This is a genomic window from Methylocaldum gracile (assembly GCF_053646815.1).
Window position 1 is genome coordinate 2,166,654 of sequence record NZ_CM132196.1, and the last position, 54,851, is coordinate 2,221,504.

At 59.1% G+C, this 54,851-nt stretch carries 61 protein-coding genes and 1 pseudogene (2 of these 62 cut by a window edge); 35 read left to right on the plus strand and 27 right to left on the minus strand.

From position 1 onward, the window contains the following. The 15 genes and pseudogenes from ACWJJK_RS09540 to ACWJJK_RS09610 form a co-directional block, all read left to right on the plus strand. Positions 1-359 carry the final stretch of a cobyrinate a,c-diamide synthase gene (locus ACWJJK_RS09540; protein ID WP_156881881.1) on the plus strand. 928 nt of this gene lie to the left of the window's left edge, so the window shows 359 of its 1,287 coding nt (coding positions 929-1,287); the start codon falls outside the window, past its left edge; its stop codon occupies positions 357-359. Then, complete coding sequence (locus ACWJJK_RS09545) at positions 356-1,162, plus strand: cobalamin-binding protein (protein WP_156881882.1); 807 nt, start codon at positions 356-358, stop codon at positions 1,160-1,162. The genes ACWJJK_RS09540 and ACWJJK_RS09545 overlap by 4 nt, the downstream gene beginning before the upstream one ends. Continuing rightward, a complete protein-coding gene (cbiB, locus tag ACWJJK_RS09550; protein ID WP_156881883.1) occupies positions 1,159-2,076 on the plus strand; it encodes an adenosylcobinamide-phosphate synthase CbiB in 918 nt (305 codons plus the stop codon). The genes ACWJJK_RS09545 and cbiB overlap by 4 nt, the downstream gene beginning before the upstream one ends. Beyond that, positions 2,069-3,052, plus strand: a complete 984-nt coding sequence (cobD, locus tag ACWJJK_RS09555; RefSeq protein ID WP_454128928.1) for a threonine-phosphate decarboxylase CobD — start codon at positions 2,069-2,071, stop codon at positions 3,050-3,052. Before cbiB ends, cobD begins: the two co-directional genes overlap by 8 nt. A gap of 5 nt (positions 3,053-3,057) precedes the next feature. Next, entirely contained in the window at positions 3,058-3,729 is a 672-nt protein-coding gene (locus ACWJJK_RS09560) for an adenosylcobinamide amidohydrolase (protein WP_156881885.1), read from the plus strand. Then, positions 3,726-5,201 carry a cobyric acid synthase gene (locus ACWJJK_RS09565; RefSeq protein ID WP_156881886.1) on the plus strand — a complete coding sequence of 492 codons (1,476 nt, stop codon included), beginning with the start codon at positions 3,726-3,728 and terminating at the stop codon, positions 5,199-5,201. The genes ACWJJK_RS09560 and ACWJJK_RS09565 overlap by 4 nt, the downstream gene beginning before the upstream one ends. Further along, on the plus strand, positions 5,198-5,719 hold the full coding sequence (cobU, locus tag ACWJJK_RS09570) for a bifunctional adenosylcobinamide kinase/adenosylcobinamide-phosphate guanylyltransferase (RefSeq protein ID WP_454128929.1): 522 nt from the start codon (positions 5,198-5,200) through the stop codon (positions 5,717-5,719). Before ACWJJK_RS09565 ends, cobU begins: the two co-directional genes overlap by 4 nt. Further along, positions 5,716-6,774: a nicotinate-nucleotide--dimethylbenzimidazole phosphoribosyltransferase gene (cobT, locus tag ACWJJK_RS09575; protein WP_086132761.1), complete on the plus strand. Its 1,059-nt coding sequence runs from the start codon at positions 5,716-5,718 to the stop codon at positions 6,772-6,774. The genes cobU and cobT overlap by 4 nt, the downstream gene beginning before the upstream one ends. Positions 6,775-6,938: 164 nt before the next feature. Then, positions 6,939-7,133, plus strand: a pseudogene (locus ACWJJK_RS09580) (GIY-YIG nuclease family protein); the annotation flags it as partial. A gap of 169 nt (positions 7,134-7,302) precedes the next feature. Beyond that, a complete protein-coding gene (locus ACWJJK_RS09585) occupies positions 7,303-7,878 on the plus strand; it encodes an alpha-ribazole phosphatase family protein (RefSeq protein WP_156881887.1) in 576 nt (191 codons plus the stop codon). Next, positions 7,875-8,621 carry an adenosylcobinamide-GDP ribazoletransferase gene (locus ACWJJK_RS09590; protein ID WP_156881892.1) on the plus strand — a complete coding sequence of 249 codons (747 nt, stop codon included), beginning with the start codon at positions 7,875-7,877 and terminating at the stop codon, positions 8,619-8,621. The genes ACWJJK_RS09585 and ACWJJK_RS09590 overlap by 4 nt, the downstream gene beginning before the upstream one ends. 99 nt (positions 8,622-8,720) lie before the next feature. Beyond that, positions 8,721-9,950, plus strand: coding sequence for a PQQ-dependent sugar dehydrogenase (locus tag ACWJJK_RS09595; RefSeq protein WP_156881888.1), 1,230 nt, complete (start codon positions 8,721-8,723; stop codon positions 9,948-9,950). A 262-nt stretch (positions 9,951-10,212) separates the two neighbouring features. Beyond that, entirely contained in the window at positions 10,213-10,488 is a 276-nt protein-coding gene (locus ACWJJK_RS09600; protein ID WP_240506759.1) for a cupin domain-containing protein, read from the plus strand. A 118-nt stretch (positions 10,489-10,606) separates the two neighbouring features. Then, entirely contained in the window at positions 10,607-10,807 is a 201-nt protein-coding gene (locus ACWJJK_RS09605; protein ID WP_086132992.1) for a glycosyl hydrolase family 65 protein, read from the plus strand. Positions 10,808-10,888: 81 nt separating this feature from the next. Beyond that, positions 10,889-11,629: a hypothetical protein gene (locus tag ACWJJK_RS09610; protein ID WP_156881889.1), complete on the plus strand. Its 741-nt coding sequence runs from the start codon at positions 10,889-10,891 to the stop codon at positions 11,627-11,629. Between the two features lie 11 nt (positions 11,630-11,640). Here ACWJJK_RS09610 and ACWJJK_RS09615 read toward each other — a convergent pair whose 3' ends face one another. Further along, on the minus strand, positions 11,641-12,663 hold the full coding sequence (locus tag ACWJJK_RS09615) for an HlyD family secretion protein (RefSeq protein ID WP_086132990.1): 1,023 nt from the start codon (positions 12,661-12,663) through the stop codon (positions 11,641-11,643). Positions 12,664-12,743: 80 nt separating this feature from the next. On the opposite strand from ACWJJK_RS09615, the gene ACWJJK_RS09620 reads away from it, so the two are divergent. Both ACWJJK_RS09620 and ACWJJK_RS09625 read left to right on the plus strand, forming a co-directional pair. Continuing rightward, a complete protein-coding gene (locus ACWJJK_RS09620) occupies positions 12,744-13,352 on the plus strand; it encodes a TetR/AcrR family transcriptional regulator (protein ID WP_077731361.1) in 609 nt (202 codons plus the stop codon). Then, positions 13,342-14,775 carry an efflux transporter outer membrane subunit gene (locus ACWJJK_RS09625; protein ID WP_156881890.1) on the plus strand — a complete coding sequence of 478 codons (1,434 nt, stop codon included), beginning with the start codon at positions 13,342-13,344 and terminating at the stop codon, positions 14,773-14,775. The genes ACWJJK_RS09620 and ACWJJK_RS09625 overlap by 11 nt, the downstream gene beginning before the upstream one ends. 519 nt (positions 14,776-15,294) lie before the next feature. Here ACWJJK_RS09625 and ACWJJK_RS09630 read toward each other — a convergent pair. From ACWJJK_RS09630 to ACWJJK_RS09660, 7 genes are all read right to left on the minus strand, one after another. Further along, positions 15,295-16,200, minus strand: coding sequence for a SphA family protein (locus ACWJJK_RS09630; RefSeq protein ID WP_168183701.1), 906 nt, complete (start codon positions 16,198-16,200; stop codon positions 15,295-15,297). 252 nt (positions 16,201-16,452) lie between these two features. After that, positions 16,453-17,370, minus strand: a complete 918-nt coding sequence (locus ACWJJK_RS09635; RefSeq protein ID WP_086132987.1) for an alpha/beta fold hydrolase — start codon at positions 17,368-17,370, stop codon at positions 16,453-16,455. A gap of 142 nt (positions 17,371-17,512) precedes the next feature. After that, positions 17,513-17,779, minus strand: coding sequence for a hypothetical protein (locus ACWJJK_RS09640; protein ID WP_156881773.1), 267 nt, complete (start codon positions 17,777-17,779; stop codon positions 17,513-17,515). A gap of 123 nt (positions 17,780-17,902) precedes the next feature. Further along, positions 17,903-18,406: a hypothetical protein gene (locus ACWJJK_RS09645; RefSeq protein ID WP_086132985.1), complete on the minus strand. Its 504-nt coding sequence runs from the start codon at positions 18,404-18,406 to the stop codon at positions 17,903-17,905. A gap of 141 nt (positions 18,407-18,547) precedes the next feature. Further along, entirely contained in the window at positions 18,548-19,552 is a 1,005-nt protein-coding gene (locus ACWJJK_RS09650) for a lipoprotein N-acyltransferase Lnb domain-containing protein (RefSeq protein WP_156881772.1), read from the minus strand. Next, positions 19,549-21,501, minus strand: coding sequence for an esterase/lipase family protein (locus ACWJJK_RS09655; protein ID WP_454128930.1), 1,953 nt, complete (start codon positions 21,499-21,501; stop codon positions 19,549-19,551). Before ACWJJK_RS09655 ends, ACWJJK_RS09650 begins: the two co-directional genes overlap by 4 nt. A 4-nt stretch (positions 21,502-21,505) precedes the next feature. Next, a complete protein-coding gene (locus ACWJJK_RS09660; RefSeq protein WP_156881770.1) occupies positions 21,506-22,687 on the minus strand; it encodes a DUF4410 domain-containing protein in 1,182 nt (393 codons plus the stop codon). Positions 22,688-23,756: 1,069 nt separating this feature from the next. Here ACWJJK_RS09660 and ACWJJK_RS09665 point away from each other — a divergent pair. Beyond that, positions 23,757-23,924 (plus strand): TRL domain-containing protein, encoded by a 168-nt coding sequence (locus ACWJJK_RS09665; protein ID WP_454129040.1) that lies wholly within the window; start codon positions 23,757-23,759, stop codon positions 23,922-23,924. A 490-nt stretch (positions 23,925-24,414) separates the two neighbouring features. Here the strand turns inward: ACWJJK_RS09665 and ACWJJK_RS09670 are convergent, their stop codons facing one another. From ACWJJK_RS09670 to ACWJJK_RS09690, 5 genes are all read right to left on the minus strand, one after another. Beyond that, entirely contained in the window at positions 24,415-24,774 is a 360-nt protein-coding gene (locus tag ACWJJK_RS09670) for a hypothetical protein (RefSeq protein ID WP_133718976.1), read from the minus strand. 318 nt (positions 24,775-25,092) lie between these two features. Continuing rightward, positions 25,093-25,410 carry a hypothetical protein gene (locus tag ACWJJK_RS09675; protein ID WP_133718977.1) on the minus strand — a complete coding sequence of 106 codons (318 nt, stop codon included), beginning with the start codon at positions 25,408-25,410 and terminating at the stop codon, positions 25,093-25,095. A gap of 98 nt (positions 25,411-25,508) precedes the next feature. Next, positions 25,509-26,927 carry a PhoH family protein gene (locus ACWJJK_RS09680; protein WP_077731351.1) on the minus strand — a complete coding sequence of 473 codons (1,419 nt, stop codon included), beginning with the start codon at positions 26,925-26,927 and terminating at the stop codon, positions 25,509-25,511. Between the two features lie 46 nt (positions 26,928-26,973). Beyond that, on the minus strand, positions 26,974-27,450 hold the full coding sequence (locus ACWJJK_RS09685; protein WP_077731350.1) for a peroxiredoxin: 477 nt from the start codon (positions 27,448-27,450) through the stop codon (positions 26,974-26,976). A 13-nt stretch (positions 27,451-27,463) separates the two neighbouring features. Then, positions 27,464-28,012, minus strand: coding sequence for a glycine cleavage system protein R (locus tag ACWJJK_RS09690; RefSeq protein WP_240502577.1), 549 nt, complete (start codon positions 28,010-28,012; stop codon positions 27,464-27,466). Positions 28,013-28,170: 158 nt separating this feature from the next. Between ACWJJK_RS09690 and dapA the strand changes: the two genes are divergently transcribed. The 4 genes from dapA (at position 28,171) to ACWJJK_RS09710 (ending at position 34,192) form a co-directional block, all read left to right on the plus strand. Next, entirely contained in the window at positions 28,171-29,046 is an 876-nt protein-coding gene (dapA, locus tag ACWJJK_RS09695; protein WP_077731349.1) for a 4-hydroxy-tetrahydrodipicolinate synthase, read from the plus strand. Between the two features lie 13 nt (positions 29,047-29,059). Beyond that, positions 29,060-29,734 (plus strand): outer membrane protein assembly factor BamC, encoded by a 675-nt coding sequence (bamC, locus tag ACWJJK_RS09700; RefSeq protein ID WP_077731348.1) that lies wholly within the window; start codon positions 29,060-29,062, stop codon positions 29,732-29,734. A gap of 63 nt (positions 29,735-29,797) precedes the next feature. Beyond that, positions 29,798-33,676, plus strand: a complete 3,879-nt coding sequence (gene purL / locus ACWJJK_RS09705) for a phosphoribosylformylglycinamidine synthase (protein WP_454128931.1) — start codon at positions 29,798-29,800, stop codon at positions 33,674-33,676. A gap of 75 nt (positions 33,677-33,751) precedes the next feature. Then, positions 33,752-34,192 (plus strand): Hsp20/alpha crystallin family protein, encoded by a 441-nt coding sequence (locus tag ACWJJK_RS09710; protein ID WP_077731346.1) that lies wholly within the window; start codon positions 33,752-33,754, stop codon positions 34,190-34,192. 226 nt (positions 34,193-34,418) lie between these two features. Here the strand turns inward: ACWJJK_RS09710 and ACWJJK_RS09715 are convergent, their stop codons facing one another. The 5 genes from ACWJJK_RS09715 to ACWJJK_RS09735 form a co-directional block, all read right to left on the minus strand. Continuing rightward, positions 34,419-34,844, minus strand: coding sequence for a hypothetical protein (locus ACWJJK_RS09715; RefSeq protein ID WP_077731345.1), 426 nt, complete (start codon positions 34,842-34,844; stop codon positions 34,419-34,421). After that, positions 34,841-34,996, minus strand: a complete 156-nt coding sequence (locus ACWJJK_RS09720; protein ID WP_156881766.1) for a hypothetical protein — start codon at positions 34,994-34,996, stop codon at positions 34,841-34,843. Before ACWJJK_RS09720 ends, ACWJJK_RS09715 begins: the two co-directional genes overlap by 4 nt. 83 nt (positions 34,997-35,079) lie before the next feature. Further along, positions 35,080-35,331: a hypothetical protein gene (locus tag ACWJJK_RS09725; protein WP_077731344.1), complete on the minus strand. Its 252-nt coding sequence runs from the start codon at positions 35,329-35,331 to the stop codon at positions 35,080-35,082. A gap of 84 nt (positions 35,332-35,415) precedes the next feature. After that, positions 35,416-35,676 carry a hypothetical protein gene (locus ACWJJK_RS09730; protein ID WP_077731343.1) on the minus strand — a complete coding sequence of 87 codons (261 nt, stop codon included), beginning with the start codon at positions 35,674-35,676 and terminating at the stop codon, positions 35,416-35,418. Between the two features lie 304 nt (positions 35,677-35,980). Next, positions 35,981-37,330, minus strand: a complete 1,350-nt coding sequence (locus ACWJJK_RS09735) for a GH1 family beta-glucosidase (RefSeq protein WP_454128932.1) — start codon at positions 37,328-37,330, stop codon at positions 35,981-35,983. Between the two features lie 255 nt (positions 37,331-37,585). On the opposite strand from ACWJJK_RS09735, the gene ACWJJK_RS09740 reads away from it, so the two are divergent. The 9 genes from ACWJJK_RS09740 (at position 37,586) to ACWJJK_RS09780 (ending at position 43,648) form a co-directional block, all read left to right on the plus strand. Then, positions 37,586-37,984 carry a F0F1 ATP synthase subunit epsilon gene (locus ACWJJK_RS09740; RefSeq protein WP_077731342.1) on the plus strand — a complete coding sequence of 133 codons (399 nt, stop codon included), beginning with the start codon at positions 37,586-37,588 and terminating at the stop codon, positions 37,982-37,984. 1 nt (position 37,985) lies between these two features. Beyond that, positions 37,986-38,258: an AtpZ/AtpI family protein gene (locus tag ACWJJK_RS09745; RefSeq protein WP_077731341.1), complete on the plus strand. Its 273-nt coding sequence runs from the start codon at positions 37,986-37,988 to the stop codon at positions 38,256-38,258. 2 nt (positions 38,259-38,260) lie between these two features. Then, positions 38,261-38,941 (plus strand): F0F1 ATP synthase subunit A, encoded by a 681-nt coding sequence (locus ACWJJK_RS09750; RefSeq protein WP_077731340.1) that lies wholly within the window; start codon positions 38,261-38,263, stop codon positions 38,939-38,941. Between the two features lie 3 nt (positions 38,942-38,944). Continuing rightward, positions 38,945-39,211: a F0F1 ATP synthase subunit C gene (locus tag ACWJJK_RS09755; RefSeq protein WP_077731339.1), complete on the plus strand. Its 267-nt coding sequence runs from the start codon at positions 38,945-38,947 to the stop codon at positions 39,209-39,211. A gap of 9 nt (positions 39,212-39,220) precedes the next feature. Further along, complete coding sequence (locus tag ACWJJK_RS09760) at positions 39,221-39,967, plus strand: F0F1 ATP synthase subunit delta (protein WP_077731338.1); 747 nt, start codon at positions 39,221-39,223, stop codon at positions 39,965-39,967. Then, a complete protein-coding gene (locus ACWJJK_RS09765) occupies positions 39,942-41,429 on the plus strand; it encodes a F0F1 ATP synthase subunit alpha (RefSeq protein WP_156881764.1) in 1,488 nt (495 codons plus the stop codon). Before ACWJJK_RS09760 ends, ACWJJK_RS09765 begins: the two co-directional genes overlap by 26 nt. A 4-nt stretch (positions 41,430-41,433) precedes the next feature. Continuing rightward, entirely contained in the window at positions 41,434-42,273 is an 840-nt protein-coding gene (locus ACWJJK_RS09770) for a F0F1 ATP synthase subunit gamma (RefSeq protein WP_077731336.1), read from the plus strand. A gap of 36 nt (positions 42,274-42,309) precedes the next feature. Beyond that, on the plus strand, positions 42,310-43,143 hold the full coding sequence (locus ACWJJK_RS09775; protein WP_156881763.1) for an SDR family oxidoreductase: 834 nt from the start codon (positions 42,310-42,312) through the stop codon (positions 43,141-43,143). 70 nt (positions 43,144-43,213) lie between these two features. Continuing rightward, entirely contained in the window at positions 43,214-43,648 is a 435-nt protein-coding gene (locus ACWJJK_RS09780) for a bis(5'-nucleosyl)-tetraphosphatase (RefSeq protein ID WP_086134606.1), read from the plus strand. Positions 43,649-43,666: 18 nt separating this feature from the next. On the opposite strand, the gene cysG is transcribed toward ACWJJK_RS09780, so the two are convergent. Further along, complete coding sequence (gene cysG / locus ACWJJK_RS09785; protein ID WP_156881762.1) at positions 43,667-45,061, minus strand: siroheme synthase CysG; 1,395 nt, start codon at positions 45,059-45,061, stop codon at positions 43,667-43,669. Between the two features lie 59 nt (positions 45,062-45,120). Between cysG and ACWJJK_RS09790 the strand changes: the two genes are divergently transcribed. Further along, positions 45,121-45,351, plus strand: a complete 231-nt coding sequence (locus ACWJJK_RS09790) for a sulfurtransferase TusA family protein (protein ID WP_077731333.1) — start codon at positions 45,121-45,123, stop codon at positions 45,349-45,351. Here ACWJJK_RS09790 and ACWJJK_RS09795 read toward each other — a convergent pair. Then, positions 45,330-46,049: a histidinol-phosphatase gene (locus tag ACWJJK_RS09795; protein WP_077731332.1), complete on the minus strand. Its 720-nt coding sequence runs from the start codon at positions 46,047-46,049 to the stop codon at positions 45,330-45,332. The two genes, ACWJJK_RS09790 and ACWJJK_RS09795, sit on opposite strands and share 22 nt — an antisense overlap. Positions 46,050-46,221: 172 nt before the next feature. Between ACWJJK_RS09795 and ACWJJK_RS09800 the strand changes: the two genes are divergently transcribed. Genes ACWJJK_RS09800 through ACWJJK_RS09810 form a run of 3 tightly spaced genes read left to right on the plus strand, consistent with a single transcriptional unit; the run spans position 46,222 to position 48,418 of the window. Further along, the gene (locus ACWJJK_RS09800) at positions 46,222-46,746 is read left to right on the plus strand and encodes an RNA pyrophosphohydrolase (RefSeq protein WP_156881761.1); all 525 of its coding nucleotides are present in this window, start codon (positions 46,222-46,224) and stop codon (positions 46,744-46,746) included. Positions 46,747-46,763: 17 nt separating this feature from the next. Next, positions 46,764-47,228: a type 2 periplasmic-binding domain-containing protein gene (locus ACWJJK_RS09805; RefSeq protein ID WP_077731330.1), complete on the plus strand. Its 465-nt coding sequence runs from the start codon at positions 46,764-46,766 to the stop codon at positions 47,226-47,228. Then, positions 47,225-48,418 carry a porin family protein gene (locus ACWJJK_RS09810; RefSeq protein WP_205780818.1) on the plus strand — a complete coding sequence of 398 codons (1,194 nt, stop codon included), beginning with the start codon at positions 47,225-47,227 and terminating at the stop codon, positions 48,416-48,418. Before ACWJJK_RS09805 ends, ACWJJK_RS09810 begins: the two co-directional genes overlap by 4 nt. 26 nt (positions 48,419-48,444) lie before the next feature. Here ACWJJK_RS09810 and cpdA read toward each other — a convergent pair whose 3' ends face one another. The 7 genes from cpdA to dapE form a co-directional block, all read right to left on the minus strand. Beyond that, positions 48,445-49,287: a 3',5'-cyclic-AMP phosphodiesterase gene (gene cpdA / locus ACWJJK_RS09815; RefSeq protein ID WP_133718987.1), complete on the minus strand. Its 843-nt coding sequence runs from the start codon at positions 49,285-49,287 to the stop codon at positions 48,445-48,447. A 144-nt stretch (positions 49,288-49,431) separates the two neighbouring features. After that, positions 49,432-49,947 (minus strand): adenine phosphoribosyltransferase, encoded by a 516-nt coding sequence (locus ACWJJK_RS09820; protein WP_077731328.1) that lies wholly within the window; start codon positions 49,945-49,947, stop codon positions 49,432-49,434. Position 49,948: 1 nt separating this feature from the next. Beyond that, positions 49,949-51,868 carry a 1-deoxy-D-xylulose-5-phosphate synthase gene (dxs, locus tag ACWJJK_RS09825; RefSeq protein ID WP_156881760.1) on the minus strand — a complete coding sequence of 640 codons (1,920 nt, stop codon included), beginning with the start codon at positions 51,866-51,868 and terminating at the stop codon, positions 49,949-49,951. A 160-nt stretch (positions 51,869-52,028) separates the two neighbouring features. After that, entirely contained in the window at positions 52,029-52,931 is a 903-nt protein-coding gene (gene ispA / locus ACWJJK_RS09830) for a (2E,6E)-farnesyl diphosphate synthase (protein ID WP_077731326.1), read from the minus strand. Continuing rightward, positions 52,921-53,151: an exodeoxyribonuclease VII small subunit gene (locus ACWJJK_RS09835; protein ID WP_077731325.1), complete on the minus strand. Its 231-nt coding sequence runs from the start codon at positions 53,149-53,151 to the stop codon at positions 52,921-52,923. The genes ispA and ACWJJK_RS09835 overlap by 11 nt, the downstream gene beginning before the upstream one ends. 181 nt (positions 53,152-53,332) lie before the next feature. Further along, complete coding sequence (gene sseA / locus ACWJJK_RS09840; RefSeq protein ID WP_077731324.1) at positions 53,333-54,187, minus strand: 3-mercaptopyruvate sulfurtransferase; 855 nt, start codon at positions 54,185-54,187, stop codon at positions 53,333-53,335. Positions 54,188-54,204: 17 nt separating this feature from the next. Beyond that, positions 54,205-54,851, minus strand: partial view of a succinyl-diaminopimelate desuccinylase gene (gene dapE, locus ACWJJK_RS09845; protein WP_077731323.1) — the 3' portion only. It continues 484 nt past the right edge of the window; 647 of the gene's 1,131 nt are visible here — the last part of the coding sequence; its start codon lies beyond the right edge, outside the window; the stop codon is at positions 54,205-54,207.

Genomic DNA, 54,851 nt, shown 5'->3' on the forward strand with positions numbered 1-54,851 from the left:
CGGCGGGCAAGCCCATCCTCGCCGAATGCGGGGGCCTTTTGTATCTCCTGGAAACGCTTGCCGATTCCCAAGGACATCAGGCGAAGATGGCAGGACTGTTGCCCGGCCGCTCCGTCATGCAGACGCGGCTGGCCAATCTGGGGCTGCACGGGCTGGAGTTGCCGGAAGGCGAGCTGCGCGGTCATACCTTTCATCATGCCCGGGCGGAGGTGGATCTCGCGCCCTTTGCCAACACCTTTGCCGCGAAAGGCCACGGCCGGCCCGAAGCCGTTTACCGGGACAGGCGCTTGATGGCTTCCTTTTTGCATCTTTACTTTCCATCGAATCCCGCCGCCGTGGCGGCTCTTTTTGCGCCATGAACCCGAAACTGCTGCCGGAACGCATCGTCTGCCTGACCGAGGAAACCACGGAGACGCTCTATTTACTGGGCGAGGAACACCGCATCGTCGGCATTTCCGGATTTACCGTGCGGCCGCCGCGAGCGCGCAAGGAAAAGCCCAAGGTCTCCGCCTTCACCAGCGCCAAAATCGACAAGATCTTGGATTTGCAACCCGATTTGGTGCTGGGTTTTTCCAATCTGCAGGCGGATATCGCCCGCGACCTGATCAAGGCGGGCGTAACGGTGCACGTGTTCAACCACCGTTCGGTGGACGGGATTCTCGCCATGATCCGCACGCTGGGCGCACTGGTGGGGGGTGAGGACAAGGCGCGGGCCTTGATCGATAGCCTTAGCGCGCATATGGAAACCGTACGCCGTGGCGCCGAGTCGCTGCCGGTCCGCCCCAGAGTCTATTTCGAGGAATGGGACCAGCCTCTGATCTCCGGCATTCTTTGGGTGTCCGAACTCATCGCGCTGGCCGGCGGAGAGAACGTCTTCGCCGAATTCGCCGCCCAGCCTCTCGCCGGCAGCCGCATCATCCAAGACCCGCACGAGGTGGTCCGGCGCGCGCCGGACATCATCGTCGGCTCCTGGTGCGGGAAGAAGTTCCGGCCGGAGCAAGTCGCTGCACGCGCCGGCTGGGAGACAATTCCCGCAATGCGCGACGGGGAACTCCACGAAATCAAATCCAGCGATATCCTTCAGCCCGGTCCCGCGGCATTGACCGACGGGCTGGACCAACTGGCCGGCATCGTCCGGCGCTGGGCGGAGAATCGGGCATGACCGCGATCCTGGCCGTGGCCGCCGTGCTGCTGGATGGGCTCTTGGGCGAACCCCGCCGTTTTCACCCCCTGGTGGGCTTCGGACGGTTGGCGGAAGCGCTGGAAGTCCGGTGGAATTCCGCGCTCGGACGGCAGGGAACCCGTGCACGATTTTTGGGCGTCATCGCGGTTTTGCTGCTGACGGCTCCGTTCACAGCGTTTGCAGCCTGGCTGGAATCCATTCCCACGTTCGGCGCCGTGTTCGGCGTTTTGGCGCTGTACGCGGCATTGGGCCTCAGGAGTCTGGGCGAACACGCGGGGGCTGTGCGGGATGCGCTCGCGGCCGGCGATTTGTTCGAGGCGCGGCGGAGGGTGGGGTATATGGTGAGCCGCGACACCGGCGACATGAAATCCGGCGATGTCGCGCGGGCCGCCGTCGAATCTGTGCTGGAGAATGGCAACGACGCGGTGTTCGGCGCGCTGTTCTGGTTCGCGCTGGGCGGCGCGCCCGGCGCGGTGCTGTACCGGCTGGCGAATACCCTGGATGCCATGTGGGGCTACAAGAGCGAACGCTTTTTTTACTTCGGCTGGGCGGCGGCGCGGCTGGACGATGCGCTGAATTATGTTCCGGCGAGGCTGGCGGCGCTGACCTATGCACTCTTGGGCGATGCTCGGCAGGCTTTGTATTGCTGGCGCACGCAGGCCGGTGGATGGGACAGCCCCAACGCCGGGCCGGTGATGGCGTCGGGCGCGGGGGCTTTGCGGCTCGCGCTCGGCGGGCCTGCCCGTTATCGTGGCGAGTGGCATGCACGGCCAGCCTTGGGATACGGATATCCGCCCGGCGCGGCGGACATTCCCCATGCCGTGGCCCTGGTCCGGCGCGGAGCATGGCTGTGGCTGGCCTTGTTTTTTACGGGAGGATTGCTCGGTGCTTGAACACGGCGGTCGTTTGCGTGCCGCGGCTAGGCGGTATGGTATTCCCCTGTCCGACTGGCTGGATCTATCCACCGGCGTCAATCCCGCCGGGTGGCCCGTGCCCGCGGTTCCGGCCGAGGTTTGGGTGCGCCTTCCCGAAGACGATGACGGACTGGAGAGGGCCGCTTCGGCCTATTATGGCTGCGACAGCATTTTTCCCGTGGCGGGCTCCCAGGCGGCGATTCAGGCGCTGCCGGCGCTGCTCCATGCTAAGCGGGTGGGCGTCATCCACCCCGGTTATGCCGAACACGCCCATGCCTGGCGCCGCGCCGGCCACAAGGTGGTCGGGGTTGCGCCGGAAACCATCGCCCGCGGTCCCGGTTCCACGCCCTGGGACGTGCTGGTGGCGATCAATCCCAATAATCCGACCGGCCATCGTTTCGCGCCGGAAATACTTCTGGCCTGGCAGGAGAGGCTTGCAGCGCGCGGCGGCTGGCTGGTGGTGGACGAAGCCTACATGGACCCTACGCCCGAATTCAGTCTCGCCGCCTGCTGTCCGCGCCCGGGGCTCATCGTGCTGCGTTCCCTGGGCAAATTCTTCGGGCTGGCCGGCATCCGGGTGGGCTTCGTGCTGGCGGAACCGGAGCTGCTCGAACGCTTGGCGGCCCTGCTCGGTCCGTGGACGGTGGCCGGCCCCTCGCGCTGGGTGGCTCGGGAGGCGCTGGCGGATAGCCGCTGGCAGGAAGCCGCCCGGCAGCGGCTGCCCGAAAACGCCCGCCAGCTGGCGGATCTGTTGGCCGCCGGCGGCCTCAAGTCCGCCGGCGGCTGCGCCTTGTTTCAATGGTGTCCCGGTGTCAAGGCGGCTCGACGTCAGGAGGCGTTGGCGCGGCAAGGCATTCTGACCCGGCGGTTCGCCAATCCTCCGGGCTTGCGTTTGGGGCTGCCGGGGAGCGCCTCGGCCTCGGAGCGCCTGGCGATGGCCTTGCTCGCGAGATAATCCGAATGAGCGAAGAAGCACGCTGCCGGGAGTGTCCTGCTTACCCGGCCGTGCACCCGACGCTGGGGCAACACCGTGACGGCGGCCGACCGCTGCCCTGCCTGATTTGGCGCTTCGGTTCGCACCGACGGGCGATTTCCTCGGCGGTGTCCGGCGGCGGCTTATCGGTTGTGGGGTGGATACTGAACGCGCAAGTGCCATCCGATTACCGCCGGACCGATCCCGCCGCCCACGTGGCCGAGATCGCCGCCGCCTGCGGCCTTGCCGGCTCCGGTGCCGGATTGCTCACCGCCTGCGATGTGCGCGGCTATCGGCGAGCGAGCGATGGCGAGGTCGCCGCCGACGCCACCGTGGGCATCGCTCAGCCGATATGGGCGGCGGCCGATGCGCCGTCGGGCGATTACCGGCCGGGTACCATCAACCTGGTTGTGCAATTGCCGGTTCGCTTGAGCGAGGCCGCCCTGGTCAATGCCGTCGCCACGGCGGCCGAAGCCAAGGCGCAGGCGCTGTGGCAGGCGCGCGTGCCGGGGACAGGAACGGCCACCGACGCGGTGTGCGTGCTCTGTCCGTCGGACGGCCCGGCGGAATCGTTCGCCGGCCCGCGTTCGGTGTGGGGCGGGAGGCTGGCGCGGGCAGTGTACGCGGCGGTGCTGGCCGGCCTGGAGGTGGATCTATGACGGCTCGTACACTGATGGTTCAGGGCACCACGTCCGACGCCGGCAAGAGCACGCTGGTCGCCGCCTTGTGCCGCTTGTTGGCCCGGCGCGGCGTGAGAGTCGCGCCGTTCAAGCCGCAGAACATGGCGCTGAACAGCGCCGTCACCGAGGACGGCGGCGAGATAGGCCGCGCCCAGGCGGTACAGGCTCGGGCGGCTGGATTGGAACCTCACACCGACATGAACCCGGTGCTCCTGAAACCCAATACCGACACGGGCGCCCAGGTCATCGTCCAGGGCAGGGCCATCGGCAATCTGGACGCTCAGGACTATCATGCTTACAAGCGCATCGCCCGCCGTGCGGTGATGGAATCCCACGGAAGGCTCGCGGCCCGGTTCGATGCAATCGTCGCGGAAGGCGCGGGCTCGCCGGCGGAAATCAATCTGCGGGAAGGCGACATCGCGAACATGGGTTTCGCGGAAGCCGTGGACTGCCCGGTGATTCTGATCGCCGACATCGACCGGGGCGGCGTGTTCGCCCATCTGGTCGGCACTCTTGCGCTTCTATCGGAAAGCGAACGGGCGCGGGTGGCCGGCTTCGTCATCAACCGCTTCCGCGGCGACATCGCTCTGCTGCAACCGGGGCTGGACTGGCTGGAGCGGGAGACCGGCAAGCCGGTTTTGGGCGTACTGCCTTATCTCCACGGTCTGCATCTGGAGGCGGAAGATGCGATCGAATCCGGACAGAGAGGCGCGAGCGCCGGGGCTCTGCGGGTGGTCGTTCCGGTCACGCCGCGGATCAGTAATCACACCGATTTCGATCCGCTGCGCCTGCATATGCAGGTCGACCTTCGCTTCGTATATCCGAGCGAGGCGCCGCCTCCCGCAGACCTCGTGATCCTGCCCGGCTCCAAGAGCGTGCGCGCCGATCTATCGTTCCTGCGTACAACCGGCTGGGAGGCTTATCTTCGGCGCCATCTGCGCTATGGCGGTAAACTGCTCGGCATTTGCGGCGGTTTTCAGATGCTCGGACAAGAGATTCACGATCCTTTGGGCCTGGAAGGCGAGACAGGTTCCTGTGCCGGTTTCGGCTGGCTGGACCTGTGCACGGTGCTGGAGCCGGAAAAGCAGCTTCGCAACGTACGAGGCGAATTGACACTGGAAAACGCGCCGGTGACGGGTTACGAAATTCATGCCGGCGTGACGAAAGGACCGGCGCTGGAACGCCCTTTCGCCCGGCTGACGGACAGAAACGACGGCGCGTGCTCGGAGGACGGGCAGATCATGGGGACCTATCTGCACGGATTGTTCGAGTCGAACGCCGCGACCGATGCCATTCTCCGCTGGGCCGGGCTGGCCGAGCCGGAAACCCCGGATTACGCCGCTATTCGGGAAGCGGAAATCGACCGTCTGGCGGATGCCGTAGGCGCCCACCTGGACATGAATGCGATCGATCGGATGTTGGACCTGAACCGGCAGGGAGTATACGCGTGAAGGAATTGATTCTGGGCGGGGTTCGCTCCGGGAAAAGCCGATTGGCGGAAAAGCGGGCGGTGGACAGCGGCCTGGCCGTGACCTATATCGCTACGGCACGAGTCGGCGACGAGGGCATGCGGCAACGGGTGGAAGACCATCGGCGGCGGCGCCCGCCCGATTGGGACCTGGTCGAAGAGCCGCTGGAATTGGCCGTAGCCTTGGGCGCCCGCGCGGCGGAAGGGCGCTGCCTGATCGTCGATTGTCTCACCCTATGGCTGACCCAGCTCTTGTGCGAGACCGACGCGGCGAGGCTTGCACGCGAGCGGGACGCTTTGATCGAAGCACTGCCCGGTCTACCGGGACACATCATTCTGATCGGCAACGAAACCAATATGGGCGTGCTGCCGCCGGGGGAACTGAGCCGCCGCTATTGCGACGAGGCCGGCCTGTTGCATCAGGCATTGGCGGGTGTCTGCGACCGGGTGATCCTGACCGTGGCGGGTCTTCCGTTGGTGTTGAAGGGGGAAAAACTATGACCGGGGACATTGCATGGCTGAAAGGACCGGTGGCTCAACCCGACGAGGAGGCCGCGCGCATGGCGGCGGAACGTCAGTCGACGCTCATCAAGCCGCCGGGCGCGCTGGGACGGCTAGAAGCGCTGGCGATCCGGCTCGCCGCCTGGCAGGGAACGTCCAAGCCTTCCGCCGACCGGGTGCGCATCGTCCTGTTCGCCGGGGATCACGGCGTGGCGGAGGAGGGCATATCGGCCTTTCCCCAGTCGGTCACGGCGGCCATGGTGCGCCAGTTCGCACAGGGCGGCGCGGCGGTGAGCGTGCTCGCCCGCACGCTCGGCGCGAATCTGGAGTTGATCGACATGGGCACGGTCGAGAATGCGGGTCCCGTAACCGGCGTGCTGGACCTCCGTCTCGGGCCGGGCACCGCCAATTTCGTGCGCGGACCGGCCATGACCGAACGCCAGTTGGCGCAGGCTCTCCGCGCGGGCCGTGATGCCGCCGAGCGCGCCCGCTCGGGCGGGGTTCAAATCTTCATCGGCGGCGAGATGGGCATAGGCAACACCACCGCCGCCGCCGCGCTGGCCTCGGCCCTGCTCGGCGAGACGGCCGAATCGCTGGCTGGTCCCGGTGCGGGTCTGGGCACGGAAGGCGTGCGGCACAAAGCCGAGGTGATTCGCCGGGCGCTCGCTCTGCATGGTCCGTATCTGGGCAATCCGCTGGAGGCCTTGCGCCGGCTCGGCGGTTTCGAAATCGCCGCCCTCGCCGGGGCCTTCGTCGCCTGCGCGCAGCAAGGTCTGCCGGTGCTGGTGGACGGATTCATCTGCACTGCGGCGGCTTTGACGGCGGAACGGCTGTGTCCGGGAGCCGCCGGCTGGTTTCTCTACGCCCACACTTCGGCGGAACCGGGGCATAAACGGATTCTGACGGCCCTGGACGGGAAGCCCTTGCTTGATTTGGGAATGCGCCTCGGCGAAGGCAGCGGAGCCGCCGCAGCGCTGCCCTTGCTGCGGCTGGCCTGCGCCCTGCACTCGGGTATGGTGACTTTCGAAGAGGCGGGGATTGCGGGAAAGGTATGACAATAAATACAGAGATTGACGGAATCACGCTAACCGCAGCGTCTGAGCCGGCACGGCTTGGCACATATGCGAGTCCTAACGCCGTCATTCCGGCAGGGATTGCCGGAATCTAGGTCACAAGGATGTGTTAGGTTGAGCATATGGAGAAACTTCCTTGTGTGTATATGCTTGCTAGCGGTCTTAACGGCACGCTTTATATCGGTGTCACCTCCAATCTGATCAAGTGCGTTTTCGAACATCGTCAGGAAACAATGGGTGGATTCACCAAACGTTACGGTACTCATGACCTGGTTTGGTACGAAGTCCACGAGACGACGGAAACGGCCTTTTTGCGGGAAAAGCAGCTCAAGAAATGGGATCGGCGCACAAAGCTGCGGCTCATAGAGCAGCAAAATCCGGAATGGCGAGATCTGGCGTTTGATTTGGTCAGTCCCTCCAATCGCAAAACGGTGTCTCCGGGAGCACCGAAGCCACCCTTCCCTGCCGGGGTGACGGCTGTTGTAGATGTCAATGTCCAAAGAGAGACGAATGGTCCACATCGACCTTCTGCGCCACGGCGAAACCGTGGGGGGCACGCGGTTTCGCGGCAGCCTGGACGATCCGCTCACCGACGAGGGTATCCGGCAGATGGAATGCGCCGTGGCAAACGCGGGACCCTGGGATGAGATCGTCACGTCGCCCTTGTCGCGCTGCGCCGCGTTTGCGGAAAGCTTGGCTTTAAAACTGAGGGTTCCCCTGGCAATCGACGAACGGCTCAGGGAGATCCATTTCGGCGACTGGGAGGGGCGCAGCTATGCCGAGCTGATGGCCACGGCACCGCTCGCGCTGACCCGTTTTCTCGGCGATCCCCTCCGGCACCCGCCGCCCGGTGCGGAGTCGGTGGAGGCATTCCGGGAGCGGACGCTCGATGCGCTTCGGGACCGGCTGACGCCGCACAACCTGGGTCGCCGTCTGCTGCTCGTCACCCATGGCGGCGTGATCCGCGTGATGCTCTGTCATGCGCGGCAATGGCCGCTCGCCCGTTTGCTCGAAATCGACGTGCCGCACGCCTCGCTGCATAGCCTCTGCGGGAGCGGGCAGCGTTGCGAGGAGGTGCGTCCATGAGCGAGCTCAGACCCCTTTTGATCGCTCTTCAGTTCCTGACCCGGCTGCCGGTGCGTCTGGATGCGCCGCCGGATGGCGCGGCGCTGGGCCGTTCGCTGCTGTTTTATCCCTTGGTCGGCTTGGGTCTGGGGCTGACGCTCGCGGTATTGGCCCAGTTCTTGACCGGGGTCGGCGGTTGGTTGCCTGCGGCGATCGTGCTGACGGTGTGGGTGGCCTTGACCGGAGCCCTGCACCTGGATGGACTCGCGGATAGCGCCGACGCCTGGGCTGGGGGCTTCGGCGACCGGGAGCGCACCCTCGCGATCATGAAGGACCCGCGCAGCGGCCCGGTCGCCGTGGTCGTGGTGGTGCTGGTTCTTCTCCTCAAGGCTGCCGCGCTGGAACTCGTCATGGCCCGGCACGACTGGACAGCCCTCGCGCTGGCGCCGGTGCTGGGTCGCGCCGCGCCGCTGCTGCTGTTTCTCAGCACGCCCTATGTGCGCCCCGGCGGTCTCGGTTCCGAGCTGGCGCGGCATCTGCCGCGCCGGGGCGGCACACTGGTGTTGTCCGCGACCCTTGCCGGCGTCCTGCTGACTGTCGGCGTACGCGGTACCTGGCCTTTGCTTGCAACCGGCGCCTTGTTTTGCTGGCTGCGGCTGTCGATGATCCGGCGCGTCGGCGGAACTACCGGGGACACCGCCGGAGCGACGATAGAACTCACCGAATGCGCGGTTCTGGTCGGCCTGGCTCTGGCCGGTGGTTAGGGGCGCATAGCGACCGGCGAACGCACCGGTGGAACGGCGCACTTCTTATTGTCTCGCCGGTCTCAAGAATGAAATCATCCGGCAAAGGAGGGCCGATCCATGCAGACTTTCCGCACCGCATTCATCTCGATGATCGCTTTGGCTGCCGCGGCGGGCAGCGACGGAGCGCAGACGTCCGGCGGGGCGGGCGCCTGTCCGCCGATCGAGACACGCCCGCCCAACGTGCCGGACCAGCGCCCGGCGTTTCCCGGCCAGACCCGAGCTTGCGCGATCGAATCGAATGTCGCTTTCGACGTCGTCGTGCTCACGAAAGGACTGGAGAAACCGTGGGCCGTGGAACCGCTTCCCGGCGGCGACTTGCTGGTCACGGAAAAGCCCGGCCGCATGCGGATCGTCTCGGCCAAGGGCGAACTGGGGCAGCCGATCGCCGGCGTGCCGGCGGTCGACGCGCGTGGCCAGGGGGGATTGCTCGACGTCGCGCTGAGCCCGAACTTCGCGGCCGACCGGACGATCTACTGGAGTTACTCCGAACCGCGGCGCGGCGGCAACGGCACCACCGTTGCCCGCGGCGTGCTGTCCCCCGACCGGCGGAGCCTGGACCAGGTTCGGGTGATCTTTCGGGCGCTGCCGACCTACGACGGCGACAAGCACTACGGTTCGCGGCTCGCCTTCGGTCCGGACGGCATGCTGTACGTGACGACCGGCGAACGCTGGGACGCGGAGACGCGCAAGTACGCGCAGCAGCTCGACAGCCATCTGGGCAAGGTCCTACGGATCAACCCGGACGGCTCGGCGCCGAAGGACAATCCCTTCGTCGGCCAGCCCAACGCGCTGCCCGAGATCTGGACGCTAGGCCATCGCAACATCCAGGCCACGGCCTTCGATCCGGAAGGACGGTTCTGGGTGGTCGAGCACGGCGCTAAGGGCGGCGACGAGCTGAACCTGATCGTCAAGGGCAAGAACTACGGCTGGCCGCTGGTAGCCTACGGCGAGGAATACTCGGGCGAGCCGATCCCCGGCGCGGTGACGGCCCGTCCCGGTTTCGAGCAACCCGTCTATTACTGGGACCCGGTGATCGCGCCGTCCGGCGCGCAGTTCTACACGGGCGATGCCTTTCCGGCGTGGCGCGGCAGTCTTTTTACCGGCAACCTCAAGGACGAGCGGCTGGTGCGCGTCGTCCTCGTGAACGACCGGGTGAAAGGCGAAGAGCATCTCCTGGCCGACCGGCGCCAGCGCGTGCGCGACGTACGGCAGGGTCCGGCCGGGGAATTGTATGTCGTCACCGACGAGAGCAACGGCGAACTGTGGAAGATCGTGCCGAAGCGATAAGGTCGCAGCGAACCACGCAAATCGGCAGACCGCCGCAAAAGGGTACGCTTCGCTGACCCGATCGGGCCAGCGCCAATTCGGACCGCGCCGCTCAATCATTCGGCCGCGGTGTGGCCTGACCTCTCATTGAAGCGTCGTCTCGTTGCAAACATTCGTGGAGGAATCTGATGATCGGATACGTAACCAATATCGAGCAGGATACGCTCGCAAACCAGGGCTACCGGCGCGTGCTCTACACCGGTCGAATACGCAACTGGTGCTGATGACGCTCCAGCCGGGCGAGGAAATCGGGCTCGAGACGCACGCGGGGCACGACCAGTTCATGCGCATCGAATCGGGACCCGGCGTGGCCGTGCTAAACGGCGAGGAGCACCCGTTGAGCGATGGCGTGGCGGTGGTGATTCCGGCGGGCGTCGAACAGAACGTGATCAATACCTCATCCGACCAGCCGCTCGGGCTGTACACGCGCTACAGCCCGCCCGAGCATCCCGACGGCACCGTGCACCGAACGAAGGCCGACGAGTCCGCAGAACACTGAGATCGGCATTCGAGTGCCGAGATGAGCACTGCCGGCCCCATCATCACCCTTTTGCCGGTTATAACCGGCTGCGGACCGATATCGCCGGCCGCGTGTTCGGGGGCGATGTCCTCAGCAATTGCCCGACCAATTGGCGCGCCTCGACCTGCGCATCCGCTATCGAGGCCACACGCTCGATTTGCATCTGACCCGCGACGCTCTAACCGTGCACGGACGCGAGCCCGGTATCGCGCCGATCCGCCTGGCATTCAAGGATGAAGTACACGACTTCCCCGGCGGCAGCACGCACGTTTTCAGGCTCGGCGGCGCGGGACAGTGACGGATAGGCACGCCGTCCGCACTCCGCGGGTAGGAGCGCTTTCAAAGCACAACATGAAGTCCGTGTCACACCGAGCAGTCCATGTTTCGATCAGTTTTCCTACTTTTTGCCGTTGCAATTTTGGCATTTTCGAGCGCCGCTCCTTCTGCGGAGGAGATGCGCGCCGATCCGGATAACTATAAGCGGCAGATTTCCCGCCTAAAACCCGGAGATATTTTGCTTTTCAGCCCGGGCGTTTATCGGCAGGGAATTTTCATCGATGGGCGCAACGGGAGACCCGGAAAGCCGATCACGTTGGCAGGGATCGGAGGGCGCCCGATATTTCTGGCGAGGCCCGGCCAAGACACCGTCGTGCTACACGACTCCAGCTATATCACGCTTCGCAATCTGGAAATCGACGGAAGGGGAGTGATGGTCAACGGCGTTCAGGCTTCGGGAAATTTCGCCCATCACATCGTCCTGGAAGATTTGCTCATCCACAATCTCGGGCGACATCAGCAGTTGGTCGCGATCTCATCGAAATGCCAGGCTTGGGACTGGCAGGTTCGCCGCAATATCGTGATCGGTGCCGGGACCGGCATGTACTTCGGAAATTCGGATGGGAATCATCCTTTTTGGGGCGGCCTGATCGAAAACAATCTCATCATGAACACGATCGGCTACAACCTGCAGATCAAGCATCAGAACCCGAGGCCCAGGCTTCCCGGAATGCCGCTGGAATGGCCGGTTCCGCGGCGCATACTCGGCCGCGGGACGCAATCCGCGCTGGAGCCCTGCGCTCGAACTCAGGACGCCGGTGCGGTAAATTCCGGCCGTGCCTGACGGGGCAAGCGCTAGCGCACTTTGACCTTGACCACGGTGGAAAGGCCCGGCCTCAGCCGGCTCAGGTCGGTGCCGGGCCGGAACAGAATTTTTACCGGTATGCGCCTAACGATCTTGGTGAAGTTGCCGGTGGCGTTTTCCGACGGCAGCAGGCTGAATTCCGACCCGGAAGCCGGCGCGAAACTATCCACCGTCCCTTCGAACCGAATGTCGGGGTAGGCATCGACTTGGATGTCCACCGGTTGCCCCGGTTGCATGTGTCCGATTTGGGTTTCCTTGAAGTTGGCTTCCACGAAGAGCCCGTCGACCGGAACCAGATAGCCGAGTACGGTGCCGGGCTTCACGAGCTGGCCGACCTGCACGCTGCGATTGCCGATGATTCCGGCGAAAGGCGCCGTAATATGGGTGTTGGCAAGATCGATACGGGCCAGGTCCAGCGCGGCTTGAGCCGCCTGCAATCTGGCCCGGGTTTCGCCGATCTGGGCGTCCAGGGAGGCCAACTGGCTTTCCGCTTCCAGCCGTGACGAACGGTATTTCTCCCGTTGCGCGGCGGCCTGCTTATAGGCGGCTTCGGCAACATCGCGGGTTTGGGCCGACACCGCGCCGTCCGCCGCCAAATGGCCGAATCGCTTCAAGTCCTTTCCGGTCCGTTCCAGGTCGGCTTCAGCGGCGGCGATGTTGGCTTCTTCCTGACGGATCTTGGCGCTCTGTGCGCGCATGTCGGTTTCCAGGGTCTGGATGCGAGCCGTTTCCACCATGACTTGGGCTTCCGCCTGGGCAACCCTGGCGCGGAAGTCGTGGTCGTCGATCACGACGAGAAGATCGCCCGGCATCACCTTCTGGTTGTCCTGGAACAAGACTTCCTTGACGTAGCCCGTCTCTTTGGGACTGATCAGGCTGATGTGCGCCTTGAGATAGGTGTTGTCGGTAGTCTCGAACGGATGGATCGCCTCGAGCCAATACACGATGCCGGCCGCAGTCGAAACGATGAGTGTCAGGAGGACGAGGATGGTTTTTGAAGAGGGGAGGCGCATGGGCTTCGATTGCTGTACTACACGGTGTAGTTTAGTCTAGTCGCCGGTTCCACTTCAAAGCAATTCGTCCGAGCAGGATCATGACTACAATCCCCAATCCAAAACGACAGGCCATACTAGATGCGGCCAAGCGCACGTTTCTCGCAAGCGGCTACAGCGGTGCCAGCATGGAAGCCATCGCCGAGGCCGCGCCGGTATCGAAGCCGACGCTCTACAGTCATTTCCACAGCAAACAGGAATTGTTCGCCGCCGTGATCGGCGAACAATGCGAAGCCTTGCTGAGCACCCTTTCCCGTGCTCAGACCGAGTCGCTCGGTCCGGCAGCCGGCCTGAAAGCCATCGCCGGCGCTTTCGTCGATCTCATCTATTCCAACGAGGCCTTAAATCTCTATCGCCTGATCATCGCCGAGCAGCAGCATTTTCCGGAACTGGGCGAGTTGGTATACCGCTCCGGCCCGGAACCGATATTGCAACGGCTCTCGGTTTATCTCGGCGAACTGCGCGGACGCGCCGCTTTGCAAATCCTCGATGTGAACAGATCGAGCCGATCGCTATTAGGAATGCTGCAAGGCGATGAACATTTACGCTGCCTTTTGGGTTTGCAGCCGGGCTTGAGCGAGGCCGAAAAGGAACACCTTATCGAGGCCGCCGTTTCGCTGTTCCTCAAGGGACATGGTTATGACGCCTAAGCTGGGCTGGCTATGCGTGCTGATCGGCTTGGCCGGATGTACCGTCGGACCCGATTACCGGAAACCCGTGCCGGCCGTCCCGGATCGCTGGCAGGCCGGAAAGGAGGCGACCGCCGATCTGAAGCCGATCGACCCGGAGACTTTGAAAACCTGGTGGAAGAGCTTCGACGATGCGCGGCTGAGCCGTTTGATGGAACAGGCCTTGGGGGGCAACCTGGACCTCAAGATGGCGCTGGCCCGCATCGACCAGGCCAGGGCCGAACGACGCGGCACCCGCGCGGAATTGTTCCCGACCGTCGATGCCGCGGCGGGCGCCCAGCGCGCCGACAATCCCTTCCCCGGCCTTGCGCCCGGTATCCGTTACAACTTGTTCGAACTGGGGTTCGACGCCCTGTGGGAAATCGATCTATTCGGCCGTCAGCGGCGGCGGCTGGAAGCGGCATCCGCGGACCTGGAGGCGGCGCAGGAGCAACACGCCCAAGCTCTGGTGACGCTGGCGGCCGACCTGGCGCGCAGCTATATCGAATACCGCAGCCTGCAAAACCAGCTCGGCATCACCCGCGCCAATCTCGATGCGCAGCGGCATACGCTGAAACTGACGGAGCGGCTGTTCGACGAAGGCGTGGGGACACGGCATGACGTGGTGCGGGCACGGGCTCAGACCGAGACCACCGAGGCGCAGATTCCCGCCCTGGAGGGAGAGTTGACTGCCGTTCTTCGGCAACTGGAACTGCTGGTGGGGCAGCAGCCTGGTTCCCTGGCGGCCGAGTTGAACGAGGGTGGGGCCGTCCCCGTGGCACCGGGGCGGGCGATCCTGGCTTCCCCTGCGGAGACGATCCGCCATCGCCCCGATCTCCGCATCGCCGAACGCCAACTGGCCTCCGCCACTGCCATGCAAGGCGCCGCGATCGCGGAGCTGTTTCCGAAAATCTCGCTATCGGCTTTTTTGGGGCTGCGTAATACCGACATCGAAAATCTGTTTAAATCGGCGGCTTTCTCCTACAGTACAGGCGCCAATCTTTTGCAGCCGCTGCTCAACTTCGGACGCATCCGTGCCGGTATCGATTTGGCCGAAGCGCAGCAACAAGAAGCCTATTTCGCCTTTGAAAAGGCGGTGCTCGAAGCGCTTCGGGAAACGGAAACCGCGCTGACCCGGTACCTCAAGGAGGAGGCGCGGCGGCAGACCTTGGCACGTTCGGTGGCGGACCTGCGCGAATCGGTTCGGTTGTCCCAGTTACGCTATAACGTCGGCGTCATCTCGTTTTTGGACGTCCTGGATGCTCAGCGCGCTCTTTATGTCGCCGAAATCGAGCTGGCCCGGTCCGAAGCGGGGGCTTCCACGAATCTGATCGCGGTGTACAAAGCCTTGGGCGGCGGCGCAAACTCGCGGCCGCCACAGCCGGAAACCATTCAGGGGAAATGATGAATTGGAGCGTTTTCGGAAATGGCGGACAGTCGTGGGAGCGGGCTTTAGCCCGCGATCGAGCGCCGGAGTCGCGGGTTAGACCATTTCATACCTGCTGTACGGGCACTCGCGAGTAGGTCGGGAATCCCTTCCCAATCGCAAACGGACCTTTAGTCGGTCCCTTCCAATCGCAAACGTCGCTTTAGTCGCGACCTTCCAATCGCAAACGGTCATCCGGGGAAGGGCCTGGCCGGGAGCGCCGAAGCCGCCCTTCCCGACGGTGCAGTTGGGCCAATGGGTTCGTCGGCAAAGGATTGCCGACCTACAAATGCTTGAATCAATGCACCCGAGCCGAAGGCGGCAACGACTTCCGCCAAGCCCGTTTTGCGGTACGAGCGAGATGAAAACGCTCTAATGCCCACTCGCACATCCATCGTTTGAAGCTGGTCCTTACATCCGAATCGAAATCGCTCTTGGCATCCAACGTGCCGGTCCGGATCGGTTTCGGGTACTTGTTCCCATGCTGCGCTGATCGTGTCACGGCGGACGCCAGGCGAGGAACGATAGACCCACCACCAGAACCTGTCCCTCGGGTCGCGACTTGGCACCGAAATCCCATTCATACCGTGCTGTAAGCCGCGCCCGAAGCGCCGGTATCGTGATACCGATTTCGGGGCCGAGGCCAAAAACGCGCTCGCGTGCACCGCGGAGTGCCAGCGGAAGATCAGACCCGCGATCATCGGCGACCTGCCAGAGACCATAGCCCACGATGCCGGCATCCAAAACTTGAAACCATCTCCCTCCAAGTCCCCCCTGTATTTGCACGGTATCGCCTCGGGTGACGTCGATTCCGATCTTCTGGTGATAGAGGTTGTAACTCGCGAGGACGGACAGTCTAAAAGCTCGCTCGTCATCGAAAAAAAGCGTTCCGCCCAACGAGAATTGCTGTGACCATTGTGACCGTCCGAGCCCTTTGCGGTCGGCCTGACCGGTTGGCGCATAGAAACTGTAGGACGCCACGGTGTCCAGGTGTGGCAGACGCCATCCGAGCTTCAGCGGCTCGACGAAAATGTCCCCGAGACCAAACCGATCAATGTCGGCGGATGGTACATCGGCTTTCGTCGATACCCATGCGACCGGAACCGCGAGCGCTGCGCTCAGGTATGGTGCTCCTTCGGGCTTGAGTGTCGCGGAGACGCCCAACACATTCGCGTGAGCATCTATATCGAGGCCTTTCACCGGAACCAGACCACCTCGTCGATTTCTCAGCTGATCGGCGGAGAAATAAATGAACCGGTCCCCCACGTACACGCCTTCATCGGGCTGAGTACCGGCGTCAAGCCCCACTGCCCCGAGGATCTTATGGCCTAGGTCCCCGTCGGCCATGGCGGTGGCCGAACGCAGGAGCAGGGCTGCCGTCATCCAACACAGGATAATTCTCATGCCGCATCCACTTATGGGAGCCGCAAACAATGTATTTTCCGATAACGCCATGCCAATCAAATAGCCTTCCGCATCACGCCTGGCTACGACTTAAGGAAGCTCTGATTAAGTCCTTCGACAGGCTCAGGACGAACGGTAACGTATTGATTCCGTTCGTGGTGAGCCCTTCGGCTCGGCTCAGGACCGGCTTGTCGAACGCTCTCCTGAGCCTGTCGAAGGGGCATGAACGGAGTCCGCTTGTTCAGAACTTCCTTAAGGCGAATTGAATTCCGAGTTCGCCAAAATTCGATTGAGCAGTTTCGATGTTCGGGGGCTTTTGAGGATGTTCACATGTGATTCCGAAACTCCGTAGCAATGCACTGCTTCCTCTTGAGCTTCCCAGCGCAACTGGCTGCTCAGGCTGATCGCACCATCGTCGGATTCCGTAGGCAGAAATCCGAAAATAAGGTGGTAAGCCGAGTCGACGGGAAGCATACGGCGTTCGGATTTCTCATTCACGTTCCGATAGAAAAGCCGGGTCAAGAATTCACTCCCCGGTGCCATGTCGTACCAAACACTAATGGGCCTAGGTGCATAATCCACTCCCCACCAGGCGGCAGGGTGGCCGTCCCACGGGGAAGCGATGGAAACAAATACCGAAACGAGATGATCCCATCGGGTCTCGGCATGCTGCAGGATGAAACTCCTTGCCACCAGTCCTCCCATGCTGTGTGCCACGACGAACAGCTTGCGAACGGGATGCCGGGCCTTCAGCCGTCGCACCATCTGGTCGAGATAGAAGCCGACTGTGTCGAGGCGAGCGCCGGACGGGTAGTAAAAAACCCAGGGTTGGTACCGATTGTGATCCATGTGCTCGATCAGATAAGCAAAGTCCACGGGCGTGCCGTTGATGCCGTGCACGAACAGAACCGGTGTCTTTTCGGGGCGGTAGGCTCCCAGAAAATAGAGACCCGGTTTCGCTTCCCACAGGAAATCGAGCGGGTGCCACAGGCCTTTTTTGGCGTTCCCCCGTGAGAATCTGGGGTCACCGAGGCTGGTTACCTGCCCAAACGTAATGGCGCGGCCCAACTCCGCGTTCAGCCGGTCGCCAGCACAGCCTGCCAGCGCGACCGTAACTACAACAAACAGGGCGCACCTGGCCCCATGCCAAGACGAAACTCGGTCCATCATCGCTCCTCCCTGCGATCTTCTCGTCCTTGAGATCCTTCACCTGCTGGTTGAACACCTACACCGCCTCCTGCGGCAGCCCTTCACACCCTTCCACCTCCGGAGCTCGAGGTAGCCGCGTTCCCATTACGGCTTCTAAGTACATTCAGGGAAGTCTTGCGGCATAGGCAACCTGCAGGACAACCCCGCCAATCAAGCCAATCTGTCGAGATTCCGCAAATATTTGCGGAATGTACTTAGACGGAGAGGCCGGCTCCTTCTGAACTGCTTTTGACGCCGAACCGTGCGTCGAATCACTGATCGAGCGTAGCTGATCGCAATCGAAACCGGTCAAGCCGATGCCGAACGCCTCGGAAAACGGCTGGGCGGCAGTGTAGTCCATACGAAATTCGTCTTCGCTCATACCTTTCATGGAGCGCATCCAACCTGTCCTAAGCCTCTTGAGCATTTTCCGGTTCGGCGTGGCGCTTCCAAGGGTTGTAGTGCGGCAAACCTTTGCCGACCTACCGGGCGCTACGCCGCGGCGGAAAATGCGCTAGCGCTCTTTCGGCATCAAGGGGATTGAGGAACCGACAACCACGTCCCCGGCTCCCTGCAAGACGCTTTCCACTTGTAGAAACCGTGCTCCGACAGCCTTCGATGTCGCTTTTGCGATTTTGCCGTAGTACTTATCGAGCAGCGCAATCCGCGCTTTGCGAAAATCGAGGGAACGCTTGACGAGTTCGTCGGCCTTTGACTCGCTCATGTTTTCAAAGGTATCCGCATAATCCTTGATCACGGCTAAGCGTTTGTCGTTCAGCTTCATCAAGTCGGCTTCGTATTGGTGGTACAGGCTCCAAAACTTCTTGCCTTGTTCTTCGCTCAGATTCATCGACTGCTTGACGAAATCCCGCCTGTCTATGCGGGTACTGGCGCGAAACAGGGCGAGTGCGTCTTGCCCGGTAGCTTCGGCGGGGGCTGTTTCGGCTTGTGCCCCGTGACTGATCAGCAAGCTGACCGCTGCGACCGCGAATGCGAGGGACAACAGTTTGGTTTTCATGCGTTACTCCTATCCTTGGGTGGTTGTGAAATTTTCATTGCATAGAGAAGCGGAAGCGTATCGGTTCATCGCGACGATAGATCCCGGCGCCTTCGCCGCTGCGTTCATCCTCACTCCCGCATTCTGAAGCAAGTTTCCTTGTTACGGAAAGCCCGCCCTGATCCGCCGGGAAAAGTCCGGCGCCTGGTCCGCCGCCCGCGCCGCTGCATTGATATGCGAGCGCCGCTTGAGTTCCTCGAAGGGCAGGCTCCGGTCGAGGCGTCCCCTCTCGTAGGCGTACTCCGGGGCATACCCGCTCAGCAGCACCTTCCATGAATACGGGAGGTGGCCGGGATTCACGGCCGCATGGGTGAGAATCAGGGTAGTACAGTTGGTCGTGAGCGTGTTGTAGAACCGCGGGTGCTCCCGCAGTTCATTAATCTCGCGCATGTAGTCGAGGAAAACGCGGCGGCCGTTCTCGATCGGCGCGATCACCCGGAACAGATAAACGTCTTCCGGCGGATCCTTCCGGTAGTTCGTCCGCACCCGGATGGCGTCGCGCTCGTCGGCGACGACGTACACCAGTTCGTACTGCCGGAAGAGGCCGGGGAGCGTCGCATAGGGCCTGGTGCGATCCTTCCGTACCTCGATGGAGATGGCCAGGTGATCGTCCCCGAAGCCGAAGGTGACGAACAAATGGGCGATGGCCGGCCCCATCCAGTAGGAGGCGACGAGATCGACCCGGTCCAGGCGCCGAAGGTCGAAGCTGCGGTCGTAGTAGGCGGGCGTGAAATCGGTCTCCGTGCGGTAGTCGAAATTGCGGATGTTATGGACGGTCACACGGTCGCCGTCGAGGGTGGCATAGGGAAGCACGGCCACCTCCGGCTGCCAGTCGCGGTCATTCGAGGGCGTCGCGCCGCCCCAGACGACCAGGACCGGCACGAGGGCCATGGCGAAACCTACTCCCGCGAGCCGGCGAGTCCGCCGGACGAACAGGGCGATCAAGGCCGCCAGCCCGACGGCGGCAAAGCTCCAGGCCGCCGCCGTGCGGACCCCGGCCGATCCCGCCCCCAGGTAATAAAGGACCAGCGCTCCCCAGGCGGTAGCGCCGGCCATCACGAGGCCGGCCAGGACCAGGCCAACGATCGCGCCGATCCGGCGCCTCATGGGCGGCGCCCCTCGAATGCCGCCGCGTGCTCGAGCAGGATGCGCCGGATGTCCTCGATGACCTCGGGCTTTCCCTGGCAGGAGTGGTCCGATCGGACCACCTTTTCCGTAACCGCCTCGTCGATGTGGGCGCTCCGGTAGGCCACCACGCCATCGTCTCCCGCCTCCTTGGGGCCGTCGCCCTTGACGCAGATGATGGAATGGGCGGGAATCCGGGGGTCGACCCGGATGGTTTGCAGGACTTGGAGGCCGGGGTTCTCCGGATTCATGTTGTCGACGGCCGTCGGGGGCCGGCGAAGCAGCGCGATCAGCTTTTCATCCCCGGTCAAAGTGGCGGCTTGCGCGACCTGGCTGAATACGCCCACCGGCAAGGTCACGAGCCAGGCCGCGATGGCGCCGATCCGGCCGGAGGCCAGCAGCGCGCCGTGGTGGGGGGTCGCTACGAATACCACCCGCCCGACGAAGGGCAGGGGCGTGTAGAACGCCGTCTGCCGGAGGAGTTCGCGGGTCTTGGGGTCGACCTGGATGGAATCGAAAGGCTTGCTGCTGACGCGATCCCAGAATCGGCTGCCGCTGTCGATCGCGGTGAGCTTGGTCAGAAGCCCCCCCTGGCTGTGCCCGATCACCACCATGTCGCGCAGGGCCGGGTCCTTGCCCTCGGGATCGAATTCCTTCACCGCGGCCGTCAGTGCCGCCCGCAGTTGACCCGCCGAGTAGGCGATGGGGTTGCCGGTATCGTAGAGAAACAGCCAGATATGGAACCGCTCGCGGATGCGCGGATCGCCCTGGAGTTCGTTGAACAGTTCGGCCCAGCGCGCGGGGCTGGAGGCCGTCCCGTGCACTAGCACCACCGGAATCTTCCCGGACCGGTAAGGTTGCATCATGGCCAGGCCATCCTGGGCGCGGTCGCGCGGCATCAGGCCCCGGAAGGCACCGCCCCGGAGAAATCCCTGGATCTCCGCGGCGTAGATCGGGCTGCCTTCGAGCTGGTAGGCAAGTGCCGCCGTCGGGTCGGATTCGAGGGGCTGGTCCCGCCCGTCGACCTGCACCGTCGAAGTCTGATCGGCGGCGTACACCTCGATCCGCCCCCGGATCCGCCCCTCGCCCAGGCTGGCACGGGCGTGCTCGAAACGCAGCAGCGCGGTGACCGGGACCTTGGTACGGGGGCCAAGGCGTTCCGAGCCGACCACCTTCGCCGATGCCTGTCTCTCCGCAAGGCTCGCTGCCAGGGGCGCGCCGAGGCCGGGGGTGCGGTAGCGGTTCCGGAGGCCCCGAACTTCCAGGGTGGTCGTCGGGATGAATCGGTCAAGCCGGTAGCCTCCCCACGTCAGCCCGGTGTCGTCCAGGCTTACCCCCAAGGTTCCGAAGGGAAGCTTGTACACACCGGGCGTCAGCCGCACCTCGTTCTTGTCCACGCCCTTGCCGTGGGCGGCCAAGCCTTTGGCGACAGCCTGGTTGTAAAGATCGTAGGCTAGCCGGAAGCGGGGGTCCGATGGTTGGAGAGGCGTGCCGGCGGCGTCGTCCGGGAACAGGAGCGCCCAGGCATACACGGACGACGCGAGGAAATACGCACGGTCGCCCGTGCGGTCGCCATGGAGAAAGGACAGCTCCGCCAGCGCGAACAGGCGGTCGTCGTCCCCCGACGGGTTTAGCCCGCGATGGAGTTCGGCGAGCACCGCCGCCGGTTCCGCGCCGAACCGATCCAGGAGCCCTAAGCGCCTGAGCACCATTTTCGAGGGCTCCGACGGCTGCTCCGCCGAGAGCGCGCTCTCGGTATGAATGCGATAGGCGGTCTGGATGTCCACGTGCCTCACGCCGACCGGCGTCGCGCATCCGGAAAGGACCAATGCGAGGCCGGCGAGCCTCAAAATCCATGGCACGGTCGGTACGAGCCATCGCTGCTTTGCTGAATGCTTCGAAGCCTTCATACGACCCCCTTGTCGTTTCACCCGATCAGATCCAGCCCTGTTCCTGGAATTTCACCCGCAGTTTCTCGGCGATTTCCTGGGCAGTCCGCTGGGCGGCGCCTTCGATCGTCTCCAAGCCTTTCTCCTCTCCCCTGAGTTTCGACGCGCCGCCGACGATAAGGCTGATGGGGTTTCCGGTCGCGGCGAGGGTTGCGACGCCCACCAGCATGCCTGGCGTTTTGCTACCCCCGGATTCGAGTTGGCCCGATCCAAGTCGGCGCAGACCCTGCCTGGTCATCAGATAGCCTTCTACCACCGTCCTCAGCTCGGCGGCCCCGGAGCCGAAACCGACCAGCACACGCTCACCGGCGCTGCCCGGGTCGATGGAGACGGAATAGGCCCTGATTACCAGGTCGCCGACCCGCGGCGGCGGCTGGCCCGCGGCCCGCACTGCCGGAAGCCCCATGTCCCGGATCTCCGCGACCAACTCCTTCGCGACATGAGCACCCAGCTGGCGACCGGTCTCGATCTGCTCCGCCGTTTGCGGCGTCGGGTGTTCGGCAGATCGGCCCGCGAGAGCGGACCCGGCCGGAACATCGGCGGAGGTCGCGGCAAAGTCATGGACGATGATGCGGTCGGGGCGCGCGACCCTTTCGCCCGTGTACGGCTGGCGCGTGGTGACGTCGCTGGACGCGCATCCGGACAAAATGGCCAGGGCATCTTCGAAGATCGCCGCCAGAAAATAGCGTGCCTCCAGAATACCCTTGGGCGCGGACTGGGCGTAGACCTCCCTTAGGGCCGAATCGTACTTCGGTCCCAGAAATGCGAACGGCGCGATCAAGGCGCCGGTGCTGATGCCGGTGACGCCTTTGAATACGGGCCGGGTACCCCCCGCGGTCCAGCCGCACAAGAGCCCGGCGCCGAAGGCCCCATTATCGCCCCCTCCCGAAAGGGCCAGGAAGTTGGCCGGGGGAAGCGTGTCCGCCTGGTTCTGTCGGGTAAGGTAGGCGCGCTCCCGGTAGAAGGTTTCCATCGCATCTTGGACAAATTCCGGCATCTCGGTGCGAACCACGTAACGGATTCCGGGCAAACCGACGACTTGGGCTTTTTCTGACCAGGCTTGCGGGACTGCGGGTCGCCGCGTGGGCAGCGAACAGGCGGAAAGGCAGACAATGGCGGCGAGCAGGAGCAAGCCGAACGAGTGGTCGTGCGAAATTATTCCATTCATGGGCCCACTCCGGGAGAGCAGCGATGACCAGCCGCATCGTTATTTATCACGGGAAAACCCCCGGCTCTGCCGCAATGCCATTAAGTTAAGCCGTCATTCCGGCAGGGATTGCTCACCCCATCCCTGGGGTTCGTCCTTCGGACCGTGCTCCGCACGTCCAAATTTGCTCCGGGCAAATTTGTGCCGGACAAACCGGCAGGGCGAGGCGCAATGCGGCGAGCGGGCAGGCCAGGGAAGGACTGCCCAGGACTCGCGAGCGAAGCGGGACGGCGTAGCGTGGCGAGGCCGGTTTGCACGCATCGCGCCCGAAGGGTGCCGGGCAGGATCGCCCGGCATGAATCCAGTTCACAGGGATTGTGAACGGTCGAAACCATCCGTGGTCACTGGACCCCGGCACTCCAATCGCAAACGGGCCTTTAGTCGGCCCCTTCCCTGCCGGGGTGACGACATGGCTTTTGCCCGATGGCGGTCAGGCCCCTTTGAGGGGCCAGCCGTCGAAAGCCACCGGCTTTGCCGCTGGATCGTTTCTTAAACATCTGAAAACGTCCGACCATGGAGTTCTGCCGCGGAAACCGCGGATTGTCTCGATCTCGCGGATCCGCGACGAAGCCGGAGAGCGTCGGGTCGTGCTGCAAAGTCGGTCATCCAACGCAACGCCGAAGAGACCGGAAATTGGTAAATCTTCGTATGCCGCAGGGCGGGAGCATGGGCTCGAAGGCACCGGTTTCCCATGAACCAAGCCTAAGCGCGGAACATTCTCCCTTGCGCAAGATCGAAAATTGCATTGAGACCTCAATCCGATCACTCCGGTGCGCAGGCCCTGGAGTAATCGACGTTGAAGCTGCCAAGGCTTCGGCAGTGATTGAGGCCTCACGGCATTGGGAGTTGTTGCCTCGATTGATAAGGTAAGCTTCCTGGGACGCCTCAAACTCTAATGACGGAGGGAATTATGAAGTCAACACGGAATGTTGTAAGAATCGGGTTCTCGTCTATCGCCATGCTTTTTTTGGCCGGATGCGTATCCGGCCCCAACATGACCTGGTTGCCGGCAGGCGCCATCTCCACCGATATGATTCTCCCCGTTCAAGTCGCCGCCGGCTCGGAAGGCGCTAGGGGACCGGGTCTGAAGCAGGGCACGGCGAGCTGTAAGGCGGTGCTGTTCATCGCGGGTTGGGGGGATTGCAGTGTTCAAGCGGCGGCGGCCGCTGGCGGCATAACCAATATCAGGTTCACGTGATGTAGGTGTGCCGCCATACAGGATGGGAATAAGCGTTTTGCCGCTGTTCAGCGATAGCTCGTGCAGAAGGAGGTCGGAATAGGGAATGTCGGTGTCTGAGGAAGAGGCGGCTTTGGCTTTGTTGCTCCCGTCACCAGTGATCAAGAACAGAATCACCCGGGATTGACGGATATAATCCTTTAGCTGCTCGATACGAGAGCTTTCCGGGCGAGCGTCCCAGTGTTCGACGACGATTCGTTCCGGATGAAAATAGCGGCGCAGGTACCGATAAAGGGCCAATGCCGGAGTGGCTGCGGAGACGTGGTCGTAGCAGATAAAGATATCGCAATGAGGCACAGCCTACTCCGCCTGATTAGTGGATCGGCCTATGCTTACGGTGCTTTCCTCGCAGAAGCTTCCCGGTGCCGATGCTCGCATCCGTGGGCCATCCCTGACCCTCGATATCCTAGTGAGATTAGAGGCGCAAACAACTCGCGTGTCTGTGAAATATTCACATTCCGGAGCTGGCGTCTTTTGACAAACGGCCTACGGCCGTTTGCGCTTCGGTTTTTGCTTGCAGTACCGCATTTTCGATCAGCAGTCGGGCAGTCGCCGCGCTCAAACCATTTCGAGTTCCGGCGGTTTCAAGCCCCGATTCATGCCAGGCCATTTCTTCGACCGCCAGTTGTCGTGCCCCGCTCCAAGCCGCATGCGCCATGAGCGGAGACAGCTTGCCGTCCGGATCGAACCGCTTTATCACATAGTCCGCGATTGAATCCGGGGTGGCCGTGTCCCCGAGTAAACAAATCCCATCCCAAATCAGAGCTCGCACGACGGAGCTCATCTCTTTTTCGTCATATTGTGTCGTCATTCTCGTTATCTCAGATGTCAACGCTACCCGCCCTGCAGCCGAGGCAGAAACGCATTCATGTTTCGCTTCGAGTCGATGAGCGTGATGCTTCGCTCGGACGGCTCCGCTAAATGCCAAGAAGTCCGGGCGAGCCTTCAAGCAGAAGGCGGTTTGATGGATTTAGCCTGGGAAATAGACCGCATTCGAGGGCTGACCGTCAAGTCGAGTCAGCGGTGTTTGAGCAGTGTCTGAAGCGCCGGTGCTCAAACCGGCCCCATCGCGGGTCGGCGATTCCAACACTAAAACATAGACTTATCGGCAACAACGCGCATCGGCGCGTCAGGTTCGATTCGGTTCTTCGCCAAAGATCAGGGAAAGTCGGCGGAGGGGCGGCGGTGCGTGGGGTTCCGCAGAATAGGCTTTTATCAAGACGCGAACATGGGGCAGAGACTCGGGCGTGAAATAGACGAAGTAAGCCGTTTCATCATCGGACTCGGTTCCATACATGGCCATTCCCTTTGGCCCGTTCCGGGCAATGTAGATGCGCCGGAACGTGCCCCGGATGACGGCTACTTCTCCGCCTTCGTATTCGTCGCGTGTCAGCCGGATGCGATACCAGGTTTCAGATTCCCGCCCGGCTGGGGTTTTTTCGTCCAAGGATCTTTACTCTATCCGTAATGTCCTTTTATTAGACCTTGCCTGGTCCGCCGGATTCTCATGCGTCGTAGCGAGTTGTCGCCGGCCCTATCTATCTCTTATAGAGTATCCGCGGCAAAATCCGCCAGGCGGGAGCGCTCGCCCCGCTTCAAGGTGATGTGGGCCGCATGGGGCCAGTCCTTGAACCGATCGACCACGTAGGTAAGCCCCGACGTCGTGCCGGTCAGGTAAGGGGTATCGATCTGGGCGATGTTGCCGAGACAGACGATCTTGCTGCCGGGACCGGCCCGGGTAATCAGCGTCTTCATCTGCTTCGACGTCAGGTTTTGCGCCTCGTCGAGAATGATGAAGCGATTCAGGAAAGTGCGTCCGCGCATGAAGTTGAGAGAACGCATCTTGACGCGGTTCAACAGCAAGGTGTTGGTGGCCTGCCGCTCCCAAGTGGAGCCGTTTTCATGGCTGCTCAACAACTCCAGATTATCGAGCAGCGCACCCATCCAGGGCGTCATCTTTTCCTCCTCGGTGCCGGGCAGAAATCCGATGTCTTCGCCCAAAGGGATCGTTTCCCGTGTCATCACGATTTCTCGGTAGATTTTCTGCTCGAGCGTCATGGCAAGACCAGCCGCCAGAGTCAGCAATGTCTTGCCGGTTCCGGCGGTGCCCAGCAGGGTGACGAAGTCGATCTCCGGATCAAGCAGCACATTGAAGGCAAAATTCTGCTCCCGGTTGCGCGCCTGAATGCCCCACACCGCGTGCTGCGGGGTTCGGTAGTCGCGGGCCAGTTCGATGATGGCACTGCCGCTCTCCTTGCTGCGGACGATGGCTTCGAAATTCGATTCGTCGGGAAGGTAAAGAAACTGATTGGGATACCAGTCTTTCAACGATGGACCGGAGACGCGGTAAAAGGTACGGCCCTGTTGGTCCTGCCAGGAGTCCATCTTGCTGCCGTGGGTTTCCCAGAAATCGAGCGGGAGCTCGAACGCTCCGCTGTATAGCAGATTGATGTCGTCCAGTACCTGATCGCTGTGGTAGTCCTCGGCCCGTATTCCGAGCACCGAGGCCTTGATCCGCATATTGATGTCTTTCGACACCAGCACCACCTGGGTTTCCGGTTGTTCTTCCGACAAGGCCAGCATGGTGGCGAGTATGGAATTGTCCGGCAAATCGCCGGGCAGGCTTTCCGGAAGCACCGAGTCCATGCGCCGAACCTGAAAAAACAAGCGTCCGCTGCATTTTTCGTCGATTCGGGACGCGTATTGCAGTTGATTTAGAGGAATACCGTTGCTGATCGCATGGATATCGGCGTGTTGGATCAATTCGTCCAGAAAGCGGCTGGCCTGACGGGCATTGCGGGCGACGTCCGACAGGCCCTTTTTCGAATGGTCCAATTCTTCCAGCACGATCATGGGGATGTATATGTCGTGCTCCTGAAAGCGGAACAGCGAGGCCGGATCGTGCATCAGCACGTTGGTATCGAGTATGAAAAGCTTGCGCTCTGGGGTTTGATCTTGGGTCATATTGTATTGCGGTTGGAATACGGGGATCGCGGACTGAAAGGGCGCGTTAGCGGCCGATCAATTCCCGGATTTTTCCCAGAACCTCTGTTGCATGGCCTTTGACGCTGACTTTCCGCCATTCGGCGGCAATCGCGCCGGCCGGGTCGATGAGAAAGGTGCTGCGCTCGATGCCTCGGACCTGCTTGCCGTACATGTTTTTCATCTTGATGACGTCATACAGCTTACAGATCGTTTCGTCCTGGTCGGAAATCAGTTCGAACGGAAATTCGAACTTGCATTTGAAGTTTTCGTGGGACTTTACTGTGTCGCGCGAGATGCCCAGAATCTCGGCGTTCAAATCCTGAAATTCGGCGTACAGATCGCGAAAATCTTGTCCTTCCTGCGTACAGCCGGGCGTGTTGTCTTTGGGATAGAAGTAAAGGACGACGTACTTATCTCGATAATCCTGAAGCGTGATGGTCTTGCCCGAAGTGCCCGGAGCCGAAAAATTCGGCGCGGCATGGCCCGGAGAGGTTGTGGTCATGATGATTCCGATTTTAGCGTTTTACGGGTTCGAGTATGGCATCCAGGTTCTGCTGATCGCAGAAGTCCAGGAATTCGTCGCGCAGCGAGACGATGCGCATTCCGGTCGGGATTTTGACGACCATATGCGCGAGAAACAATGGGGTACCGCTGAAGGGAGCCGGATAGCGGCTGGTGCTGAGATCCAGAATTTTGATGTTGCGGCTGGCAAGAAACACGCTGAGCTCGTGAATGCTGTTGATTTGATCGGTGGCGAAGATGTCGATCGCATAGGGCAGGGTATTGTCTTCTCTATCTTCCGGCTCACGTCCGCGCAGCGTGTTGATCTTCATCGCAAAGCGGTTGGCCAGATTTTCGAATGCGCTTTCCAGCCGCACGATATGATTCCAATTGCCTTCGACCAATAAATGGCCGGCGAATTCATGCCCCAGCTCGGTCATGCGGCTTTCGAGAATCGTGCATTTGCAGTCCTTGATGGCGCGGGTGATTTCCACGATCAGATCCGGGCGATCTTCGCCAAGGACGGTGATGACGAGCTGCATAGACGTGTTGTTTCTCTTCATGAAAAAATGCGAAAAGTGTATCACTTTCATCCAGTTGGTGCCGCAGCCGGCGGAGCTTCGATTCCCGCCGGGTTTCCCGCGGTTACACGGCTTACGCGGTTGTCAGATGCCGGCGGCGCACGGTAACATGTTCTTTTTATTGAACCGAGTTAAGTTGCATGATTCAAGGTAGCATCGTCGCGTTGGTGACCCCGATGAAACGGGACGGCACACTGGACGACGAAAGTTTGAGCCGTTTGATCGAATTTCATATCGAACAGGGAACCGATGCCATCGTTGCCGTGGGAACCACCGGAGAATCGGCGACTCTCGATGAGGCGGAGCACTGCCGCGTTATTCAATTTGTAGTGGACCGGGTCGGCGGCAGGATTCCCGTAATTGCCGGCACCGGCGCCAATTCCACCACCGAAGCGATCAACCTGACGGCGCGAGCCAAGGACGCGGGGGCGGATGCCTGTCTGTTGGTGACGCCTTATTACAATAAGCCCACGCAGGAAGGACTTTATCTTCACTATAAAGCCGTTGCCGAGGCGGTGGACATCCCTCAGATTCTTTATAACGTTCCCGGCCGAACCGCGTGCGACATGCTGCCTGCAACGGTCGCGCGTCTTGCCCAAATTCCCAATATTGTCGGCATCAAAGAGGCCACTGGCAATTTGGATCGGGAGAGAGAGATTATGCGCTTGTGCGGTCCGGATTTCCTCCTTTATTCGGGCGATGATGCAACCGCGTGCGAGTTCTGTCTCCTCGGAGGAAAAGGGGTGATTTCGGTAACGGCCAACGTGGCGCCCAAGCTGATGCACGAGATGTGCGCCGCGGCGATCGCCGGCGATGCGGAGACCGCCCGCGCCATCGATGCCAAGCTGGCCGCTCTCCATCGCGATTTGTTCATCGAATCGAATCCCATCCCGGCCAAATGGGCGGTGCACGAACTGGGACTTATCGACGCAGGCATTCGCCTGCCGCTGACTTGGCTGTCGGAAAGCTGCCGTGAGCCGGTGCGCAGCGCGATGCGCCAAGCCGGTGTGATCTAACGTTTAATGCAACATGAATCGATTCGTTCCCAGAGCGGTTATTTTGGCCTCAAGCGTTTTCGTCTTGAGCGGTTGCAGTTTCGTTGCCGGGCTGTTTCCCGATAAGCAGAAACAATATAAGTACAGCTCAGAGATTCCCGCCTTGGAAATCCCGCCGGATTTGCAGGCATCGACCATCGAAGGGGGCGACGAGCGACCCGCGGCGGGTGAAAACAGGGATCGCTCGGATCGGTACAGTCCGGCCGCGGAGACACAAACCAAGGCCGACGATCAGCCGAGTGGATCACAGGCCACGTTAGCGCAAAATTCCGAAGACATTCCGCTGATCGAGCTCGAAGCGCCCTATGCCGAGGCCTGGAACGATGTGGGCAAGGCGCTTGGCCGGCTCAGGCTGGAAGTCAGCGATCAAAACCGGTCGGACGGAGTCTATTATGTCTATTTCAGCGGTGACGATAAGCCTTACGAAGACCGCGGGTTCCTGGGCGACATCGGCTCCTTCTTCACGGGTTCCGAAACGCCCGCGAAGGAATATCGCATCAAGTTGGAGGACAGGCGGGACGTAGTCGTGATCTATGTTCTCGACCAAGAAGGCAAGCCTCAGAGCGAAGGGCCGGGATTCGAGCTGCTCAAGCGGTTGCACCAAACCCTGCAGTCGCTCGGAGAACCCCAGGAACCGGAAAAGGAATAACTTTTCCGCGTTGTTTCCAACAAGCGATAGGTGTTATCGCTGACCATAGTTAAAAGTCAGACCATGTTTGCCAAGTTTCCCGGCCCTCCCGCCCTCTCAGCATTTCGCTTGCAAAAGCTGTTGACCGATCTTCAGAGCGTCGAGCCGTCCATCATCGAAGTCTCGGCCGCTTACGTGCATTTTGCCGAGATCAAGCGCGCGTTGAATGGGTTGGAGAAACGTACCCTGGAAAGCGTATTGGCTTACGGGCCGGCGCACGATTCACGCAGCGCCGCGGGCGACTATTTTTTGGTGGTGCCGCGACTCGGCACGATCTCCCCTTGGTCCAGCAAGGCGACCGATATCGTGCGGCGTAGCAATCTGGCCGCCGTTCTGCGTGTGGAAAGGGGAATCGAATACCGCATCCGCAGCGCCAACGAAATTAAGCTCTCCAATCGAGATGCCATAAAGGCTTTGATCCATGACCGGATGACCCAAACGGTGCTCACGCGGGGACAGGAGGAACTGCTGTTCCAACACCATGCTCCGGCGCCGATGGAATATATTCCTTTGCTCGAAGAGGGGAAATGGGCGCTGATCAAGGCAAACCGCAGGCTTGGGTTGGCTTTGTCCGAGGATGAATTGGATTATTTGGTCGAAAGCTTCACGGCGCTTCGACGGAATCCGTCCGACGTCGAACTGATGATGTTTGCCCAGGCCAACTCCGAACATTGCCGGCACAAAATTTTCAACGCCAACTGGCGCATCGACGGCGAGACTCGAAGCGAAACCCTGTTCGGCATGATCAGAAACACGACCGAGCAGTCTCCGGAAGGAGTTCTATCCGCATACCGGGATAATGCCGCCGTCGTTCGGGGCAGCACCGCGAACGTGTTTCTGCGCGACACGGAAACGCTGGAATATGGTTATCGAGAGGAACCGGTACATATTCTGATGAAGGTGGAGACCCATAATCATCCGACCGCCGTTTCTCCTCATCCCGGTGCCGCGACCGGTTCCGGAGGTGAAATTCGCGATGAGGCGGCTACCGGACGGGGGTCGCAAACCAAAGCCGGACTCACCGGCTTTTCCGTATCCCACCTTCGCATCCCGGGATTCGAGCAGCCGTGGGAACGGGATCACGGCAAGCCGGACCGGATCGCCTCCGCCCTCGAAATCATGCTGCAAGGACCGATCGGCGGGGCGGCGTTCAACAATGAATTCGGCCGCCCTAACTTGTGCGGCTATTTCCGCGCATTCGAACAGCCGGCTCCGGACGGTTCAGGGCTGCATGGCTATCACAAGCCGATCATGATCGCCGGCGGAATGGGAAATATCCGGCCGCAGCATCTTGCCAAGGAAACGATCCCGCCCGGCGCGCCCATCGTGGTGCTCGGCGGCCCCGCCATGCTCATCGGTCTTGGCGGTGGCGCCGCATCTTCCGTGGCATCGGGGGAGAGCGCCGAGGATTTGGACTTCGCGTCCGTCCAGCGGGAAAACCCCGAGATGCAGCGGCGCTGCCAGGAAGTGATCAACCGCTGCACCGCGTTGGGCGAGGACAACCCAATCTTGTCCATCCACGATGTCGGCGCCGGCGGGTTGTCGAATGCAGTGCCCGAGATCATTCACGACTCGGGTCGGGGCGGGCGTTTCGAACTGCGGAACATACTCATCGACGAGCCGGGCATGTCACCGATGCAGATTTGGTGCAACGAATCGCAGGAACGATACGTGCTCGCGCTCAAACCGGAGGCAGTGGACCGATTTCGGGCCTTCTGCGAGCGCGAGCGCTGTCCCTATGCCGTGATCGGCTACGCGACGGAAGAAGAGCGCCTGGTCCTCAGCGACAGTCAATTCGGTACCCACCCGATCGATATTCCCATGGCGCTGCTATTCGGCAAGCCGCCGAAGATGCGGCGCGATGTCACGAGAAATCGTGGCGCGCAATCTCCCATTTGCCGTGATGGCATAGCAATCCGCGAGGCGGCTCGGCGAGTATTGAATTTTCCTGCCGTAGCGGATAAGCGTTTTTTGATCACGATCGGGGATCGTTCGGTCGGTGGTTTGGTGGCGCGCGATCAAATGGTCGGACCATGGCAGGTACCGGTCGCGGACGTAGCGGTGACGGTCTCGGGTTTTCGGGCGTATACCGGCGAAGCGATGGCCATGGGGGAGCGTACGCCCTTGGCGGTCATCGATGCCCCGGCATCCGGCCGCATGGCTGTCGGAGAGGCTTTGACCAATATCGCAGCCGCCAGTATCGGCTCCTTAAGCCAGGTGAAGCTTTCCGCCAACTGGATGGCGGCAGCCGGCGCGTCCGGTGAAGACGCCAAGCTGTTCGATACGGTAAAAGCTGTTGGTCTGGACCTGTGTCCCGCCTTGGGCATCGCCATTCCGGTTGGGAAAGATTCGCTGTCCATGAAAACGGTATGGCGGCAGAACGAACGCGATGTCGTCATGACGTCGCCGCTGTCGCTGATCATTTCAGCATTCGCGCCGGTCATTGACGTTCGCCGCACCTTGACGCCGGAGCTACGGCTCGACTGCGGTCCGACGCGCCTGATTCTGATCGATCTCGGCCAGGGCAGGAATCGATTGGGCGGTTCCGCCCTGGCTCAAGTCTACGGACAAATGGGGGGCGAATCCCCGGATCTCGACGATCCGGCGTTGTTCAAATCCTTTTTCGCCGCAATCCAATCCTTGAACGAGGACGGCCGGTTGCTGGCTTATCATGACCGGTCCGACGGCGGGTTGTTCGCGACGCTCTCCGAAATGGCTTTCGCGGCACGTTGCGGCCTCGAAATCGACATTTCCGATCTTGGCGAAGACGCGGTTGCTGCGCTGTTTTGCGAAGAATTGGGGGCCGTGGTGCAGGTTCGCGAGACAGACTTGAGCGCGGTCACGGAGCTGCTCGATCGGTCGGGGCTCCACGGGATCAGCCATGTTATCGGCATGCCCAATACCGACAAGCAAATCGCGTTCTGGCGGGGTGATGAGATCTTGCTGTCGCAGTCCCGCGCCGAACTGCAGCGGACTTGGGCGGAAACCAGCTATCGCATGCAGGCCTTGCGCGATAATCCGGACTGCGCACGGCAGGAATTCGAAGCCATCGTGGACGAGAACGACCCCGGCCTTAGCGCCGAGCTGAGCTTCGATCCCGACGGCGATGTCGCTGCGCCTTTTATTGCTAAAGGTCGTCCGCGCGTGGCGATACTCCGGGAACAGGGCGTGAATGGCCATGTGGAGATGGCGGCGGCGTTCGACCGCGCCGGCTTCACGGCGGTAGATGTGCATATGAGCGATATCCTGTCGGGACACGCGAGCCTTCACGATTTCGTCGGTTTGGCCGCTTGCGGTGGATTTTCTTATGGCGACGTCTTGGGCGCCGGGGGCGGTTGGGCGAAATCGATATTGCTCAATAGCCGTGGCCGCGACGAATTCCAGGCGTTCTTCGAACGGCAGGATACATTCGGTCTGGGCGTTTGCAACGGCTGCCAGATGATGTCACATCTCGCTGGGTTGATTCCCGGCGCCGTGCACTGGCCACGCTTCGTCCGCAACGAGTCGGAGCAATTCGAAGCGCGCGTCGCATTGGTGGAAGTCCAGCGGTCGCCGTCCATCTTGTTTGCCGGCATGGAAGGATCGCGCATCCCGGTTGTCGTCTCGCACGGCGAAGGGCGGGCCGAATTTCACGACGATGCGCGCAAGGCGCTCAGCCTCGGCGTAGTCTCGCTCTGTTACACGGATACTTACGGAAAAATTACCGAGGCATTTCCACATAATCCGAACGGCTCGCCGCTGGGGATTACCGGTTTGACTACCCTTGACGGTCGCTTCACCATCATGATGCCGCATCCGGAACGGTGCTTCCGTACCGTGCAGAATTCCTGGCATCCGAGGACATGGGGCGAGTACGGTCCGTGGATGCGTCTGTTTCGAAATGCAAGGGTCTGGGTCGGCTGATTCGCGAGTACTTGAAAAACCAGGTCTCACCTCCATATTGGGTTTAGAGCAGAAACTCTTCCAACAAAGGAGATCATCACGATGACTCGATATGAGCCCTGGAGTCTTTTGAATCAGCTCCAAAGAGAGTTGGAGCGTTCATTCGAAGGCGCCCGCCCCGGTACCGACACCGCGGCCACCGCGGAATGGACTCCCGCCGTGGACATCAAAGAGGAGCCGGACCGCTATATCCTCTGGGCCGATCTTCCCGGCGTAAGCTCGGACAGCATCGATATCATGATGGAGAACGGCATACTGACGCTGAAAGGCGAGCGGCAAACCGAGGCTACAGTCCGCCGCGAAGGGCTGAAACGCGTCGAGCGGGTTTATGGGTCTTTTCATCGCCGCTTCTCGCTGCCGGATACGGCCGATGCAGAAGGCATCACGGCGCGCTGCAAAAACGGTGTACTGGAAATTTCCATACCGAAGAAAGCCGCCACACAGCCGAAGAAGATCAACGTGGTCGGCGAGAGTTAAAGAGTTAAGAAGAGGAGGGCAGCGCGGTTTCCGTTTTAGAGAAAAATCGTCGCCAAGCCATCCTCGCTTTCCGCAATTCGCGCTGGAGATGAGAGCCGAGCCTCACCGTATCCGTTCGGTTCTCGAAATGATGAACCTGACGGGGACGAGTTCCCGTCAGGTGTTCCCGAGTCCTTCGTCGAGCGTCACGCAGCCTGTGTCGCTAATCATCAAATGACTCCCGATCCTATTGGGGATTTTTCGAGGCTCTTTGCCGGCTCCTCTGCGGTTTCGCTTGTGCCTTCTGCGAATCGCTCCCTCTTTGTGTAGTCCGTCTTGCCGGACTTCTCGGTTTTTCTTTTGTGGTTGCCGATGCTGCTGCAATGTTTTCGGCAACGGCCGCTCCGGTAGTTGGGACGTGCTTTTCGGTTAAATCCAAACTGCTCTCAGGCCGATCCGCGACGCGAGACAAGCGTTCGCCAAGTGCAAAAATAAAATAAACCAGTATCGAGAGTAGCAAGAGCGACAGCAGAACGGGAGGCTCGACTAGGAGAAGAAAGGCAAACGTAACGATAAAGAGACTGGTTTGGATAGGATGATCCAATATGATGGCGAGCGATTTCTGCCAGTCAATGATGCGGGTTCCAGACTCAGGTTCCTTTACGGTATTCATGTCCGCACTCCGTTGACTGAGTTAGCGGCACTGGCACCAGCGAACATGATTTCGGCGTAGCGGTGGTACGGCTCCATCATCGAGCCGTTACAAGCGGTCTTGTTGTCGCCGCACGATAGTGCGACGACCAAGCAATCGGTGATTTTTCCCATCGTCTTCTCCTCTTCAGTGAAAGAAGAACTTATTGAAGTAAGGTTAGGGTTGTTGCTCTAACTGGTGGAGCCCCAACTTTCGGTCAAGGCTGTTTTTCAGCGCTGGAGCCGGATACGAACGATTTTGCGCTGAAGAACATTGCCAGATAAACCAAGCCTGCGAGCAGCAAGAATCGGAGCAGCAGGGGCTCTCGTCCGAAGCTCAACAAAGCAAAATCCGTCACGAACAGGCTGGTCAGCAGCGGATAATTCAAAAAAACCTCTCCGTTCAGACGCTCGAAAATCGTCTTCAGGCTGACGCCTGACTTCGACCTAGGGGACGACAAATCGGACATATGTTTCTCCCGAAAATTAGCGATCCAAATACGGTTTGCATCGGGACCAACGGTGTATTCCAAAGTACTCGAATGTTATCGAGCCTACTTCTTGACGAATTCAGGGTTCTGATAAATGACCGTTGGAGTGAAGCTGGAACCCGGATACTTGGGATCTGCGTGGGTATCGGAGTGGCTATCGGCGGAAGAGTTTGAGTCTGTTTGGGCGATCAATTGGTGATCCTGATAAATCACCGAGGGTTTGAAGTGGTGCGCAGGATAACGAGAGTCCTCGTCGGAGAGGGCGCAGGGCGCCACGGTTATGAGTAGACTCGTACTCAAAACTAAGGTGCTGATTTTTCGCATGTGCAGTTCCTCCTCGAAATTTTTCTTATGTGTCAAAACTGAATGTTACCCTCAGCCGAGGGTAGTACTTCGGGTTTTGCATGGCCGCGCATTATAGCAACCAGGTGAATAGTGTGTTGCGCGCAATTGAAGATTATCTTGTAAGCACCGAATGATAACAACGTTGTTTTTAGATCGAATTACGATGCGAAAGTGTTGGTGAGCCGTTTCGATGCCTATTCGCGTCGTAGAGCGCGTTCAACCTTCGCGTCGGCGGCCACGACTGAACCGGACTCATGGTGGACATGTCTTCAAGCGGTCGCGCTCAATCCCAGATCGCTGCCCCGTTGCTCTCTATAACCTGCCGGAAAAACGATGCGCTGGCTTTGGGAGTCCTCTTCTGAGTGCGGTAATCGACATGTACTAAGCCGAACCGCTTGGAAAAACCGCAGGCCCATTCGAAATTGTCGAGCAGAGACCAGGCGAAATAGCCTTTCAAATTAGCGCCCTCCCGAATGGCTTCATGCGCCGCGCGGAGATGGGTCCGAAAATAGTCGATTCGGCGCAGGTCTTCTAGATATCCTTTCGCCGGTGCCGGATCGGCGAAAGCGGCCCCGTTTTCGGTGATATACAGCGGGATATCGCCGTAGCGCCTTGTTACCCAGAGCAGGCAGGATTTCAACCCGGCCGGAAATACCTCCCAATTCATTTCCGTATGTTCGGCGTTCGTTTGCGGTACTGGCGCGGCATAGAAAGGCGGCGAGGACGGGTCGCTGCGGACTACCGACCGGGTGTAGTAATTGATGCCGAGAAAATCGATGGGTTCCCGTATCAGCTTTAGATCGCTTTCAGGAAAACGGGGCCAATCGCGTCCGAATATATCGGAAAGTTCGTCGGGATACGCGCCGAGGAAAACGGGGTCGAGAAATTGCCGGTTCATATAGGCATGGGTTCTCGCCATGGCGGCCGCATCCTCGGGATCGTTCGAGGCGGCATACTTGGGTTCCAGGTTTACCACCAAACCGATCTGGCCTTTACCGTCTGCGCGAAAGGCTTGTACGGCTTGAGCATGACCGCGCAGCAGATTGTGAGCCGCCAGCGGCGTTTTTTCGAGCGACTTGAGACCCGGCGGATGGACGCCGTGCATGTAGCCGGCATCTACGATCACCCAGGGTTCGTTGAGCGTGGTCCAATGCCGAACCCTGTCTTCCAAGGCTTGGAACATCAGATGAGCGTAGTCGGCGAACCAATGGGCCGCGTCCCGGTTGGCCCATCCGCCGAGATCATCCAGCGCCGTCGGGAGGTCCCAGTGATGCAGCGTCACGAACGGCTCGATGCCGTTTGCGATCAGCGCTTCCGCGAGATTACGGTAGAAGTCCAAACCTTTCTCATTCGGTTTTCCGCGTCCGTTCGGCAGTACGCGGCTCCAGGCGATACTGAAGCGGTAAGCCTTGAGGCCCAGTTCCTTCATGAGCTTCACGTCGTCCGCCCAGCGCCGATAGTGGTCGCAAGCGAGGTCGCCGGTGTCCCCGTTGAGAATTGCCCCCGGTACACGGCAAAAACGATGCCAGTTGCTGGGGCCTGCGCCGTCAGCCAAAGGCGAGCCTTCGATCTGATAGGCGGAGGTGGCTGCACCCCAGATAAAATCGGCGGGAAACTGAAGGTTATCCATCATGTCTTCTCAATGAATTAGCGTTTCGGCGGCGGCTTTCTCGTTTTGGTTGCGCTCCATCCTTGAAAATAGCTGTTATTTCCCCCCGATTCGCTGCTAGGCCGCCTTATCAAAGGGTCATAGTCTAAGGATTTTACAGAAGATGAGCTTTAAGAAAGCTATGAAACAATCGCGCTCCGCGCTTTTCGCATATTTCGACCATTGTTCAGGAGCGCGTGTTTACAAAGTTTTCGGGAATATCGAAGATACCCCGGTAACATGAGCACCTTTATTCTGAACTTACAGAGTTCCGATCAGTTCGAGCGTATCGAAGACGTGGAAAGCTTCGTCGCAGAGGACGCTACCGGCAGCTTCGGGTTGCGTGCGCATCACGAGCGCTTCATGACCGCCCTTGTGTTCGGTCTCGCCCGCTACCGGTGCGAGGGCGGGCCCTGGCAGTATTTGGCGCTGCCGGGCGCCTTGGCCTACTTCGTCGATAATCAGCTTTTCATCAATACCAGGCGCTACATCCGCGATTCCGATTACAATCGCATCACCGAAGCGCTAACGGAACAACTGTTGAAAGAAGAAGAAACACTTGCGGGCCTTAAACAAAGCCTGCGCCGGTTGGAAGAGGAAATGCTGAAGCGTTTGCTGGAAATCGAGCGGGGGCGATGATATGGATGAGCAGGAAAAATTGCGCCGTTCGATCGAACGGCAGGCGAAGCGTATGGAGCAGGCCGAGCGGGACCGTTCGACGCTATTATCCCAGACGGCCTTTCTCGGCGTGTTGGCACTGCTGCTGGTCATACCCGTAATTTTGGGCGCTTATCTGGGGCGGTGGCTGGATAGCCTATCCAAGGGTTATTCCATTCATTGGACGGTCAGTCTCATCATTATCGGGGTGATTGTCGGCATTTTTAACGTGTATCTGTTCGTACGCGAGCATTGACTGTGGAGCAAGCTGAGCTCATTGCATTATTGTCGTTCGATGTCGGTCCAGTCCATATCGGCCCGACTGTAATCACCACATGGTTGTTGATGCTTTTTTTGGGCGTTTTTTCCTGGCTTGCCACCCGCAGACTGAGCGTCGATAAGCCGTCCGGGCTGCAAGCGATGCTGGAAGGCGTGATCGGCTTGATGGAGCAGGCTATTCAGGCGGTGACGCCCGCCCACGGAGTGGAACTGCTGCCGTTCATCGGCACGCTCTGGATCTATCTTGTAGTAGCCAACCTTGCCGGTTTAATTCCGGGGCTCGGTTCTCCCACGGCCAACTTGTCCCAGACGGCAGCTCTGGCGTTTTTGGTGTTTTTTTCCGTGCATTGGTACGGGGTGAAAACCAGCGGCTGGAGATATTTGCGTCATTATCTCGCGCCCACGCCGCTAATGTTGCCGTTTCACCTTTTGAGCGAGATTTCCCGAACAATCGCGCTGGCCGTGCGTTTATTCGGCAATATCATGAGTATTGAACTTGCGGTGCTTTTGGTACTGTTGGTGGCCGGTTTCTTGGCGCCCGTACCCTTGCTCTTGTTGCACATCGTGGAAGCACTCGTGCAGGCGTATATTTTCGGAATGCTGGCACTGATTTACATTGCCGGCGCGCTTCAAACACAGCAGCTACAAGAGAAGGAGTAATGCATGAGCGATATGACTTGGTTTGTCGTCTTGTCCACAGTCGGCGCGGCGCTGGCCATCGGTTTGGGCGTAGTGGCTCCGGGTATCGCGATGGGCAAGGCGATTTCCCAAGCGCTCGAGGCACTGGCACGACAGCCGGAGGCGGAGAAAGCGATTACCCGCACGCTATTTATCGGGCTTGCCATGATCGAATCTTTGGCTATCTACGTGCTGGTCGTGGTATTGATCATTTTGTTCCGCAACCCGCTGCTGGAATATTTACTGAGATAAGGCCGTCTAATGAGCTTCGATTGGACGACCTTCGTACTGGAATTCGTCAATTTCATCGTTCTGGTATGGATACTTCGACGTTTTCTCTATCGCCCCGTCAGAGATGTCATCCAAGCCCGTCAACGGAAGATAGAGGAGCAGCTGAGACTTGCGGATCAGGCGCGTCTGGAGGCGCTGGCGGCCAAGGAGGCCTGCGAGCGGAACATCGCGAATTGGGAAAAGGAAAAGGACTTGGCGAGAAGCGAATTGGAGAAAGAGATCGCTGCGGAACGCCAGCGTCTTTTGGAGAAGCTCGCAGAGGAGCAATCGGATCGGCGCGCGAAAGAGCAAGCTCAAGAAGAACGGGAGCGACAAGAGTGGATGCGGACGACGGAGCAGCAGGCGCTCGAGTTGGGTAGTCGATTTGCAGTGAAGCTTCTGGAACGCTTGGCTTCGGCGGAATTGGAAACAAGGCTCATATCCATGGCTTTGAGCGATCTTAGGAAACTGCCGAAAGCGGAGCTCGAAAAATTAAGGGCGGCGATGGCGAACGATGCTCTCGAGGTATCGAGCGCATATCCGCTGGACCCGGATCGACAAATGGCTTTAGCGGAAGCGATCGGACAAACCGCCGGAACCGGGGTCAAACCGATCTTCAAAGAGGATCCCTCATTGTTGGCGGGGGTTCGTATACATGCCGGTTCCTGGATCTTATCCGCCAATCTCCGTGACGAGCTGAAATTCTTCCAAGATGTCTCTACCCGCCACGCTGCGTAACGGCTTGTTACTCGCACGTTTGACCGAGGAAGTCGACCGCTACCGATTCGGTCTGCGCCTCGAAGAATACGGGCGGGTGCTCTCGGTCGGCGACGGCATCGCCTGGATCAGCGGTTTGCCGTCCGCTGCGATGGATGAGCTTTTGTTGTTCGAGGACGGCAGCCGCGGTTTGGTTTTTCATCTCGGCAATCAGCGGCTGGGCGCGATTCTGCTGGAACAAACGGTCCGCCTGGCCTCAGGGTCGCCGGTCTATCTCACGGGGCAGCGCCTATCTCTGAGAGTCGGCGACGGCCTGGTCGGCAGGGTAATCGATCCTTTGGGGAAACCTCTGGATGGTCAGCCGGCCCCGGAGCTTAATCTATGCCGGGAGCTCGATGTTTCTTCACCGCCGATCATCGCGAGAGATTTCGTCGATCGGCCGCTTTATACGGGCACCAAGATTATCGATGCCATGATTCCCCTGGGACGCGGACAGCGGCAATTGATCATCGGCGATAACGGAGTCGGAAAAACGTCACTCGCGCTGGACGTCGTGCTCAACCAGCGCGATCAGGACGTATTGTGCGTTTACGTGCTTATTGGCCAGAAGCGGTCCGATGCCATCAGCGCCATCGATTTGTTGCGGCGCTACGGTGCGCTGGCCTACACCACGGTGGTTGTGGCGGAGGCCAGCGATTCCCCGGGGTTGAAATACCTGGCACCGTTTGCCGGCTGTGCCGTGGCCGAACATTGGATGTGGCACGGCCGGGACACTTTGGTTGTTTATGACGATCTTTCCACCCATGCGCGTGCCTACCGCGAGCTGTCCTTGCTGCTGCGCCGACCGCCCGGCCGGGAAGCGTATCCGGGCGATATTTTCTTTCTGCACTCGCGCTTGTTGGAGCGCTCGACCTGTCTTGCACCGACCCATGGCGGGGGCAGCATGACCGCCTTGCCTATCGTCGAAACCGAGCAGGGGGAAATTGCCGCTTACATCCCGACCAATCTGATCTCGATCACGGATGGCCAGATTTATCTGGATCGTCGCTTATTCGGCAGCGGATTTCTTCCGGCCATCGATATCACCCGGTCGGTTTCCCGCATCGGAGGACGTGCGCAGCATCCGCGCATCAAGGAAGAGGCTGCGCGCATGAAACTCGACTATCTACAGTTTCTGGAACTCGAGACGTTCACGCGGTTCGGGTCCAAGCTCGAGGCATCCATGGAAGAGAAAATTCGGCGCGGGCAGGTGCTGCGCGAGGTTTTGAAGCAAGAGCGGTTGGTACCGTTATCGCCGGAGTTCCAGCTGGCTTGGATGATGGCGTATAACACGGGGCGACTCGACAATCCGGATTCAGTTTCGGTTCGACAAAAACTGGAGGACTTGGCAAATGGGTTGCAGCGCTTTCCCATCGATTTGTCGGCCAGCCGGGAAGAGTGGCATCAATGGCTGGATCGTCGCCTGAGCGGATCGGGTAATTGAACGGATGAGTCGGCGAGCGGAAATCGAACACCGTTTACGGCGGCTGGACGAGATCTCGGACATTATGACCGCCATGAAAACGCTGGCGTTGATCGAGACTCGCAAGTTCAATCGGTTCATGGGGCATCAGCGGCGTTTGATCCAGAGTATCGAGGCCGCTAGCTCGGATTTCCTGGCTTTTCATCCGGCCTTTCGGAGCGGCGTCAGGCAAAGGGAAGGCGAGTCGCATGTGCTTATTCTGATCGGATCGGAACGCGGGTTTTGTGGCGATTTCAATGAGGCGATTATGGCTGCCTTGGCCGCATTGCCGCCGATTCGGCCGAGGTTGGTGGTGGTTGGGCGGCGGCTTGCGAGCAAGCTGCAAGCTCACCGCGACCTTGAAGCGTGGCTGGATGGACCCAATGTTGCCGAGGAAGTGCGCGCGGTCCTGAACGAGTTGATGACGACGTTACATCGGCTGTGGGCGGAGTCGGCGCAGTGGAAGCGATTGAGCGTTCTTTCCCACGACTCCGAAGGCGGCGTCGCTTCCCATGTTCTTTTGCCGATAATGCCGGCCGAAGAACCGGTATTCGCTTATCCGCCACGGCTAAATCTCGATCCGGCCCTGTTTTTTGCCGAATTGACCGAGCATTACCTGTTCGCCAAGCTCCCGGGCTTGTTCTACGCCTCGCTGATGGCGGAGAACCGTCAGCGCTTGGAGCATATGGAAAACGCCTTGCGCCGGATGGACACCAAAATCCAGGATCTTCGCCGCAAGAGCAACGCGCTGCGCCAGGAAGAGATCGTCGAGGAAATCGAAATTATTTTACTGAGCGCCGAATCGCTGCTAAGCAATCAGATCTGAAAAAAGCTTCGGTTTTCCATAACCGTTTTTGTCACGATGCACAATAACAAAACGATTTTGATTACTGGCTGTTCCTCCGGTATTGGGCTGTGCGCCGCCCGAGGACTGCGGCAACGCGGTTACCGAGTGTTTGCCACCGCCCGGAAGGAAAGCGACGTGAAACAATTGTGCGCCGAAGGCTTCGAAGCGTTCCGGCTCGATCTTGCGGATTCCCGTTCCATCGGGTTAGCCTTGGAGCAGGTGCTACGGAGTACGGGCGGCTATCTGTATGCGTTGTTCAACAACGGCGCCTACGGCCAGCCGGGTGCGGTTGAGGACTTGAGCCGCGAGGCGCTGCGAGAGCAATTCGAAACCAATCTGTTCGGGACGCACGAACTGACCGCGCTGGTGTTGCCGGTGATGCGGAAGCAGGGATACGGGCGCATCATCCAGAACAGCTCCGTGCTCGGTTTCGCCGCCATGGCGTACCGGGGCGCCTACAACTCGAGCAAGTATGCTTTGGAGGGACTATCGGATACGCTGCGCTTGGAGCTGGCAGGCACCGGGATTTTCGTTTCCCTGGTCGAACCCGGACCGATTGTGAGCCGATTTCGGGACAACGCTCTGGCCATGTACAAGAAAAACATCGACAGCACGAGGAGCGTTCATCGTGAGAAATACTTGGCCATGGAGTCGCGGTTGGTCAAGGAAGGGCCTGCCGTGCCGTTTACCCTCGGACCCGAAGCCGTACTCAAAGCCGTCATCCACGCGCTTGAAGCAAAAAGACCGAAAGCCCGTTATTACGTCACGTTTCCCACTTATTTGTTCGGATTTCTGAAAAGAATTTTGCCGGATCGATCGCTCGACTGGGTGTTGCGGCGAGCAGGTTGAATCCGCCGTCGGCGCAGGCCGGGCGTGAGTCCAACTACCGTTTTCGTTTCCTTGTCGGAGTAGCTTGCTCATGATGAAAACCTATATTTTGTCGGCGGGTGTCGTAATCGTGCGCATCTATCCCGCAGAGCCGCGTTATCTGTTGCTCCGCGCGTTCCAATATTGGGATTTCCCGAAAGGCGTGGTGGAAGAGGGCGAAGACCCTTTGGCCGCGGCGCAGCGCGAAGTATTCGAGGAAACGGCCTTGACAGAACTGAACTTCCGCTGGGGCAAGGGTTATCTGGAAACACCGCCTTACGGTGCCGGCAAGATCGCTCGATACTATCTGGCCGAATCTCCCGGCGGAGAGGTGCATTTACCCGTCAATCCGCTGCTGGGCAAGCCGGAGCACGACGAATTTCGATGGGTGACATTCGAAGAAGCGGATAAGCTGCTCGGGCCACGTCTCAGGCCGATTTTGAACTGGGCCGATTGGCTCGTCACGCGCGAAAGGCAGGACGGCTAATCATTTTTGGGCTAAACATTACGGTCGGAACCAGGCGAGTTTCTCCCGTAACCTGACGACGCTTCCGATGATGAGCAGCGTCGGGGCCTTGACGCCGGAGCGACTCACGATTTCCGGCAAGGTTTTCAAGGTTCCGGTAAAAACCGACTGATGCTGAGTGGTCCCTTGTTGGATGAGAGCGGCAGGAAGATCGGCCGGACACCCATGTTGAATCAAACGCGAGCAAATCTCCGGCAATCCTTGAAGACCCATGTAAAAGACCAGCGTCTGTCCTGGTCGGGACAACTGGTTCCACTCGATGTCGATGAGTCGGCCGTCTTTCATATGGCCGGTCAGGAAAGTACAGGATTGGGCGTGATCGCGATGGGTCAGCGGTATACCCGCATAGGCGGCGCAGCCGGAAGCGGCCGTAATTCCCGGGGTTACTTGGAATGGTACCCCTTCGTTCATCAGGGTTTCGATTTCCTCTCCACCGCGTCCGAAAATGAACGGATCTCCGCCTTTGAGACGGACGACCCGTTTGCCCGCTTTTGCGAGATCGGTTAGAAGCCTATTGATTTCGGCCTGAGGGAGCGTGTGCCGGTTGCGCTGTTTGCCCGCGTAAATCTTTTCGGCGTCGCGCCGGACAAGCTGAAGAATTTCGGGGGAAACGAGGCGATCGTAAACCACTACGTCGGCTTCCTGCATCAGGCGCAGCGCCCGGATGGTTAATAAATCCGGGTCGCCCGGTCCGGCACCGACCAAGTAGACCATACCGGAATGCGCGCTTTCGTTGCCTGAAGTCTCGGCTGTAATGGCTTGTTCCAGGTGTTCGGTCGCTTGTTCGTCCCTTCCGGCGAAAACCAGTTCGGCGATCGGGCCGGAGAGAACGTTCTCCCAAAACCTGCGGCGTATTTGCGGATCCTTGATCGCTTGCTTGACACGGGTCCGGAAATCAGCTGCGATCCTGGCCAAGCGGCCGTAGGCCGGCGGTATCAGCGATTCGATTCGCATTCGGAGAATCCGAGCCAGGACGGGCGAGGTGCCACCCGAGGACACCGCGGCAATGATCGGGGAGCGGTCGATAATAGCCGGGAAGATAAACGTGCAGAGAGAAGGTTGGTCGACGACGTTTACGAGGATATTGTGTGCGCTAGCCGCCTCGGCGACCTGTGCGTTGAGAATGGCATCGTCGGTCGCCGCCACGATTAGCTTAAAGCCGCGTACGTCCTGAGATTGGAATACTTTCTGAATTAGAGTTACGCATTCGGAGTCCCGCAGTTTTAGCACCAAATCGTGAAATGTTGGAGCCAACACGCTGACTTGCCCGCCGGCTTGAAGCAGAGTTTCGGCCTTGCGGGCGGCGACCGGCCCGCCTCCCACAATCAGACAAGGTTCATTCTTAAGGTTGAGAAATATGGGCAAATAATCCATGTCGTGTGGTTTTGCTAAAATGGCCCGGTTCTCACGGGCTTTCGAACGGGTATCGGTGAATGGTGCAAGTCGATTTTGAAATAGACACCTCAGGATTGATGTGTCCTCTGCCGCTCTTACGATTAAAAAAAGCTTTGCAGTCGATGGAAACCGGTCAGGTAATCCGAGTCCTGGCCACCGATCCGGCCTCTGTTCTGGACTTTGGAGTTTTTCTGGAGCAGGCTGGACATCAAATGTTGGACCAGAGGGAGGAAACCGGCGTTTTCTTTTACTTGATCCGCAAGGCTTGATGCGTTCTTTTCAGTCGCCTGGCATGGTCTTCCGGACAGGAACCGTTGCGGAGACTTATAACCGGCCAGCTGTTCCGGGCGGCAAATGTCTCAAGCTTCTCATCAGGATCCACGGCAACGGGGAAGCCTACGAGCGAAAGCAGCGGCAGATCGTTGTGTGAGTCGCTGTAAAACCAGCTATTCGCCAGGTCGTGATCGTTCTCCCCTAACCATTCTTTCAAACGTTGCACCTTGCCTTCACGAAAACACGGAGTGCCCACGAATCGGCCGGTGTAATGGCCGTTCTCGAGTTCCGGTGTCGTAGCGATGAGATGTTCGACGCCGTAAAGCCGGGCAATCGGCTCGGTCACGAAGCGATTGGTAGCGGTGATAATGATCGGGACATCGCCCGCGCGGCGGTGTTTTTCAATGAGTGCCGTGGCAGCCGGCAATAATATCGGTCTGATTTTCTCTTCAATAAAGGCGGCACGCCATCCGTGCAGAGCATCAAGCTGATTGTCGGCCAAAGGGCTTAAGGCGAACTCCAGAAACTCGACGATATCGAGCGTACCGTTCTTGTAATCCTCGTAAAACCGGGCATTGGCCTCTTCGTAATGCTTTCGGTCCACGATTCCCTTCTCGACCAGAAATTGCCCCCACAGATAGTCGCTATCGCCACCTAAAAGGGTGTTATCAAGGTCAAATATTGCCAGACTCACGCGTTTCCTTTAAATTCGATTCGAATGCTTGCGCAGAAAGTAAAAAGCTAAAAAGGATCAACTGAGTGCTGCAAAGCCGTAAGCAAGTCTCAACGGCGACGCTCGGATATCGGTCAGATCCAGCAGGCTGGGATTATATCACCGAGGACAGTAGTAGGATTTAACTCTAACCATGATCGACGCGGATGGTTATCGCCTAAACGTGGGTATCGTTTTGTGTAATAACGATGGCCGTGTGTTCTGGGCAAGGCGGGTCGGCATGCGTTCCTGGCAGTTTCCCCAAGGCGGTATAAAATTAAATGAAGCGCCGGAAGCTGCAATGTACAGAGAATTGTATGAGGAAGTCGGGCTGAAGAAGCACGATGTGCAACTCATCGGACGAACCGGAGATTGGTTGCGTTACGATCTTCCTGAACGTTATATCCGAAAACATTCATTTCCGCTTTGCATAGGGCAGAAGCAGCTCTGGTATATCCTGCGGTTGTCCAGCGAGGAGTCCAAGATTCGCTTGGATTGTAGCGAAAGACCGGAATTTGACGCGTGGTGTTGGGTTGATTATTGGTACCCGGTGAGTGATGTAGTGTATTTCAAACGACAAGTCTATCGTCAAGCATTAACGGAACTGGGAAATTATCTGACGCCTGGAACAGTTTCAACCAGTCCTGCTGATTCGTTGGCCGCTGGCCGAAAAACCTAGCGCCGCGAAAACCGATTTTGAACTTCCCGCTTTTGGAGTCTACGCGCTATTTTCCGTTTGTCGCGCGTTTCATTACGCTAGCCATTTTTCTATTCACTTCCAAAACGGCGGCTTCACAAGCCGTAGTTGTACACCCGAATGCTCCCGTTTCCGAAATCAGCCAACAGGAGGCTAGGGCATTATTCACAATGTCACAGCGTTCATGGCGGGACGGAACTCCTGTAGTCGTGTTCGTACTGCCGGACAGCAGCCCAATCCACAAAGAGTTTTGCAAGAAACATCTAGGAATGTTTGCACACCAGCTCAGACAAACCTGGGATCGCAAAGTGTTTTCCGGTACCGGACAAGCCCCCGAAACTGTATCAACTGTCGAGGAAATGCGCACGTTGATTTCGAAGACACCCGGAGCAATTGGCTACCTACCCGATGCGGAAATCGACCGCAGTGTACGCTCGATTACCATTCGTGAAGTCACCCAATGACAAGTTTATTCCGTCCCAAGAAGGTCCGGTTTACGGTCGTTTCGCTAATTTTTTGTAGCTGCCATAACGCGTTTGCCGATTGGAAAGATACTTTCCAATACCACGGCTTTATTAGCCAAAACTTTGTTTTGACCTCCGAAAATAATTTTTACGGAGACAGTAAAGACGGAAGTTTGGACTTTACCGAGGCTGGGTTTAACGTCTCATTGCGTCCATTGAGCCGCTTGGGTTTGGCGGCCCAAGTGTTATACCGCCGCGCCGGAGAGTTGGAAGATGAAGAGGTGCGGTTGGATTACGGCGTACTTGATTTTACGGCTTTCGAAACTGCAGAGATCCGCGCTGGACTGCGTTTGGGGCGGGTAAAAAACCCGCTTGGATTATATAACGAGACTCGTGACGTAGCTTTTACTCGTCCTTCCATCTTTTTGCCGCAGAGTATTTATTTCGACCGTACTCGCAACTTTGCACTTTCGTCGGACGGAGGCCAAGCATACGGTGAGTATGAAAGTCCTATCGGCGCATTTTCATTACGGATGAATGTCGGAGTGCCGACGGTCGACAAGTCTCTGGAGGCATCGATGCTTGGCAGGAATAGGCCAGGTGAATTCAACGGAAATCTATCTTATCTCGGTCAGCTTCTCTACGAATACCAGAGCGGTCTCATTCGTCTCGCATTTACCGCTGCCTCGGCACGTGCGGGCTACGACTCGGGCCAAAACGATTTTTTTTCCAATGGGGATGTTCGGTTTCAGCCGTATGTCTTTTCGGCACAGTACAATGGCGAGCGTCTATCGTTAACTGGTGAATATGCATTACGCAATACCCGCCTGAAACATTTTGGCCCATTGCTTCCGAACACGGCTGCGACGGGAGAAAGTTACTATGTTCAAGGCACATATCGCCTCACCGACGAAATCGAGATGATGGTTCGTTATGATGTACTTTATCAAGATATCAACGATCGTTACGGCGAAAAGTACGAACAGCGAACCGGTAGGCCAGGCTCCAGTCGCTTCGCTAAGGATTGGACGGTCGGTCTGCGTTGGGACATTACCCCAAACTGGATGGCGCGGGCGGAGTATCATCGTGTACACGGCACCGGCTGGCTTGCGGACACGGAGAATCCGGATCCACAAAAACTCGACCCGGACTGGGATTTATTCGCGCTGGAACTTTCCTTTCGCTTTTAGCAGTTCAATGCAAACCAGTAATGCCGTCAATATCCTTTTGACGTGAACTCCAGACCTGCCGGCATCTCAGCGAGCCGCTCCACGCCGGTATCTATCGTTCCGTCGGCGTAAAGCTCAATCCATCGGTAGCCTGGAGGAGCCCGGTCGACGGCAAAATCCGGACTTAGGGGTTTGAACTGAAAGCACGTTGAAGGGGAGGCGAGTAGACGCAGCCGTCCGTATACCTCGTCCATCGCTTGATGTACGTGGCCGAATACGACGACTCGAGCGTGAGGGTATTTCTGAGTTATCGTCAAAAACTCGTCCGCATTTTCCAGCACCATGGTATCCATCCACAGGCTGCCGCTGGGGATAGGGTGATGGTGAAGCGCGATAAGGGCATAACGGTCGGAGTGTTCGGTCAGCGAAATTTCGAGTAAGCGAAGCTGTTCATCTGACAAGCGCCCGTTAGGTTTGCCGCTGATGGTGCTGTCCAGACAAATGATCTGCCATTTGTCCAGGAGTATCTGCGGGCTGACATGAACATTCTCGGACGGCAAAAGTTCTGACATGAGCCGAGGATCGTCATGATTACCCGGAAGGCAGTAGCAGTGGACATCCAAGGCGGTAAGCCGTTGTTTAAGCCGTTGATAACTTGAAACACACGGGTCCTGAACCAGGTCGCCCGTCAGGAGAGCCAGATCCGGTCGCCAAGGGGTCTGGTTGGCGCGTTCGACAACAGCCGCAAAACTCAGCTCGGTTTCCACCCCAAGCAATGTTTGGCCTTGTTCGGCAAGAAAGTGAAAGTCGGTGATGTGGAGGATACGCGCGACCACCGTTTTTCGGCTTGACGGCGCATCCGTGCTCCCGATGTGCCCGGCGCTGCTCATCTGAATCTCGGCCGCTTGGGCACGCCGTTGGGTACGGACGCAGGCACTATTTTCACTGATAAGAATGAAGCCACGGCATTGTCGGACAGAAGAAATGCGCCGTACGAAGTATGCTCACCGGTTAATGACAGCGTTGTTGCGCAATTAATAGTGTAAGAGTGAATGGACGGAGTATCGTTCCAATTTATCCCGTCCTTTCAGCTCATCGAGCTCCACGACAAACGCGCAACCGACGATTTCCGCGCCCAAAGACTCGACCAGCTCGCAGCTGGCTTTAGCCGTGCCACCGGTAGCCAACAGATCGTCTACCAAGAGAACCTTGTCTTCGGGACCCAACGCATCGATATGCACCTCGAGCGCAGCGGATCCATATTCGAGGTCGTAACTAATGGTTTGCACGTCATAAGGGAGTTTTCCGGGTTTTCGAAGAGGGATGAACCCTACGCCCAACTCCCAGGCGACCAACGAGCCAAAAATAAAGCCGCGCGCTTCCATGCCGGCGACCGCAGTGATTTCCCGGCCGAGGTATGGGTGCAACAAATGGTGCACCGCCAACCTCAATGTGACCGGATCCTTGACTAGAGGCGTGATGTCCTTGAAGAGAATGCCCGGCTTTGGAAAATCCGGAATATCCCGGATGGCCGCTTTGAGCTTTTCCATATCATAGGCCTCGCGTGGCCACCGTAACACGGGGCGAAGCCGGCTTCAGGGCATCGAGGTTTCCCACGTACTGCTCGATGGTTTCCGTGATGCCATCGGAATCCAGGCCGCAAAGCGTCAGTAATTCTTCGCGACTGCCCTGATCGAGAAATTGGTCCGGCAGACCGACATTGAGTACGGGAACATAACATTGGCGAGATTGCAGTAGTTCATTGACGCCGCTGCCGGCCCCTCCGGCGATGGCGTTGTCTTCGACCGTCACGAATATTTCATGAGTCTTCGCCAATTCCAGAATCAGCGCTTCGTCCAGCGGTTTCACGAAACGCATGTTAACCACGGTAGCGTCAATCCTTTCTCCGGCTTCGATCGAGGGGGCGAGCAAAGTCCCGAACGCGAGTATCGCGATCCTTTTGCCGCGACGCCGGATTTCACCTTTACCTATCGGAAGAGCGGTCATCTCAGCGACAACCGAAACGCCGGGACCTTTGCCTCGGGGATAACGGACAGCAGCGGGACCATTATGCTGGAATCCGGTGAAAAGCATCTGCCGGCACTCGTTTTCGTCGGCCGGCGCCATGATCACCATATTCGGAATGCAGCGCATGAAGCTTATGTCGAAACTTCCGGCGTGAGTCGGTCCATCGGGGCCAACCAGCCCGGCGCGATCGATGGCGAACAGGACAGGCAAATTCTGAAGCGCTACGTCGTGTATGAGTTGATCATAGGCACGCTGCAAGAAGGTCGAATAAATCGCGACCACGGGCTTGTAACCTTCGCAGGCCTGGCCGGCTGCCAAGGTTACTGCGTGTTGCTCGGCGATTCCGACATCGAAATAACGGTCCGGAAACCGAGTCGAGAATTCCACGAGCCCGGAGCCCTCCCGCATGGCAGGCGTGATACCGAGCAGGCGATTATCCCTTGCAGCTATGTCGCACAGCCATTGTCCGAATACTTCGGTGAAGCTCGGGCTTCCCGGTTTGGACTTCGGCAGATGATCTTTGCTGAGATCGAAGGAGGAAACACCGTGGTAAGCGACCGGGTCTTTCTCGGCCGGTAAATACCCTTTGCCCTTCTTGGTGACGACGTGTAAAAACCGGGGACCGGGCAAATCCCGCAAATTACGCAAGGTCGGAATCAACGTATCGAGATTATGGCCATCGACCGGTCCGATATAGTTGAAACCCAATTCTTCGAACAAGGTCCCAGGGGCGACCATGCCTTTGACGTGCTCTTCGGCGCGGCGCGCGAGCTCCCATACGCTGGGCATGCTTCGCATCAGAATCTGCTTGCTGCCCTGCCGCACCGTCGAATAGAACTTGCTGGAGAGAAGTCTTGCCAGATAATTATTGAGCGCTCCAACATTGGGCGATATGGACATCTCGTTGTCGTTGAGGACGACGAGTAGATTGGCGTCTAGCACGCCGGCATGGTTAAGCGCTTCGAACGCCATGCCGCCCGTCAAGCCGCCATCGCCGATGATAGCAACGGCATGAGTGTCGCGCTTACGAAGCGACGCGGCAATCGCCATTCCGAGCGCCGCGCTGATCGATGTGCTCGAGTGACCGACGCCGAAACAGTCGTAAGGGCTTTCATCCCGATTCGGAAATGCGGAGAGTCCGTTCTTCTTGCGAATGGAAAGCAACCTTTCGCGGCGGCCGGTCAAGATCTTGTGGGGATAAGCCTGGTGGCCCACATCCCAAACCAGCTTGTCTTCAGGAGTGTCGAAGACATAGTGCAACGCGATGGTGAGTTCGACAGCACCCAATCCGGCTGCCAAATGACCGCCCGACTGACTTACGCTATCCAGCAAAAAAGCGCGCAGTTCCTCAGCGAGTTGAGGTAATTGATCTTCGGGTAGGGCGCGTAAGTCCGCGGGACTGCCGACGGTTTGTAGGAGAGGGTATTCGTTGGCTTTATTCATTGATGTTGTGAGGCTTCAAACCAGGCTTATTCGCGGGTAAAAGATGATCCTGAATCAGGCATGAGCCGACCAATTATGAAACTCGAAGTTTTAGCTTTCAAGGATAGTTTGTTCTGCGGATGCCGTTTCAAGGAAGCGATATAGCTTTCGCCGTAAGGGCTTAGGCGCGCCGTTCGATAATGAAAAGCGACAGCGCACGCAGGATTTCGCCCTCGGCACCAAGACCGGATAACGTGTCCAAAGCCTCTTCATGCAGCTCGCGCGCCTTTTGCTTCGCGCCCGCCAATCCCAAAAGTGCGGGGTAATTGGGCTTGTTATTGTCCCGGTCTTTGCCTTGGGTCTTGCCCAAAGTCTGGGTATCGCTTTCTTCATCCAAGACGTCGTCCTGAATTTGGAATGCCAGGCCGATGCACTTGGCGTAATGGTCCAGTTTTTCGGCGATGTCACCATCGAGCGACGGATTCGCCAGAGTCGCCAGTTTGACGCTGGCGCGAATCAGGGCTCCCGTCTTTCGAATGTGCATATTCTCCAAGCTCGGCAGATCCAGAGTTTTTCCAACCGAATCGAGGTCTATGGCTTGACCGCCGACCATGCCGAACGATCCGCTCGCCGTTGCTAAGGTCTCGATCATCGCAAGCCGGCTACCGGCAGGCACCGCAATGGACGGATCGTGGGACAGAACGTGAAAAGCCAGCGCTTGCAGGGCATCTCCTGCCAGGATCGCCGTTGCTTCATCGAATGCGATGTGGCAGGTCGGTTTGCCGCGCCTCAGATCGTCATCGTCCATGGCGGGCAAATCGTCGTGGATCAGCGAATAGACGTGGATGAATTCCACGGCGCAGGCGGGGCCATCGAGGCATTCCCAGGGAACGCCGACGGCTTGCCCGGTCGCATACGTCAACAAAGGACGCAGTCTTTTTCCGCCTCCCAAGACGGAATAGCGCATCGCTTGATGCAAACGCTCGGGCATTCGGCTTGCCGCCGGCAGCCTGAGATCCAAGGCCGATTCTGCCCGTGCCTGGCAGATCTGCATGAAGTGATTCAAATCGGTTTCAAGATTCATCGGCAAAGGGCTTTAAGGTAGGTTCTCCGTTTTCTTCCAGCAAAATCTGGACCTTTTGTTCAGCTTCTTTCAAAGCTTTTTGGCAGAAACGGGTCAATTGAACCCCGCGCTCGAACAGCTTTAGCGATTCCTCCAAGGGAAGGCTGCCTTGTTCCATACGCTCGATCAATTGCTCCAGTTCGGCCAGGGCCTCTTCGAAATTCAGGTTCTTTTTGGCCATATCGGCGTATCCGACGGACGATTCCAACGCTTCGATTGAGAGCGAACGGCCATTATCTCAGATGTTGGAACTTGATAAAAATAGTCGGATTTTCGTTCTATCGCTCGACTGATTCGCATAGAGTGACGAAAGGGAGGTCAAAAAACGTCCTATCGATCCGAATTGGCCGCTTTCGAGACTACTAGCCGACGCTTACAGGGGTGTCGCTTAGACCGCCCCATTCGGTCCATGAACCATCGTAGACGGCGACGGATTCACGACCGAGACAATACAAGCCGAGAGCGAGTACCGATGCGGTTACGCCTGTTCCGCATGTGGTGACGATCGGCTTCTCGAAATCGGTGCCGGCATCCTCGAACTCTTTTCGGATCTCGGCAGCGGGCTTCAAACACTGCGTCGACTCGTCGACCAGCCTCTTGAAGAAAAGGTTCTTGCTTCCGGGAATATGGCCCGACCGAATGCCGGGACGAGGTTCGGGTTCCCTACCGGCGAATCGCCCAGGCGAGCGGGCATCGATTATTTGCGTCGCGGTGCTGCCGATCAGTGCTTTCATTTCGTCGAGATTCCGGACCAAGCTAGGGTCGAACGTGGTCTTGAACGGTCGGGTTTCGGCGGTGACGCGGCTTGTATCGACGGGGAATCCCTTCGCTTTCCAGTTTTCCAGTCCGCCATCCAGAACCGACACTCGATCATGGCCGAACACGCGGAAGGTCCACCAGACTCGGGCCGAAGCCATGAAGCTGTTGTTGTCGTAAACGACGACATGGGTCTGATTAGCGATGCCCAGTTGACCGACCGATGCGGCAAAGAACTCGGGGGAGGGCAGCATGTGCGGCAGCGAATTGCCTTGGTCGGCAACGGCGTCGATATCGAAGAATCGGGCTCCCGGAATATGCGCAGCGAAATATTCCTGCTCTGCATCGCGCCCTTGGTTGGGAAGGAAAAATGTGGCATCGAGTATGACGATGTCGGAGGTATGAAGGTGCTTAGCGAGCCATTCCGCACTGACCAGGGGAGATTGCAGGTCTTTTTCCATGATTGGGTCTCTATCCTCTAAGAAGCAAGCAGGTTAACGAGCACCTGCTCGTAAACCTTTGAAAGCTTGTCGATATCCTCGATACGTACGTGTTCGTTGACTTTGTGAATGCTGCCGTTGATCGGTCCCAGTTCGACGACCTGTGCTCCCGTCGGCGCGACGAAACGCCCGTCGGAGGTGCCGCCGCCGGTGTCCGGACTTGCGCGTCGCATAAGAACTGTTTCAAGCGCCTTTTGCGTGGCCTCGATCAGTTCCGGTTGGGTCGTCAGGAAGGGCGCGCCGGATAGCCGCCAGTTCAGCTCGTACCGCAAACCGTGTTTGTCCAAGATGGCGTGAACGCGCTGTTTTATCTGATCCTCCGTCAATGCCGTCGAAAAACGGAAGTTGAACAGGACCTCGAGCCGTCCCGGAATCACGTTTTCGGCGCCGGTTCCGGCCTGAATATTAGATATCTGGAAACTGGTGGGCGGAAAATACTCGTTGCCTTGGTCCCAGACCTCGCTGGTCAACTCCGACAAGGCGGGCGCGAATCGATGAATCGGATTTTCCGCTTTGTCCGGGTAAGCCACGTGGCCTTGCACGCCGAATATGCGCAGGACGCCGCATAGCGATCCGCGGCGACCGATACGGATCACGTCCCCTAGCGAAACGAAACTGGAGGGCT

Coding starts and splice junctions, on each gene's coding strand:
- ACWJJK_RS09770 (WP_077731336.1), top strand. CDS start 41,434: ATGAGTCGGCGAGCGGAAATCGAACACCGTTTACGGCGGCTGGACGAG.
- bamC (WP_077731348.1), top strand. CDS start 29,060: ATGAATCGATTCGTTCCCAGAGCGGTTATTTTGGCCTCAAGCGTTTTC.
- ACWJJK_RS09775 (WP_156881763.1), top strand. CDS start 42,310: ATGCACAATAACAAAACGATTTTGATTACTGGCTGTTCCTCCGGTATT.
- ACWJJK_RS09670 (WP_133718976.1), bottom strand. CDS start 24,774: ATGACGACACAATATGACGAAAAAGAGATGAGCTCCGTCGTGCGAGCT.
- ACWJJK_RS09615 (WP_086132990.1), bottom strand. CDS start 12,663: ATGCGCCTCCCCTCTTCAAAAACCATCCTCGTCCTCCTGACACTCATC.
- ACWJJK_RS09755 (WP_077731339.1), top strand. CDS start 38,945: ATGAGCGATATGACTTGGTTTGTCGTCTTGTCCACAGTCGGCGCGGCG.
- ACWJJK_RS09790 (WP_077731333.1), top strand. CDS start 45,121: ATGGTGCAAGTCGATTTTGAAATAGACACCTCAGGATTGATGTGTCCT.
- dxs (WP_156881760.1), bottom strand. CDS start 51,868: ATGAATAAAGCCAACGAATACCCTCTCCTACAAACCGTCGGCAGTCCC.
- ACWJJK_RS09835 (WP_077731325.1), bottom strand. CDS start 53,151: ATGGCCAAAAAGAACCTGAATTTCGAAGAGGCCCTGGCCGAACTGGAG.
- ACWJJK_RS09660 (WP_156881770.1), bottom strand. CDS start 22,687: ATGAATGGAATAATTTCGCACGACCACTCGTTCGGCTTGCTCCTGCTC.
- ACWJJK_RS09725 (WP_077731344.1), bottom strand. CDS start 35,331: ATGTCCGATTTGTCGTCCCCTAGGTCGAAGTCAGGCGTCAGCCTGAAG.
- ACWJJK_RS09810 (WP_205780818.1), top strand. CDS start 47,225: ATGACAAGTTTATTCCGTCCCAAGAAGGTCCGGTTTACGGTCGTTTCG.
- ACWJJK_RS09800 (WP_156881761.1), top strand. CDS start 46,222: ATGATCGACGCGGATGGTTATCGCCTAAACGTGGGTATCGTTTTGTGT.
- ACWJJK_RS09680 (WP_077731351.1), bottom strand. CDS start 26,927: ATGACCCAAGATCAAACCCCAGAGCGCAAGCTTTTCATACTCGATACC.
- ACWJJK_RS09820 (WP_077731328.1), bottom strand. CDS start 49,947: ATGGAAAAGCTCAAAGCGGCCATCCGGGATATTCCGGATTTTCCAAAG.
- purL (WP_454128931.1), top strand. CDS start 29,798: ATGTTTGCCAAGTTTCCCGGCCCTCCCGCCCTCTCAGCATTTCGCTTG.
- sseA (WP_077731324.1), bottom strand. CDS start 54,187: ATGGAAAAAGACCTGCAATCTCCCCTGGTCAGTGCGGAATGGCTCGCT.
- dapA (WP_077731349.1), top strand. CDS start 28,171: ATGATTCAAGGTAGCATCGTCGCGTTGGTGACCCCGATGAAACGGGAC.
- ACWJJK_RS09635 (WP_086132987.1), bottom strand. CDS start 17,370: ATGATGGACCGAGTTTCGTCTTGGCATGGGGCCAGGTGCGCCCTGTTT.
- ACWJJK_RS09585 (WP_156881887.1), top strand. CDS start 7,303: ATGGTCCACATCGACCTTCTGCGCCACGGCGAAACCGTGGGGGGCACG.
- ACWJJK_RS09765 (WP_156881764.1), top strand. CDS start 39,942: ATGTCTCTACCCGCCACGCTGCGTAACGGCTTGTTACTCGCACGTTTG.
- ACWJJK_RS09720 (WP_156881766.1), bottom strand. CDS start 34,996: ATGGGAAAAATCACCGATTGCTTGGTCGTCGCACTATCGTGCGGCGAC.
- ACWJJK_RS09630 (WP_168183701.1), bottom strand. CDS start 16,200: ATGAGAATTATCCTGTGTTGGATGACGGCAGCCCTGCTCCTGCGTTCG.
- ACWJJK_RS09590 (WP_156881892.1), top strand. CDS start 7,875: ATGAGCGAGCTCAGACCCCTTTTGATCGCTCTTCAGTTCCTGACCCGG.
- cysG (WP_156881762.1), bottom strand. CDS start 45,061: ATGGATTATTTGCCCATATTTCTCAACCTTAAGAATGAACCTTGTCTG.
- ACWJJK_RS09745 (WP_077731341.1), top strand. CDS start 37,986: ATGGATGAGCAGGAAAAATTGCGCCGTTCGATCGAACGGCAGGCGAAG.
- cobT (WP_086132761.1), top strand. CDS start 5,716: ATGACCGGGGACATTGCATGGCTGAAAGGACCGGTGGCTCAACCCGAC.
- cpdA (WP_133718987.1), bottom strand. CDS start 49,287: ATGAGCAGCGCCGGGCACATCGGGAGCACGGATGCGCCGTCAAGCCGA.
- cbiB (WP_156881883.1), top strand. CDS start 1,159: ATGACCGCGATCCTGGCCGTGGCCGCCGTGCTGCTGGATGGGCTCTTG.
- ACWJJK_RS09760 (WP_077731338.1), top strand. CDS start 39,221: ATGAGCTTCGATTGGACGACCTTCGTACTGGAATTCGTCAATTTCATC.
- ACWJJK_RS09565 (WP_156881886.1), top strand. CDS start 3,726: ATGACGGCTCGTACACTGATGGTTCAGGGCACCACGTCCGACGCCGGC.
- ACWJJK_RS09595 (WP_156881888.1), top strand. CDS start 8,721: ATGCAGACTTTCCGCACCGCATTCATCTCGATGATCGCTTTGGCTGCC.
- ACWJJK_RS09730 (WP_077731343.1), bottom strand. CDS start 35,676: ATGCGAAAAATCAGCACCTTAGTTTTGAGTACGAGTCTACTCATAACC.
- ACWJJK_RS09600 (WP_240506759.1), top strand. CDS start 10,213: ATGACGCTCCAGCCGGGCGAGGAAATCGGGCTCGAGACGCACGCGGGG.
- ACWJJK_RS09560 (WP_156881885.1), top strand. CDS start 3,058: ATGAGCGAAGAAGCACGCTGCCGGGAGTGTCCTGCTTACCCGGCCGTG.
- ACWJJK_RS09690 (WP_240502577.1), bottom strand. CDS start 28,012: ATGAAGAGAAACAACACGTCTATGCAGCTCGTCATCACCGTCCTTGGC.
- ispA (WP_077731326.1), bottom strand. CDS start 52,931: ATGAATCTTGAAACCGATTTGAATCACTTCATGCAGATCTGCCAGGCA.
- ACWJJK_RS09545 (WP_156881882.1), top strand. CDS start 356: ATGAACCCGAAACTGCTGCCGGAACGCATCGTCTGCCTGACCGAGGAA.
- ACWJJK_RS09715 (WP_077731345.1), bottom strand. CDS start 34,844: ATGAATACCGTAAAGGAACCTGAGTCTGGAACCCGCATCATTGACTGG.
- ACWJJK_RS09685 (WP_077731350.1), bottom strand. CDS start 27,450: ATGACCACAACCTCTCCGGGCCATGCCGCGCCGAATTTTTCGGCTCCG.
- ACWJJK_RS09740 (WP_077731342.1), top strand. CDS start 37,586: ATGAGCACCTTTATTCTGAACTTACAGAGTTCCGATCAGTTCGAGCGT.
- ACWJJK_RS09625 (WP_156881890.1), top strand. CDS start 13,342: ATGACGCCTAAGCTGGGCTGGCTATGCGTGCTGATCGGCTTGGCCGGA.
- ACWJJK_RS09780 (WP_086134606.1), top strand. CDS start 43,214: ATGATGAAAACCTATATTTTGTCGGCGGGTGTCGTAATCGTGCGCATC.
- ACWJJK_RS09650 (WP_156881772.1), bottom strand. CDS start 19,552: ATGAGGCGCCGGATCGGCGCGATCGTTGGCCTGGTCCTGGCCGGCCTC.
- ACWJJK_RS09665 (WP_454129040.1), top strand. CDS start 23,757: ATGATTCTCCCCGTTCAAGTCGCCGCCGGCTCGGAAGGCGCTAGGGGA.
- ACWJJK_RS09645 (WP_086132985.1), bottom strand. CDS start 18,406: ATGAAAACCAAACTGTTGTCCCTCGCATTCGCGGTCGCAGCGGTCAGC.
- ACWJJK_RS09735 (WP_454128932.1), bottom strand. CDS start 37,330: ATGATGGATAACCTTCAGTTTCCCGCCGATTTTATCTGGGGTGCAGCC.
- ACWJJK_RS09640 (WP_156881773.1), bottom strand. CDS start 17,779: ATGAAAGGTATGAGCGAAGACGAATTTCGTATGGACTACACTGCCGCC.
- ACWJJK_RS09610 (WP_156881889.1), top strand. CDS start 10,889: ATGTTTCGATCAGTTTTCCTACTTTTTGCCGTTGCAATTTTGGCATTT.
- ACWJJK_RS09620 (WP_077731361.1), top strand. CDS start 12,744: ATGACTACAATCCCCAATCCAAAACGACAGGCCATACTAGATGCGGCC.